This window comes from Lactobacillus xylocopicola (assembly GCF_033096005.1).
GTDB classification, from domain to species: Bacteria; Bacillota; Bacilli; order Lactobacillales; family Lactobacillaceae; genus Lactobacillus; species Lactobacillus xylocopicola.
Genome location: NZ_AP026803.1, coordinates 1,570,432 through 1,628,102 on the forward strand (window position 1 = coordinate 1,570,432; position 57,671 = coordinate 1,628,102).

A 57,671-nucleotide genomic window follows, 5' to 3' on the forward strand; every position below is an offset into this window, starting at 1 on the left:
TGTTCAACTTCATTCTACAATTTACCAAAAAATAAAAATGCAGCTGTTAATGTAGCATAACTAGACATAAAATAATTTGATCTAACCGTTCTTAATTTGGTAATAAATAGTTGCCGGTAATTTTAACTCGTATAGCAAAAGTGCAGACTGTTAACTCAGCCTGCACTTTTTTACTTACTAGTCTTACCACTAGGCTACTATTACTTCTTTTGAGCATTTTTAGAAACAGCAAACATGATTAGCGGTAAAAGCACAAACCCAAAGGCCATCATCATAATTGCGTACCAGTTAACACCTATTACTTGGCCATTTTTGATGATACCAAACTGAGCTTGCCAGTTATAATTGACTAGTAAGAAAATAACTAAAACGATTGACAGAATTGGCACAAAGATATCCGTCAGAATATTCTTGGGTGCGGGCAAAACCGCCTCTTTGTTTTTGCCATAATAAAAGCTAATGACTGCCAGTGGAACAATAATAAAACCCAAGAATCTGACCATTGCGCTCAGCGTAATCAGGTTGACCATGTTGTATTGAAAGGCTAATGGAACCAGGATTGCCAGAGCTTCCGAAATAAAGAAAGTTCTGATTGGAAAATTATTTTCCGTCCTTTTAATCAAGGAATCTGGTAGCTGGTGCTCACGCGCCATTGCCTCTAAAATACGCGGTGCGTTAAAGCTGGAAGCGACATTGATGCCTAGCATTGAAATGAGTGCCCCCACCAGAATCACGTCACGCAGAAGATCGTTTTTAAAAATTGCACTAATAGCTACTACCTGCTTAGTAGTCATCAAGGTCTTGGGATCGAGCACCATGGCCACGGCAACTACGCCAATGTAAATCGCCGCAATGACAAAGATAGCCAGTGGAATGGCCCGCGGCAAGTTCTTCTCCGGCTTCTGCATGTCCTCTGACCCGGAAGCAACGGATTCAAAACCAGTAAAGGCATAAAAGGCGGAAACAACCGCCATAACAAAGCCCGTAGTAGTCAATGTTGGCACAATTTTCTGGCCATTTTGGGTGATCTGGTCAGCTGCCCCCAGACTGTGTGACGCACCAGTCGTAATGAGCAAGACCACACCAGCAACAATAATTAGCAACAGTGCAGCTAATTTGCCCACTGTAGCCATATTCATAACTACTTTGACAAACTTTTGACCAAACAAGTTAATTACGGTAATCAGTAACATTAAGATTAGAAAACCGACCGTTACACTGGTAAAATTATCAGGATTCCCACCAAAAATGGAAATAGCCGACTTAATCACGCCGACAGCCATCACGCCCCACGCCACACTTGCCGAAAAATAGCGTAAAATACCGACGTAAAAGCCCACATTATCACCAAACGCCGCCTTAGAATAGGCGTAAGAGGCACCTGATTTGGTCACATACTTGGCCGCCGCCGAAAAGGAAATAGCTAAGATCGATGCAAAGGCAGCCGCGATTAGATAGACCACCAGTGCCTTACTTCCTGCTTGACTAACAACACTTCCTGGGGTCAAAAAGATGCCGGACCCGATAATTGAATTAATTGCCAAAAAAACAATTGACCAAAATCCCAACTTGTCGTTCGCTCGTTTACTCGTATTCATTACAGGAGCTCCTTTACTTTGCATTTTCAATGACAAATTTAAATAAATTATTCATAAATTTAGTATTTGAATTACGATGTAGCATTTCTGGGTGCCATTGGACAGCCACCACATTACCCGCCTTATTTTCCAGCCCCTCCGTGACACCGTCGCTAGAACATGCAACTGCCTGCAAGTCTGGCGCAACGTCTTTAATTAATTGGTGGTGGAAGGAATTAGTGGCAAAGCGGGTCTTCCCCAATATTTGAGCCAGATGGCTACCTGTTTGGACTTTTACCTCATGAGTTGGCAGATCAGGCGTGTGGCCCTGATCATGCTTGTAAGTCTTTTCCGGGCGATAACCAATATCTTGGTAAAGACTACCGCCGTGGGCTACATTGATAATTTGCGCACCGCGACAGATGCCAAGAATCGGCTTATGCTTTTCTTCAGCCAGCTTTAACAAGAGCATGTCAAAGTGGTCCCGCTCAGGCCACGTCTCACCTATCTGGGGCAATAATTCCTCGCCGTACAAGTGCGGGTCAACATCATGACCGCCAGATAAGATCAGTCCTTGAACTTGATCCAGCTGCGCTTCAATGACCGCTTCATCTGCAGTAAAGGGAATAATAAAGGGTACCCCACCATTTTGAACTACAGAGTCAACATAATCTTCATTGACATAACTACGTCGATAGCCCGGGAACATTCCGCCCGAATCAACTATCACCGATCCCGAAATTCCAATAATTGGTCTTGTCATTTTTACTCACCAGTCTTTTCTTTAAGCTAATTACTATATTATATAGTTGACAACCCAATTTTGTACTATATTTGATTTATCTTCTAAGTTTTTCAAGGCAAAACAGTATTACCTAAGGTAGAGATATAAGCAAATGACACCAGTTCATCACATTACATACTTTTCACATCAAGGAACCGTCATCACATACTCGCTACATTCCTAATGGCTAGTTTCACTACTAACTTTGTCGCCATTTTTTTAGGTGCAAACCTGGTGGCTTAGGAATACCCTTAGCTTCATTCACAAACCTGCTAGCATTAAAGGGCCCATATTCATAATTAACCTGTGGTTACAGGATTTTTAGTCATTAATTGTTAGACTGAATTTTCTCTCATAATTAGACTTACTTACTAGTTTGTAAATTAAATTATTTATCTTGCAATTTGTTTATTTCCCGGGAAATTTTTTGAATTTCACCCATTGATGCGCCTGGCTCAGACAGCAACTGGTCACGCTTAAACCTTAAAAGTTCTATCTGATTAGCAGTTTGCGTATTCTTGTGATTAACAAAAGTAGTAGGTAAAACCAGCTGATGGTCACGGATATGCCAGGTGACCAGATTCAAATTGGCCAAGAATTCCTGATCGTGGGACACAATAATGACCGCAAACGGATAGTTTTTGATAAATTCTTCCAGTGCTGTAATAGCGGGCAAATCCAAAAAATTCGTCGGTTCGTCAAGAATAAGCAAGTTATGCTTTCCCAGCAGTACCTTGGCCAATTTAAAGCAGATCAGCTGTCCGCCACTTAAATGGCAAACCTGTCTAGTCAGGAAAGGGCGCAAATGAAGATCGCCTAGTAGTTGCATAGTTGCTGCATTATCAAATATTGTTACCCGTTGAATTTCATTTTGCACAGTTTTATTATCTGTTATTTCCTGGGTCATATTCTGCTGGAAAAAGCCAATCTTAGCTTGCGGATTAACCCATTGTTTAAGCTGATCTTGCCATAATTTATTAAGAAAAACGGACTTACCGCTACCATTAGGACCAACGAGCGCAACTTTACTGCCGTTTTTAACCTTTAATTGTTCGGCAATAGTGAATAATTTTCGGCTACCAATCGTAACTTCTTGCGGTTGAATACGTACCATTGTGCTGCCAGCTGGCAAGGCCAAATCATTAACTTTAAAGTTGTTCAGTGTTATCGGCTGGTGTGTTACCGGTTTTTGTAGCTTATTCGTTTCCCGTTCAACCCGTTTGTCCAGCACCTTACTGGACCGCAGTATCCGCTTTTGCGTTCCGCCCAAATGTCTTTTCTTATCCTTCCAATCAGACCAGGAAATATTCTTTTTCTTTTTGTTAAATTGCCGCCCCGTAACTTCCCTTTTCTTCTGCGCTTCCTTTAACTTGCATATCTTTTTCTCCTGGCGCAAGTATTCAAATGCTTGGTTTTCTTCCTTTTTCTTTTCTACTGTGACAAACTCGTCATAAGTGCCCTTATATGCACTAACCTTATGGTCCTTAACTTGCCAAATCGTGTTGGACGTTTGCTTCAGAAAATTACGGTCATGACTAACGATGATTACCGGCTGGGACAAACCGTTAAGTAGTTTTATCAGCCAGGCCTGCTGCGAAGTATCAAGGTTGGACGTGGGCTCATCTAAGAGAAGCAGACCCCGGGGATATTGCCGCAAGCGCCGAAGCGCCGTTATAATAGCGGCCTTTTCTCGTTCGCCGCCGCTTTCCTCGTCATAAGTCAAAATTTGTGGCACCCGGACAATCTGGCAGTTGCGTCTAATCTGCCCTGTTATATTGAACACAACCGCCTCTTCATTCAACACCTTAAGCAAAGTGGTTTTACCAACACCATTTGCCCCGATCAAGCCAACGTGCTGACCTTCCTGCACATTTAAACTAGCAACTTTGAAGAGTTCTTCACCCTGATATTCAAGCCTAAGTTCAGTCATTTTAAGATATTCCATACGTAACACCGCCTTTAAACAGTTTTAGCCGTTTAAGTACAAAAAAGCACTGTTAACCCAATTACGCCGAATCAGATTAGCAGTGCACAAAAAGCTAGTGTCACATAAAGACTACTGCAAATAGTTCATTACTAATTTCTGATCATCGGCAAAAGCGCACAAAAAGTGCTTGGGTTATCAACCTTTTTTGCTTACCAATAAAATCAGAAATTAGTTTTTCATTTTATGCAGTTGCCTCGTTTCTTAAAGTCACAATCAATGTATCATCTTTTTTTAATTTATGCAAATAATTTATTCACTTTGCTTTCTAATCAACCTTGGCAAAAACCTCGCACACCATTGGCGCCTGCGGGTAAAACTTTTTACCAACCTTTTCGTATTCTTGCTTAAAAAAGCGGTCGTGGATTTCCCGCCAATTTTTATAAGTACGGTCACCTTCATGATATGCATGTTCTACTGAAATTAAATTATAGGGGACCAGCTCGACCACCCTTTCCTGGACCACACAAACTGGGCTACCAGCATTAGTTAGAATAATACCCCATTCACCCACTTGCGGCAGTTCCTCGTGCTGGTCATACAGTTCATAAGCCGACGTCGTGGCGGTTTTAATTCCGCGGTTTACTAAATCGGCCAGTCCGTCTGGGTCATCGCCAAAGGCCCAGGCGTCAACTGGTGTATCAGCTGCCAGTTGGTGCCTTTGACAAAAGTTCTGCCAAAATTCTTTTACTTCTTCAGTCATTATATTTTCTCCTTGTAATTACCTTTGCATTAATTCTTTTGCCATTAAGATAAATTCATAGCTGCCACCGTTCGATGGCATTTGTTTCCTGCCTGTAACGACAAAGCCCGCTTTTTGATAAACCTTAAATGCGCGTTGATTAAAACTCGCCACCGCTAAAGTGATCTTGCTATATTGGCCCTGTTGCCGCACATAACCGTCAATTACCTGTAGCAGTTGGCTCCCCCGGCCTTGCCCTGTCAACTCTGGTGCCATTCCTAAGCCAAGCTCGATTCGACCAGGTTCAGTAGTTGGCTCTAGGCAAAAAAAGGCCGTTAGCTGCCCCTGGTCATCCAGTACTTGAAAGTATCTATCGCCCCGCAGCTCTGGCGTAACGATTTCGTCGTAATCTTCTAGGTCATTTTCCATGTCATAAAAGTCATACTCCCCATCATAGTGCCAATCTTGGGCAATAACTTCAGCATTGGCTTGAGTTAATTGTTCAATTGTTTGTAAGGTGGTGCTAATCTTTTTTGCTTTTTCCTTACCTGCAAGGATATTTTGTAACCATTCCTGGCGTTCCTCTTGGCAGACATCAAGACTTTGCGAATTAACCGCCTCATCGTAATACGATACTTTACGATCAATTACCTGTAGGGCTTTTTGTAGATCCGCAATTTCACTAATTACCTTTTGTTTCTGCTTTAAGAACATCTCTTTACGCTCTTCAGCAGTCGCTAACCCTCCAGCAATTAACTGCAGATAATTCTTGATATCCTTAAGCGGCATTCCTGTTTGCTTCAGGCAAATGACCGTATTAATAGTAATTAAATCTCGTGATTCAAATTCGCGATCACCATTACTATTGCGCTTAACGAAGTTCAGCAGACCAATTTTTTCATAATACCGCAAAGTATAGGTGCTAATACCCAGCAATTTGCTAACATCTTTTATCTGAAACTTTTTCATGATTTTCTCTCCTGACTAGTCATGGTTTTTATACCACTTCACTATATATTGGTAAAATGTCGTAACACCGTAGAATAGTATTAATTCGTATCTAATTGACCCCCTATAATTGTTTAAAAACTAATTTAAAAGTTATTTGACTTAGAGCGACTCGAACGTTCTATAATTTTTTAAGACGAGGTTAGGAAAGGAATGAATTCTTATAATCTCATTAATCTTGGTAGCACATAGACCTAAAAGCATAATCTTTAACGTCTCTAATTCTAATGACTTAAGCATTTTTTGTCTAATATATTTTAATCACTCAAAGGCCACCTAAGAAAATGCATAACAATAGACCCTTGTAGTATTACGCTTTTTATTTAAGGAAAATTCATGAAAAGGAGGTGATCAAAATAAATATTATTTTTGTTAATGCTAGTCAAAACCGGGCAGGAAATACTAGTCGGTTAGGTACGGACTTTCTGAAAAATCGAGTTTTCCAGCAAATCAACCTAGTAGATTATAAAATTTACCAGATTAACCAAAACTTTTCAGACGATCAATTTGGCGAAATATTTTATAAATTGCAACATGCAGATTGGATTATATTAGGTACACCCGCATACTGGCACGATATGAGTGGCTACCTCAAAGTTTTTATTGAACGAATCGGCCAAAGTTCTGGCCTTGAGACTTTAGCAGGTAAAAGCCTTTCCGTATTTATTCACGGAAGTAACCCCACAGACACTATCGAGCCCGTCACTAGAATCATAAAACGTTTTAGCAGTGTAGCAAACATGAAATACGTAGATATTCAGCAAAACTTTTAGCAATAGCCCCATTTAGCCATAAGTTCTGCTGTTATCATTGAGTTTTATAGTAACAAATTTATTAAAAGGATACATCAGATACATCAGGTGATAATATGAAAAACAAAGGCCATCTTCTAAAAACATTTTCCCTTCTATTAACCATATTTGCTTTAGTTCTTGGCACCGTTGCAGTAACTAACAGCCTTAATTCTAATACTAGCCCCGTTACTGCTAAATCTAAAACTAAAGCAAAGTGCAAAACTAAAGCTAAGGCCGGAATTAAAAAGCAATTTGTTAACCCGCGCCACACTAGTCAAAGTGCCAAAAGAGTTTTCCTCAATGCTAGTGAAAATAAAAATGGTAACACTTCAAATTTAGCCAAAAAGATTTTTGGCAATCGGTCATACCAACAAATTAACTTAACAGACTATAACATTCCTCAAATTGGCCAAGGCGATGGCGATTTCAATAAGGTTTGGAATCAGCTAAAAAATGCTGATGTACTTGTGATAGGTACACCCGTCTATTGGTCAAACATGTCAGGTTATCTAAAAACTTTCATCGATCATCTAAAAATTAACGATGACCTTAAAGGAGATGATCTATACGTAATTGTTCAAGGTTCAGATGCAAACCAAACACTAGCTATTAATTCTACCTATGGTACATTGAAGCGGGTTTCAGTACGATTTGGGTTGAATTTTGTGGGGATAGCACAAACCGACCGGCAAGCTACGCAATTACATAACAAAATGATTGGTCAAAAGTAAATAATACCTTCATATCCGACCAGGTTTAGGTTTAAAATGATACTATTCTTTACTTAAAAAGACCGCTTCTTACTAGTTGTCCAGATATAATCAGCTAACAAATAAAATAGTTCACTTACGCAAACTTGCTAAGTGAACTATTTTTGATATTGCGCTATACCTTCTTGTAGTCGCTGCAGCCCGTCATCAACCATCTTCAACGGACAGGCCAGGTTCATACGGATAAAGTCGTGGCCGTTGCCGCGGTAGATACTGCCGGGGGAGACAAGTAGCCCAGTCTGGGCGCGCAGAAACTCGGCCAACTTTTGTGCATCCCGCTCAATCTGATGTACATCTAGCCACATTAAGTAGGTCGCCGTACCCGCAATCACTTTTACCTCAGGCAGATTTTCATTGATTAAGTTACGGGCAAAAGCAAAATTGGCGTTCAACTGGGCTAGGAGAGCCTGGCGCCAATCGTGTCCCCGTTCATAAGCCGCAATTGTACCTGGGATAGCTAGTAAGTTAGGCTCAGCCAATTCCTCACTGTTAAGTCCGCGATTGACAATATTGCGGATGTTTTCACGTGGAACAATTACCGTTGCTGCATGTAGAGCCGCCACATTAAAGGTTTTACTAGGCGATACAAGTGAAATCACCTTATCTTGCGCTGCACCCGTAACCGTAAAAGCGGGCGTGTAATCTTCGCCAGATCGGACTAAGTCACCATGGATTTCATCAGACACTAGCACTACATGGTATTGCTGACATAAGTCAGCTACCCGCTGGACTTCCTGCCTCGTCCAGACTTTACCAATTGGATTGTGCGGGTTGCAGAAAATCATCAGTGTAGTCAGTGGCTGGGCCAATTTTTGTTCAAGGTCAGCCCAATCAATCGCATAGCTCTCGCCGTCAAAGAGCAGGTCATTAGCTAGCACATGGCGGCCGTTGTTCTCAATTGAATTATAAAAAATATTATAAACTGGCTCTTGTACCAAGACGTTGTCACCAATCTGGGAAACGTGGCGAACAATCGATGAGAGAGCGGGTACCACGCCCGTGGTAAAAATCATCCACTCGCGCTGCGGGCGGTGATTGTGCTCCTGTTCATACCAGTCAGCCACCGCCTTAAAATAGTCATCTCCCGGCCACTCATAGCCAAAGGCACCTAGTTCAACCTTTTCTTGCATTGCCGCAATAATTTCTGGTGCAGTCTTAAAGTCCATGTCGGCCAGCGACATGGGCAACTCACCTGGCTTAACATCCCACTTGACAGAATCAACCCCACGTCGATCTGGTGCATTGATAAAATCATACTTTTCCATTATTAATCCCCTGGTTTCTGGTTTTGATCTGAACGATCCACTTTTGCTCCAATTTTAGCACAAGCGATTTCAGTTTTGCTGGGATCAACCTTGTCCGAATCAACAATTAAGTTACCAATTGCAGGTGCCGAAATCTTACCCGAAATGGGGTTTTTGACGCTGTCAATCTTGCTTGTGATTTCCGCAGTTACACGTGAAACATATTCAAAGGCCAGGTCCGTGTGCATCAGACTCGTATTGACTATTTCCAATTCATCAATATAGTTGAGGCCCTGTTCACTTTCAATCGTGCAGTTAATAAACTTAAGCTTGTGGCCGTTCCAGGCCAGGTATTCACCATCGATGGTTGAATCGTAGACAGTCACATTCTCACAGTTCCAAAAGGCATCCTTAGAAATAAAGGTAGAATTATGGACCTCAATATTCTTAGCACCATCAAAAGAGTAGTTACCAATCACGCTGACGTGATCCAGGTAGATGTTCTCGCTGTCCTTGCCAAAGTAGTCGCCGTTAATCTGGCTGTTGGTAATTCTAATATCCTTGCAGGTCCACATGGTTTCTTCGGCATTAGCAAAGTGAACATGGTCTAGCACAATCCCCTGAGCTCTTCTGAATAGTTTAGGAGCCTGCAGGGCCGAGTTCTTGACTGTGATATTTTTGGTATACCAAATACCACTGCGGGCCATGGTTTCAAAGGTAGTATTTTCAACTTCAACGCCCGTATCATACCAGAGCGGATACTTCCATTTAAAGATCGAATCCTGGAGTTTAATGTTTTTGGCTTCCTTCAGTGGAGATTCCCCGCTACCAAAAGTAATTCCTTTTAGTTCAGTGTTTTCCAAGCCAAAGAGCGCCCGCTCGCCATCATAATAGTGATTTTCAATAATGTTCATTTGTCATTCTTTCCAAGTAAATACAGTTAACTTAATAGACTAAATGCGCGAAAGCAGATTCTTTCCAAGTAAATTCAGTTAACTTAATAGACTAAATGCGCGAAAGCAGATTGCTTCCACGCATTTTTCTTTGTCTATTAATTATCTAACAAACATCGCTTGAGTTGAAATACTTATTAATTAGGTTCTGCGATTACTAAAAGTTATACCACTTCAACCTAACTGAAAGATAACTTTTAGTAATTGAACAAGATTAAAAATTGGTATTTTAATTTTGTTGCTGCTTGGATAATAATGGTTGGATATAGGAGGGTTGAAAAAACAATAAAAATCATTGGTATTATAACCAAATCAGGAGGTTACATAATGACCAATAAGCAAACCGCTGGCCGTGATAATCTAGGTGAATTTGCTGAATTAAATGATGACGTTTTATTCGGCGAAGTTTGGTCACGCGAAAATAAGATGAGTGCACACGATTGGAGCCTAACAACCGTCTCCAGTTTAATCACCTAGGGCGTACCACAGGTAAACGATCATCGCACTATTGCCAAACAGAATGGCGTTACTAAAAATGAAATGGTTGAATTAATCACACACGTTGCCTTTTATGCTGGTTGGCCTAAGACACGGTCAGCATTTGCAATCGCCCAGGAAATTTATTCAGCTAAATAATCGGAGCACATCCTTGGCATAACAGAATAATGTCCAACTGGCCATACTACTTACCCCCATGATCAATTAGACATTATTTTATTTAAAAACCATAATTGTTTTATAGAAAGGAGCGGCATTGTTTTTGGGCGTTAGCATACTTGCAGCACCCGCAGCAACGCTACAACTAAAAATGCTAAATTTAACTATCAATGGGTACCACTTTACCGCAACACTGACTAATAATTCTTCAGCTCAAGCCTTAGTCGATTGGATTGGTCCAGACGGTAAAACCTTAGAGCTCGATGACTATGCAGGAATGGAAAAAGTCGGTGAATTAGGTACAAGTTTGCCCTGCAATGACCAACAAACTACTACCCAGGCCGGTGACTTAATCCTCTACCAGGGAGACAAGTTTGTAATTTATTACGGACCTAATTCATGGAACTTTACCAGACTAGGCCAAATCGACAACCTCAAGGTTACGGACTTTAAACAAATACTGGGAAACGGCGGGATTACCGTCAAATTGACCATTAACTAACTGTTTATTTTCACGAAGCCTGATGATCATTCCGGTCGTTTGGGTTTTTAGCTAATAGAAAAGAGTAATTTAACCATGATTAGACCAAAAACAACGCTTTTCATCTTAACTTCACTGGATGGACGCATTACCGGCAACTTCAGCAAGGCACTTCCGACAAAATATTCTTCTAAAATTTTCCAGCAGATTGGGTTCGAACACGCCCTAACTGAAGACTATAACTTTCAGGGTTGGATCTACGGCAGCAATACTTCCACTTCATATTTTGCCAAGGGAACGCCCGTGATTAACGAAGACGTGCCCCTAGTAACTGCGGGGGACTATATCAGTCCTGTCGCTCACGACGTCCACTACATCGCCCTAGACCGCAAGGGCCAACTCAACTGGAAGTCGAACACAACAAGCTATGAAGGACATCCAGCCGGTGTAATCGAAGTGTTAACAGACCAGGCAAGTAACGGCTACAAGCACTTCTTGCGCGAACGTCATATTTCTTACCTGATGGCTGGCCACCAAAACATTGACCTGCCCCTACTGTTAACCAAGTTAGTCGAAATTTACCACATGTCTAATATTTTATTGGGCGGCGGCGGAATTCTGAACTGGAGCTTCCTTTCCGCAGGTCTATGTGACGAAGTTGCAATGCTGGTTACACCTGCAATCGACGGGCTGGCGGACACTGCACGCTTATTTAACTCACAGTTTGCAGGCGATCCGCATCCGATCGGCTTTACGCTCAAAGAATGCCGTGTATTAAAAGAAAGCAACTTGTGGCTGCGCTACACACCCAACAACGTCAGTGCGCGTGATCAGGCTGCGGGTTAGAAGCGCAAACCCAAAAGCACCGAACTACTATTATGTAATTCGGTGCTTCTTGTCCTTATATTATAATTCTTGCAGCAGTACTTCCGTGGTAATACAACGAATACCCAGCTTTGTTAGTCGCCAGTTATAGTATTGACGAAACGGTTTAATAACTGAATCGTGGGCATCCGAAACCAATACCACTGAATACTTTCTCTGCACAGCGGCTTTACAAGTAGCTTGAACACATGCTTGGCTCATTAGTCCCACTACTACAATATTTTGCGGCTGCTCCTCCTGTATTCTGCGGGCCAATTCGATATTGGTAAACGCGCTGGGATGTTGTTTGGTATATATTGGCGCATCATCTTCAATTATCAGTCCCTTGTATAGATGTCCGCGATGAGCTTGGCAAACATAAATTATTGGTTGATTAGCTTGTCGAAAAGCATTAATAATACGATTAACACGTTTTAAAAAAGCCGCTTTTCCTGCTAAAAGCAACATTGTTTGATCCTGAATATCAATACATAAGAGAAGATTATTTACCATTTTTGTCACCTTTAATTTTATAACTAAATCAAAACTATTTTTATGCTATTCTTAATTTGTTAATAACTATAATAAAGATTTAAATCCTAATATTACTAAAATCATTCCCATAATGGCTTTCATATATTGAGTAATTTTTTTGCCATAAGTTTTGCTGATCTTGACGCAATAGCTGCTCCTATTAGTGCTCCAGGCATCAATGACAAATCCAGCAGCCAGTCAACACGACCATTTGCACGACCATTTGCGATGTGCAATATCACACCAGTCGCGGTCATAAAGATCAGCTTGAAACCCATAATAGTGCAAAGTTTTATTTGCATCTAAGATTAATTATTAATAGCAAAAATATCTCTAATCGCATCCAATGCCTCTACCAGTATTGCTGGATTTACATGATCTGCCACCTCACCTGCGCGGGCTTTATAATCATAGCCCAATAGGTTAGTTAAAATTGCAGTACCATGAATTTTACTACCGTTAATCTGTAATCCGGCTGGGAAGCCATTTGGCACTTTAGAGGTAATTGGGAAGCCCACAATCATCCCGGTACGCTCATTATAAAGATCAGAGCTAATGACCAAAAGTGGCCTCCGAATATTGCCTGTTGTAGAATTATGTCCGCCATATTCATGCCCTGCATGAGGCTCTGCATCTATCCAAACAATATCTCCTTGTTGTGGAGCAGATTCATTACCAAACATTCTCATTGCCCCGTACTTCCCCGTTGTCATTCAAATTCATTTTGCGAATCGCAGTTTTAAAATCATAATCGGGAAATTGCTCAAATAAATTTTTATGTACGGGAACGTAGGAGATGATACCATTGGCATCCATAACAGGGCTATATTCAGCATTCTCCTTAATATTGAAACCGGCAGGAACGGTTACCATTAATGAATTGCCCTGCTTTCTTATTTTCACTGTCATGGCCATCCTCCTTGAACTTAAAAATCATATATATCGCTATACATGTAATTATACAAGTAATTACATGTATTAGCAAATTATCTTTAGCTTGTTTGATAATTGTAACTTTTATGCAGAGTTTATATTTAATTAACTAATATTCTTTCTACTTTTTCATGAAAATAATAAAAGAAAAGCAATAATTATATTATTTTCTCTAAGTGCTACAACAGATTTTTTATTCCAATGTCTGCACCCAGCCTGCTGGACCTGGTTTATTACCGTATTGGATATCGACTAATTCATGGTAGAGCTTGGTTGTGATTGGTCCGGTCTGGTCCTCGCTGTAGATGACATGCTTTACGCCTTGATAGGTAATTGAGCCCACCGGGGAGATTACCGCTGCTGTCCCCATTGCCCCCGCTTCTTTCATGGTAAAGGCTTCTTCCAAAGTAATCTGGCGCTCTACCGGGTTTAAGCCCATCCGCTCCGCCAGTTCCAAAAGTGAGCGCTTGGTAATCGAAACTAAAATTGACTTCGATTGGGGCGTAACGAACTGCCCTTCCTGGGTAATACCGAAGAAGTTGGCTCCGCCAAATTCGTCTACATACTTATGCTCCCGCGGATCCAAGTAGAGGCAATCAGCAAAGCCATGCTGGTGGGCCTCAACTGATGGCAGCAAGCTGCTGGCATAATTTCCTGATGTCTTGGCTTGACCAGTACCATTGTAAGCAGCACGGTCATAGTCACTGACCAGATAAGCGGCCGGATTCAGCCCCTTAATATAGGCACCAACCGGCACAGCAAAGATCCGAAAGAGGTATTCATCAGCGGCCGTCACCCCTAAAACATTAGACGTACCGACCATGAAGGGCCTTAGGTAGAGGGTTGCTCCACTATCATATGGTGGGACAAATTCTTCATTAGCACGAACCACTTCCTTTACAGCTTCAACGAACCGGTCTTCAGGAAATGGTGGCATGGCCAGACGCTCAGCTGACAGGGTGAAGCGGTGCGCATTCTGCTCGGGCCGAAAAAGGTTGATCTTACCGTCTTCGCGGCGGTATGCCTTGAGCCCCTCGAAGATTTCTTGGCCGTAATGCAGAATTTCAGCGGCCTCAGACAGCTTGATAGTGGCATCTTCAACCAAGTTCCCCTGCTGCCACTTACCATCCTTAAATTTTGCTTCGTACCGGTATGGCAGGTCGCGATACTGAAAGCCTAAGTTTTGCCAATCTAGTTCTGCTAATTTTTGTTTCATTGTGCTTTACCCCTTAAATCAAAAATAATCATCTTTTTTTAATTGTTAATTAATGTAATCCATCAATCTTAGCTTGTCAATAGGTTGGGGATTTTTACCTCATTGCCGGATTATTTCACGTGAAACTTTTGACCAATAAAAAAGGAACCATTCTTTTAGGGAATGGTTCCTTAGTCAGTTAAGACCATTATTCTGCTTTTTTGGTTGAAGTAGCTTCAGGCTTGGCCGCAATTTCTAAAATTGCCTTACCATTTAGGTAAACGTGCTGCTGGTCAGCCGTGAACTTGACCTCTTTAGTGTCTGGTTCTTGCATAAGTAGCTTGGCAATTGGCGTCTCCAAGTCTTGTTCAACAACCCGGCGCAGCGGACGAGCGCCAAACTTCTTGTCATAACCCTTGTCTGCTAAATAAGCCTTAGCGGTAGCAGAAACATCGACTTTGACCCCTTTCTTGGTCAGAACATGCGCCATCTTATCTAGATAGAGATCAATAATCTTAGTCATATCACTCCTAGTCAATGAGTTGAATGGCACAATTGCATCTAACCGGTTCAAAAATTCGGGTCTGAAGTATGCCTCAAGCGCGCTAACCAATTTATCATGATCAACCTTGCCATTCTGCAATAAGTTATCAGAATAACCAGCATTAGACGTCATGATGAGAATTGTGTCTTTGAAAGAGACCGTTCTGCCCTGTGCATCAGTCAATCGACCATCATCCATAATTTGCAATAAGGCATTGAAGACTTGCGGGTTAGCCTTTTCAATTTCGTCCAGTAAAATTAAGCTATACGGCTGGTGACGCACCTTCTCAGTTAGTTGGCCGCCTTCACCGTACCCTACATAACCTGGTGCTGAACCAATCAGCTTATTAACCGCCATTTGGTCTTGGTATTCCGACATATCGAGCCGGATTAGGTGATCTTCACCGCCAAACAGTTGAATTGCCAGTTGCTTGGCCAGCTCAGTCTTACCAACCCCAGTTGGCCCAGTCAGCAAGAAGGAGCCAGTTGGCCGGTTGTTATCCTTAAAGACCTGCTTACGGGCAATCGCATCAGTGATTACGTTAATCGCATCAGCCTGATCAATGACAGCACGCTTTAATTTGGCAGCCAAGTCAAGATTCTTTTGGCTTTCACTAGCATGCAGTTCACTCATCGGAATCTTGGTTTTAGCTTCAATTAAGGCATAAATATCTTGATCAGTCACTTGCGGCATTGTAGCATCATCAACATGCTTTAACTGGTCGCGCAGCTGGTCAATTTTCGTCTTTAAGTCGCTGGCTTTAGCATAGTCTTCATTTTTAGCAGCCGTTGCCTTGGCGGCTTCAAGCTGGTCAATTTTCTTTTGCAAGCCAGCTTTATCACTTGGAACAGCACCAAGCCCTTTCTTGGCCCCTGCTTCATCCATCAAATCAATTGCCTTGTCTGGCAAGTAACGGCCCTGAATGTAGCGCTGTGATAATTCCACCGCAAGTTTTAATGCACTTTCAGCGTACTTTACATGGTGGTAGTCCTCATATCTCTGCTTTAAACCTTCAAGGATTTTCACCGTCACCTCAGTAGATGGTTCTGGAACTTGTACCGGTTGGAATCTCCGGGCTAGCGCTGAGTCATTTTCAATCCGGCGATATTCGCTGGTCGTCGTTGCACCAATCAGGTTTAAGTCACCACTAGCCAGGGCTGGTTTCAAGATATTAGCAGCATCTCCACTGTTGTTTTCCGAATCAGTTGATCCAGCACCAACAATGTTATGCAATTCGTCAATGAAGAGAATGATGTTAGGATTCTGCTTGGCCTGGTCAATAACCCCTTTCAACCGTTCTTCAAAACTACCGCGCAGACTGGAACCAGCCACCATGTCATTAATATTAACAGCAATGATGTGCTTGTCCTTCATCTTGTCAGGAACATCACCCTCGGCTATTTTTTGTGCCAGACCCTCAACAATTGCAGTCTTACCAACACCGGCAGGTCCTACCAGAACCGGATTATTCTTTTTGCGCCGGCTTAAAATTTCAATTACTTCCTGAATTTGCTCATCACGACCAATGACTGGATCGTACTTGCTCTGCTTAGCTTGTTCAACTAAGTCAACTCCCAGCGGCTTTTCTGCTTGCGTTTGCTGCTGCGTTTGTCCATTTTGGTTAAATTGCTGCGGCGATGCATGCATGCTGCTGGCGTAATGAATGGGAATCGAACCATTGTTACCACTTGTATTATTAAAAAAAGAATTGTTTAATTCGTTAAATAAATTATCAAACTCATTATCAAAGTATGCCATATATAAACACCCCTTACTATTGGCTTTAAATCAGCAATTAGCACTCAATACATTCGACTGCTAACTGCTTTCATTGAATATTATAGCAGGTTATCCACAGAAGGCAACTATAAGCTTCTAACTTTTCCACATTTTTTCAAATCCGTTTTTTTGTGCCCAGATAACTAAAAAGACCCTAATACCAGGGTCTTTTCTTTTGGTTCTACTAAGCTTTTTGATATAAGTTAAAATGTTCACGTAAATACTTTGCCGTCAAACCACTGCTTTTTTGCGAAATATCCACAGGTGTTCCACTAGCCACAATTTGGCCGCCGTGATTGCCACCTCGAGGTCCCATGTCAATCATATAATCACTGTTAGCCATAACATCAAGATCATGCGTAATGGTGATAATCGTTGCTTCTTGATCGAGCAGTTTTTGCAAAACCTGCAACAAGGTTCTGACATCTTGGGGGTGGAGACCGACCGTTGGCTCGTCAAAGACAAATAGGGTTCCTTTTTGTTGACGATGAATATGACTCGTTAGTTTAAGACGCTGGGCTTCACCCCCAGATAAGGCAGGTGTAGATTCGCCTAAATGTAGATAACCTAAACCCATGTCATGTAAGGTAGTGAGGGTTTTGGTGATTTTGGGTTCATTTTGAAACAGCTCTTGACCAAGTGCATCATCGACTGCATAATCAAGCACGTCAGCGATACTTAGTTCTTTCCACTTAACCTGCAGGACAGCTTGATTGTAGCGGTGGCCGCCACACAACGAACAAGTCTCGACCAGGTCGGGCAGGTATTGAATATCGAGGGCGATCACGCCACTACCACCACAGGCTGGGCAGGCCCCCTCCTTGTTATTATAAGAAAAATGAGCCGCGCGATAGTTTAATTTTTGGGCCTCCGGTTGTCGAGCGTAAAGTTTGCGCAGATTATCCATTATATCAGTATAAGTGGCTACTGTTGAACGCTGGTTTTTCCCGACTGGCGAAGAATCAACACTAATCACATTTTTAATCCCGCCATTGTTTAGTGTTTTCACCCATTTTGGTGGTTGTTCACCTGCTTTTTGCGCTTTAAGAGCTGGTAGTAAGGAATCAAGAATCAGCGTGGTCTTGCCCGCGCCTGAAAAGCCCGTAACAGAAGTAAGACAGCCTAAGGGGATCTGCGCTTGAACTCCTTCAACATTAAAGCGCTGGGAAACTGTGAATTCAACCTTGCCCCGTTTAAAGAGTTGATCTGGCGCAACGCGCGGGCGGGCATGCAAGGGAGCAGTTCCTTGAAGATATGGTCCAATAAGTGATTTTTGGGCATGCTCAATTTGAGTTGGCATTCCCTGGGAAATAATTTGGCCACCGCGGCTACCCGAACCCGGACCAATTTCAATAATCCAATCCGCCGCACTGATAATCGATGTTTCATGGTCGACAACCACCAGTGAATTTCCCTGGTTGACCAATTCATGAAAAACCTCAATCAAGCCAGCCACATTATCCGGGTGAAGACCTACAGACGGCTCATCTAAGACATACAAGACGCCGGTAGTTTCAGTGCGTAAGGTACGACCCAACTGAATTCTCTGTAATTCACCGGTCGACAGGGTACTGGCTTGTCGATCCAAACTGAGATAATCTAAACCCAGTTTTAATAACGGTTTTATCTGATGGCCCAATTCGCTAGTCAAATTTTGAGCTAAAGCTTGCATATCTTTAGGTAACCAGTGCAGAATCTTTTGCAGGTACTCACCCAATTCCCCCAAGGTCAAGGCTTCCGCTTCGACAATATTCTTACCAGCAACTTGCTGCTGCCAGCGGCTAGGATCAATCCGGCGACCTTGACACCGCGGACAAGTAGTAAACTGATAAAAAGTATTAATGCGCGCCAGGCCACGTTCTGACTTAGTAGTCTTACGCGAATTTACTACCGCGTTATAGGCATTTTCATACAAAGCATCTAAGTGATAGACGCGCCCCGTGGAAGTCGGCAAGTCCACTGGGACTTTGCGTTCTTCGCCATGTAAGACAATTTCTTTTTCAGCTGGATTTAACTCTTTATAGGGAACATCCGTCCGCACGCCTAATTCCCGTGCAATCCGCCACATCCAGTTTCTTCCCGGAATTTGCCAGGTTGCAACGGCGCCACCTTCCAGGGTACGGTTTTCATCCGCAATGATTTTTTGGTCATCAAGCTGCTCTACCGTCCCCAAACCCTGACACTTCTGACATGCACCAGCGGAGTTGAAGGCAAAGTCTTCAGCACTAAAGGCATAGAATTGCACCCCGCAGGTCGGGCAAGTAATCCGCCCCATTGCAGCACCTGTCAAGTCCATTGCCTGGGCAATCTTAATCGTTGGCGGGATCCGGTGGCCATTCGGGCAGACCGGTGATCCCAACCGTGAAAAGATTAAACGCAGAATATTAAAGACTTCAGTCACCGTCCCCACAGTTGACCGTACTCCTGGCACGGCCGGTCGCTGCCGCAAGGCAAGGGCAGAAGGAATATGCCTTACCTCATCAACTTGGGCCCGTCCCACTTGACTGATTCGCCGTCTGGTATAGGCCGCGAGTGAGTCAAGATAACGCCTTGCTCCTTCAGCATAAAGAATACCCATGGCCAGACTGGACTTCCCCGAGCCGCTCAATCCTGAAATTGCCACAAACTGGTGCAACGGAACATTAACACTAATATTTTTTAAATTGTTAACTCGGCCGCCAATTACTTCAATTTTACTTGGTTGTTGCTGGTAGTCCATCAGTGACCATCCTTTCCCTTATTAATTGGTTTTGGTGCCTTATCAGTCTTCTTTAACAAGTATTGCCGGATTACCTGAATCACCTGCTTGTTCTGCGGTAAACTCGAATGACCGGCCTCCTTGCCAGTTACAATCATCGAGGTATAGTCCTTGACCTGATTTTGAAAGACAAACTTTCCCGCGGCGACACTTGTTTCGGGGACAATACCATCTGATTCATAGCTTTTACCACCAGAAAGCGAATAAACTTTAAGATTTCGTGGTAAGTGCGACCGGCGTTTGATGAAATCTGCCAGCATCTGAGTATGGTTTTTAAGGTTTTTCTCCGTGAAATTATATGGGGTACCTAGGGTCATTAAAGTAGTCATGCGGGTATCAGCATCATATTGCGCATAATCATGCTCTAGCCAATAGGTCCAGATCAAGCCACCGTTAGAGTGACCAAAAGCTCGGAAGTTATTAAAGCGATAATTTTGCATTAACGAAGCAAAAGCCACGTCAAGCCAACCCGCTTGCTTCTTGATATTAGCATAACCATCTTTATTATTTTCGAAGCCAATAATAATAAAGGGTTCAAGGTCATTCTTACCAATCGAACCACTATAGGTCAATTTTGCTTCACGTGAAACAGTGATTTTTAACACACTGTGACGATTCAGTGACGTCTTATTGAGTTCTGCGATTAGTTGATTAAAGCGCTCGGTGGTAGCACTTGAGCCCGGTACCATGATAACCGGTGAAAGCAGCGACTTACTACGCTCAGCCCGCGCATTGTTATCTTTTTTCATCCAAAAAAAGCTCGGAACCGCCAGTAAAACTAATATCGTAGCCAGCAAAAGTAGCCACTTTAGATTAGGATTTTTGCGCATTATTCGACCTCCTTTAGGTGGACAATTTGCAATTCGACTTTTTCATTGATTTTAATAATGGGCCATAGTAAAAGCAGATCAAGAAAAAAAAGTAGAATTGAAAACACTAATGCTGCCCAGTTACCGTTAGTAGCCAAAAATGGAATCAGCAAACCCGGCGTGCCCTTTAAAATTGGGTACACACAGGCCGGAATGAGGTGCAAGCCAAGGGCACAGGCTGCCAAAATCACGTTAACCAGTGGCAGTAAAACACTGGGTAACAAAAACACCGGATTGAGGATGACGGGCAAGCCAATGGCAAAGCCTGAGCCGCAACTAAAAGTGGCTGGCAATAAATTCAAACGCGCAATAGCCCTAATTTCTCGGCCACTACGCCGCAGAAGTAGCAAGACAATGATAGCTAGAACCACACTTGTCCCACCCATTACACCATAGCTGTTAACTAGGCTACTACCTAAAAATTTGTAGGGGACATGCCAGGAATTGCCATGCTGCAGTGCATAAGTCAGGTTAGCCGCTGTAAAGGAATTATTAACCCGATCGGTAACCGAACTCATGGGAAAGCCAATACCCAGCCAATTAAGAAAAGTAATAATTACTAAAAGTAGCAGCACTTCTACTAAGTTGTTACTTGTTTGAATGCGGCCAACAATTTCCTTAAAACTGGCTGAATTCAACATCTTAAGCTGTAACTCGTAGATTGCAATCCCGAGCACAATTCCAAGCACCAAAGAAACAAGGGAGGGCCACACAGCATCCCAGGCCCGCTGCTGCACCCACTTGACGTTCTCTTCTGCCACAGGCTGGTAATCTTTTCCCAGCCAATGAAAAACTTGCCCAACACAATAACCAACAATTAGCGCCAGAAAAAGTGCCTTTATTTGTAATAAACTGGCCGTAAAGGGGAGACCCGCATTCCTACCGCTACTTGATGCATAAGAACAGAAAAGCAAAATTAGCACTGCCATTAGGCCCGCCAGCGTCGAATCTTTACGGTAGATGCGGGCAGTGTAACGTGCCATAAAGTAACTAGCATAAACGCCAAAAACGCCAAAAGTAATGCCTACCATACCTTTACTGACGAAAGAACCAGCATACCAAATGTGGTCAGACATGACTTTGTCCAAGCCCAAAATATTGTAAATCATTCCGTCTGGCGAAAAAAACAAGTCATTCAGTAATTTAAAATACGCACCAATTACCGCAATCGGCATCAGCATTACCAGCGTGCGCTGCGCAGCCCGAAAAAAGGGCGAGCGTCGTATTTCGAGCACGATTTTAACCGCAAAATCAAACATTTTTTCAACCCTTACTTTAACCATGAATTAACAAATCATAATACTCCAATTATACAACTCAAGCTCCTTTAAAGATGCTAACTAACTGTTACATTTTTCTATCATTTTAGATAAAGGTGTTATAATGAAGGTGATTTTTGAAGGGTGGAAAAATGAGCAAGAAAAAAATCGAATTATCTGAAAAAGTAACTAAGTTAGTCCAAAAGTATTTAGAAATATCTGGCGGCAACCTTGATGAGTTAACTAATGAAGCCTTGCTAACATACTTAACTGACCACCTAAAGTCCAGTCAAATTAAAGACGCCTTGAAAGAAAGAGACGAAGCTGATGCTAATTATGCTGACAAGTTAATCCATAACGAGATTAACAACCTGAACAAGTTTTAAAACTAGACATAAAAAGAGCAGGATTGATCCTGCTCTTTTTTACTAGTTAAAAATCAATTTATTATTTGGTGAATTGATCACCAGCAAGTTTACGGTAAAAGTTGGCCCGCGTAGTTTGAATATATGGTGTTAACCAAATTAGTCCCAAGCCAAACGGAATCAGTGCAATAATGGTCCAGCCAATGAAGCTCAGATCCAGTTTGAATAATTCCCATTTATGGCCGGCCATTAACCGCCGACTGGCAGTAATCCCAGTTGTTGCATGAACTTCTTGACCACTTTCAACCAAGTCATTAACAATGTATGGTGTCAGTGCATAAGAATATGACTTAACTATACCAGGGATAAGTAATAGAAACGTCCACAAGTACTGGAAAAGATAGCTTAACAGATAATTTAAAAATTCCGGGATAAAGCGATTATCAGTAAAAACGGAGAAAGTAGCTTTAAGTACCGGTAATTTCCGCCCCCTACTAAAGTTCAAAAAAGTAACGACCATGCTCAACATAAAGAAGCCGCTAAGCAGGCCTAGTCCCACATTACTCCCCAAGCGGCCGGACCAATAGCCCGGATCTAATATCTGATTTGGTGTAAAATCGTCCAAAAGCTGGCCACTGTTAAAATTCTGCAAATCTTCAATAACAGTTTTAATTTGCGGACTAAAAATAATACCATTAATCACAGTAATCAATACTCCCACAAACGCAGCCCAGCTCCAGTTACCACGCAGGTTTTCCTTGGCTTCTGCCTTTAATTCAGCTCTATTCATAATTACTCTCCTTACTTTTTTAGCTAAATCTATCTTACGCTTACTTATCAGCCAATAGCAAAGAATATACAAAAAAAGCCTAGTTCCACCAACATCGGAACTAAGCTCACACAGTGTTGTGCCGCCATAAACTGACCACATATAGAAAAATCACATTTTCGCTACCGAAGAAAATGATTACTTTCGTTATGACGGCACAACAAAATTTTAGCACTCAATAAGTTAAAAGACAAGGACTTAACCAATCATCATTACTTTATGGCTTTCTAGTTGAGCTAGTTAACCTATTTCACTGACTTTTTTAGCACTACTTTGCTGCCTTGCTTTTTTATGGTTCAAACTGGTTTTAAGCAGCTTTTTTTGCCATTTCTTACTATAAAAGTAATCGTTAATATTGTAGTCAACTGGTAGGTTAGGTTGGGCCATAAACGGCTTAACCGCTTGATCGACTGCCACCCAACCGCGCCAGCCTAAGTGAATGGTATCTTCCATAAAGTGTTTATCGCCGCCCCGCTTAGACAGGTCCAAAACATGGTTGAAACCCTGACTAGCTAACTGTAACTTGATTTTGGCAACCGCTTCTTGGTACATCTTTGAAGACAAGCCCGTATACTTGGCCCATTTATGGTTAACGGGCGGAATAATAAACAAAACATCAGTATGTTGCCGCGCAAACTGATCTAAAACTAGTTCAAAATCACTATATTCAACCGACTTAGTGTAGTTAAAGTGGCGCTGACTGCCCTTTACCTTCGCTAAAATCTTTTTATTCAATTTAGCTTTAAAGAACTTATCGTTAATGCCAAATTCATTAGAACTAGTATGACGGGCAGCTTGTCTGCTGGCTACTCGATTAAGGGCTTTGACCGAGTATTTTGCCGGCAGCCGTTTGGCTTTCTTATCAATCTTTTTAATTCGATCACGCAATTGAAACATGCTGAAAAACTTATCTTCGTTGTTTAACATGCGTCTTTGCCCCTCGATGAAGAAGCGTTGCGTACCAGTCAATTTCTCACCAGCTGCAATTTTAGACATCCCTTGCTTAATGAAGCCTTTAACCTCCGGCATGGTCAAAAAGCGTTTGGCCGCATACCGGTTAGCTAAGTTGTCTTCCTTAATGCCTAACAAAAAGTTGCAAGCTTGTAGCGGCGAGTAGTATTGGGCAAAAGCCGCTGAATTTTGCCCTTGTTTCGTGAACCACTGCGGTGAAACTATCATAACCGCCTTCTTATCCCGTAATTCCTCAGCCGAACCCTGCATCCCCAAAAAGTGGACTAACGACTGACTGCCGGGACCACCCAGCAAAAATGGGCGGTAATTACGGTGATACTTTTGGGCTAGCACACTCGGATGCAGCGGATCCATGCGTGATAACTCACTCGATCCATAAAAAGGCACATATTGCTCTTTGAAGGCATCCTGCTTGACTAGCGAACCCTTAAAAATGGTCGTTGAACGGGCATTAGCCGCCTGATAGATTGCGTCTTTGGAAAAGGTCCGCTCCCACGGTAACATAAAAATGATGACCGTAAGGATAATAGCGCAAAGAACCGGGCCAAAAATCTGCCACAGTTGGCGTTTATTGCTCATTTTCTAAGTTTTCCACCTTTGCCACAATTTTAGCTGGGGTATCCCACTCTTCACGGTCAAATTCTGAAACCGGAACATCAATTGCAAACTTTTCCTGCAAATTAAGCAACATTTGCACGCTGGCCATTGAGTCCATCAATCCAGTAGTGAAAATGTTTTCATCCATCTTGTCCGCCAAGTCTTCACCAGTTAATTCCTGTAAAATTGCTAAAACTTCGTTTTTGATATCCATGATAATAACCTCTTAATAAAAACTGTCGTTTACTTCCAACCAAACCAAAGTTGGCTGAGAAAGCCTGAGAAAAGCAAAAAGCTGAAACAGACCACATTGAATGTCACAAAAATTGCGAGCCCTTTGGTAAAACGATTGGATGGGATTTGGTCCCGGTGTTTCTTTTTAAATCTGATCCAGCTGTCGTTGATAATAATGGCAGAGGCATGAAACAGACCATATACAATATAATACCACGTTAGACCATGCCACAGTCCCATTACTAAGAAGAGTAATAGGTAAGCCACTTGTGACAGATGAACCGTGTTTTTAAACCATTTTTTCTTCATTGCGAAGAAGGTAAAACGCATGTAAATGTAGTCCCGGAACCAAAAGGAAAGGGTCATGTGCCAACGATTCCAGAAGTCCTTGATATTGGGCGCAATAAAGGGCTGATTAAAGTTCATTGGCGTGTGAATGCCCATGAAGTATGAAATGGCTACCGCAAACAAGGAATAGCCTGCAAAGTCAAAGAACAAGTACATACTATAACAGTACATATAGGCAACTACCCACCAGGACAGTTTCAAATTACCATTAGCTGCTCCCGCAATCAGTGCGTACTTGGTGATTTTAGGTAGCCAATAAGTGCCAAAGAACCAACCCAGAATAAACTTATACAGGAAGCCCTGGAACAAGTATCGGGTAGCTTGCGCCAGGTCATCGACATACTGCGCACGGGTGGGCACAGCATCACAATCCTTGGCAAACCTCCGATAGCGGTCAATTGGACCAGAGGACAGGGTCGGGAAAAATAGCAGAAAACGGAGGTAAGTGCCCCAATCAAGCTCCTTAATTGCCCCATCACGCACTTCCATAATTACTTGGACGGTCTTAAAGGTAATATAAGAAATTCCTAAAAAGCCTAAAACTCCTGGAATTTTTGCGGCTGGAAAAGCAGTTTGAAACTTAACTAGGATTAAGGGAACAATCGCCAGAATTACCGCCAGGTAGAAGACCCAGGTCTTATTCTGCCCGCTCTTGCGATAACGGAGGTAGCAATAAGCCAGTAGCAGCTGAAACAATAAATAAAGAATCAGGCTGACGCCTTGTTGCCACTTATCCCCGTCAAAGATCAGAAATAAGAACACCAATGAAAACACCAGCTCATAGATCTTAAAGCGGCGACCATTATAGAGACCCCAAATTAACGGCAGCAGCCCTACCAGCAAGTAGATGAAGTACTGCGGATTACTATAAGGTTGTAAGTTAACGAAATTAAAATTCACTACTCGTTAACCTCCTTAATTACTGCTTTGATATCAACCTTACCGTTTTGCGAAACTGGTAACTTCTCCCGGTAAATAAAGCGCTGGGGAATCATATATGGCATCAAATCTTTGGCTAAATCGGCCCGAATTGCCTTAGTTATTTCGGCTTCTGAATACCGGTCGGCGACACCATCCTTGAGCTCGATTTCAGCCACAATTTGCTTGACCGTATGATCCTTATTGTACTTAGGTGCAGCAACACCATGGTCAACGAACTGGTTCCGACTGATATAATGGTTAATTTCTTCAAGCTCAATTCGATAACCATTAAATTTAATCTGAAAGTCAATCCGTCCCCGGTAAAAGAGCAACCCATCTTTAAAGAAGCCCTCATCACCAGAGCGGTGACTCAAATATTGATCTCCCGGTTTTTTGAAGAAAGCTTGCGCCGTTTTAGTTGGATTATTGATGTAACCCTTGGAAGTTGCCGGGCCTGTAATAATAATTTCGCCCATATCGGGACGATTACCCTTACTTTTATCAATCGTAATACGCATATCTTCTTTGACTTTACCAATTGGCAGGCGATCATATTGCTGCAAAATTTTATCGGTAATTTCAACCTGCGTCACTGCCACCGTTGTTTCAGTAGGCCCATATGTGTTGAAAATTCGAGCATGCGGGAAGCGCTCTTTCAGCATAACTACTTCTGTATGTGGCAGTTCCTCGCCACAGAATAAGAATTGGCTTAAGTTTGGATGGTGGGCCTCGTCAAAAGTCTTATCCAAAAAACACATCCGGGCAAATGAAGGCGTTGATACCCAAATATTGAACTGCAGCTTAGGTAGGGTTTGAAAGAGCTGGGCAAAATTTTGCGTCAACTCATGGGGCAAAACAACTAACTTACCTGCACCTAGCAACACTGGATAGATACTCATCACTGAAACATCAAATGAATATGGCACCTGCACCAGAAAATCGGGATGCTCAGGCAAGCCAAAATCAGTCATTTCCCAGTTAAGGTAGCTGAGTAGGTTGTTATGGCTAATTTGCACGCCCTTAGGTTTGCCACTAGTTCCTGACGTAAAGATAATGTAGAAATTATCATCCCCGGTCACAAAGTTAGCGGGATCAATCGCATAGTTACCAACTTTAACCTCTTCCGGTTTGACAACCTTCAGACCAGATAAGTTAATGTCTGGCAATTCATCAATAGCCAAAATTGCTTCAGCCTCAGCCACTTCCTGGATCATCACTATGCGCTCAGCATTAGAGTAACTGACAATTGGAATATAAGCGTGGCCGGTTTTGACACAACCCAGAAAGCTGGCCAGCATTTCAAAGTCTTGTCCTCCCCAAACCATCACGGGACTTCCTGGCCTTATATCTAGGCTAGCAATTTTATGTGCCCAGGCATCAGATCGCTGCTTCAAATCAGCGTATGTATTGGTTTGACCCAGATAATCGAAGACTACCCGTTCAGGGTCTGCGCTTGCAACCTGATCAATTTCTTTAATTACATCTTTAATCATACCATCCTACCACCTTAAAACTCATTATAAATAAAGTGAACTGAAGTAAGACCACTATACTGATATAGATATATCAATACCATTAAAATCGCACAATAAACGAATGTGGTCAGAATAAACTTTCCGATACGCTTACTAGGCGAATCGCTTTTTTCCTTTTTAGCCATCGTTTCTCATCTCTTTCAGTAATGTACCACTAGATTATAACACTGATATCCTGGCTTGGTCAGAACTTTTAGTTAATTTTTACCAAATTTTGCTTTTTCATTGAAACTATTTTACATCTATCTTGCGACAAATGGTATATGCAAAATAAAGTGGTATGAAAACAATTATAGCAATAAATATAATTGCAGCTACTGCCAAAATAAAAATATTTCTAGTTTTTAGCCAATACGGACTCTTGGCTGTTGTCAAAATAAAACTACCAAACAAAATTGCCAGAACCATGCAGCCTAAAAAAAGACCATCATAGCCATTATTTCCACCTGTCCGCGCCAAATATAGCCAAAAGGCAGCTGGTATCACGCAAAGCCAGCCAGCCCAGCGCAAACAGCGAATAATTTTTTGGTGATATTTTTCCTTATCGATTTTGCTCTCCTCAATCCCAAATAAAAAAGTACTAGAGTTATTAAATCTCTCTAATTGTAACAAAGTGCGCTTTAGCAGACAATTTTTCACTTTTTAGCGGTTCGCACTGCAATTGGCGCTACTGGCTAGTCGCTTACTTATAAGGAGACTAGCCTGCTTGTGGTAGTCTGGTCTTTACTAGTTCTAAAGGAATTCTTTACCTATTCATAAGAGAATATACACCTTTACTTCAGATTTAAGGTTTATTATTTTGGATGTAATGAGCGATCATAAGCTTATTACATACTCCCACTTTTTATTTCATTCATTCTTACTCCTTCAAGTAGAAGAAAATAAATCGGTTCGCATTTCTATGTGGGCCGTTTTTCTTTGTTACAATTAGTTTGCTTTAATGTTGTTTTATCTCATGAAAGGTTCTGTAATAACATGTTTTCATCTGCAATTAGCCGCTTAATTGAAGAAAAGTCCGGTTCTTTTATCATTCCGGCATCACGTATTGCTTTTGTTGAGGACGATAATCCCCTCTACCACGCTTTTTTAATCTTAACTCGGGTTAAATACTCTAAGATTCCCGTTCTCGACCGCGACAATCGGGTGGTGGGCCTGCTCAGTTTAGCCATGATTACGGCTAAAATGCTCGAAACGGATGACATTTCCCTTGATCCGTTGACTGACTTAAAGGTAAAAGACGTGATGCAAACTGAGTTTGATAAAATAAACTTTGTGGAAACAACTTTAGAAACTCAACTGCATTTGCTTGTTGATAACGCCTTTCTGCCTGTTGTTGACGATGTGGGTGTTTTCCAAGGATTATTGACCCGGCGTGAATGGATCAAAGCTTTTAACTTTGTAGCCCATAATTTTGACCAAAAATATAAAATAACAAAAATCTAAAATAATTAAAAAATTCTCGCTCTAACTAAATTTTTGCTGCTCTTTTTTGTGTATTTTTAATCAAGGTGGACTATAATGATCACCAATAAGGTAACTTTATATCAGTTTTTTGTATATAGAAAGTGAATAAACATATGGTTCACCATAATAAATAATATTGAAAAACACACTATTGCTATCACAGCAGAAAAGAAAGACATTAAAAATGACAAGTCCAATAATTTCTGAACAATTCACCACACTAGTTAATACCATTATTAAAAACGGAACATACCCAAGTAATCGCGAATTATCGTTGAAAGAAAAGGCAGAGCTCGTCGCCCAGCTTAAGCAGCTCGACCTGTCTTCTGATGATTTAACCTCAGCCTTACTTATTACCTCAGCCCTTTATCAGGATAAAGCGGCCAAAGAAACAAAAGTTATGAATGCTAATTTTTCCTGGGTATTTGAAATCGTGCAACATGAACTGGTTTCAGCCACCCGGCTGCATACGTTGCTGCTGGACTTAGCCCGCGAAGAGCATTTTTCGCCTCAAGGCATTAACCGCATTAATCGCTACTTTACTGAAACAAGCGATTTTGGCAATAACGACAACTTCGTTACTATGTCAGCTACCGATGTAATCGATTCACTGCGGCGGGCCGGAACCTTCCGCATAAACCCCGTCAACTATGAAGAACACCAGCCTAGCCGAACCCCTTCAGCCAGACGGACAGGAGCAGACCGAAAAAGATACTCCGATAAAGTAATAAAATTAAAAGACTATTGATGAAGAAGGCCTAGCCTTCTTTTATTTTTATAATCATGTTTTTTTGAAGCTAAATTAGACTTATTCTAATTAAAACAAGAAAATTAGTGCTAAAATAAAAATCACGTACATTAATTTTATTCTTAGGAGGCAAACAAACTTATGAAGTTAAGACAGCAATGGAAGTTTATCCTGGTACTCATAGTGGGAGCAATTGGGCTGGTTTGTCAGTTTGGCCTACATGCGCAGAGCATTTTCCAAATTGGTAACTTGCAATTTCCAATTCAGGCAATTTTAATTGATCTAATCGGTATCATGATGGCAATTACATTATTAGGAGAGATCATTGCCGACTTCCAGTCTGGACGCTATGGCGTTGATATTTTAGCCGTGATTGCGGTTGTTTCAACGATTTTAATTGGTGATATTTGGGCTGAGTGGATGATTTTGGTCATGATGACCGGCGGTGAGACCTTGGAAGATTATGCAACTGGCCAGGCAGATAAGGAGTTGCGGTCGCTGCTAAACAATTCACCAACAATTGCTAACAAAATCATGGGCAAAGAGCTCATCTCGGTGGATGTTGATCAGTTGAAAATTAATGACCATGTCTTAATCAAGCCGGGCGAACAAGTTCCAGTAGACGGTCAGGTGGTCAGCGGTGCGTCAAGTTTTGACCAATCGTCATTAACTGGTGAATCTCTACCTGTAAGCAAGCATCCCGGCGATGAACTAATGTCTGGGTCAATCAACGGCAATGTTGCCGTGGAGATGGTGGTAACGAAAAAGGCCAGCGATTCAGAATACCAAACCATTGTTTCCCTGGTACAGTCATCCCAAGCCCAACCAGCCAAGTTTGTTAAGATGGCAGATCGGTATGCCGTGCCCTTTACCGTTATTTCCTTGGTAATCGGACTAGCTGCCTGGATTCACTCCGGTAATCTGGTCAACTTTGCCGAGGTGATGGTTGTCGCTTCCCCATGTCCTTTACTAATTTCGGCCCCAGTTGCCCTCGTTTCAGGCATGAGTTCAATGTCCAAGCACCATATAATCGTCAAATCTGGTCCCACCCTAGAAAAGCTTGCGACGGCCCAAACTTTCGCTTTTGACAAGACTGGTACTTTAACTGAAAATCAACTAGTCATTGATGAAATATTCCCGACTAGCAAGGACTTTAGCAAAGAAACTCTGCAAAGTTACGCAACCAGCATTGAGCAGCAATCAAGCCATATCATTGCCAACTCCCTAGTCAGCGTAACCGCCAAACATCTTCTTAAAGCTGCTACAGATATTAAAGAAACGACTGGTCAAGGCATTAGCGGTAAAGTTGACGGTCATCTAGTTAAGGTTGGCAAACTAAGCTTTGTAGCGCCCAGTCAACCAACTAAAGTAGTCAATTCAACTGCCATCTACATTTCAATCGACCAAACATTCGCTGGGTACATTACCTTTAAAGATCAGGTCCGCCCAGAAAGCGCCCAAACCATCGCCCGACTAAGGCGGCAAACCGGTGCCCACATGATGATGCTAACTGGCGATCACCAAGACGTCGCAAGCCAAATCGGTCAAGACGTCGGTATCAAGGATATCCGTGACAGCTTATTACCAGCTGAAAAAATTGCCGCAATTAAACAGATCCCGCAAGAAAAACGTCCGGTAGTCATGACTGGCGATGGTATCAACGATGCACCAAGCCTGACTGCCGCTGATGTCGGTATCGCAATGGGCGCAAAGGGAGCATCTGCTGCTAGTGAAAGCGCAGATGCAATCATCATGGTTAATGACCTGTCTAAGATTAATGATGCCGTAGCAATTTCCAAGCACACTATGAAGGTAGCTAATGTCGATGTTTTAACCGCTATTACCATCGTTATCATTATTGAACTAATAGCTTTCACTGGTGTGATTCCAGCCTTCTTCGGTGCCATTCTGCAAGAAGTAGTCGACATGATTTCGATTAGTTTAGCGCTCCTAGCCAAAACAACACCTAATAACCCGCAACAAACGGGCATTAGTTCTGAAAGATAAGTTAGTCAAAATAAAACAGACCACTTCATTAGTGAAGTGGTCTGTTTTACTTTATTCTTTCATTGTGTGAGTAAGCTGAATTGCTTTTAATCTTACCAGCCCGCTAGGCAGACGTTTATAGATAATACCGTAGTATTCAGACCCAAGCTTGCCTTGGCAATCAAGTTCGTCCCTGCCGCCTTGATTGTCAGTGGTGATTGTTTACCTTTTCCACCGGTCAGCATTTCTTTTTGTCCTCTAGCGTAACGCCTAATGTTACCAACTCAACATTTTTATAAAAATCCGAGTGAATTGTACAACATGTGGGCAATCATTGAATAGCGTAAATCCTTGGTTGTCGTATAGGTCCAGGCTAATATACAACCCAAAGCCCAATATAAAAAAAGATATTTCGTTAAAGTCGGATCATGAATATACCCAAAAACAAAACCGCTAAATAAAATACCCAGCCACTTACTGCTTGTCGTCTCCTGCGGGAAAAAGGTGTTAAAGAAAAAACCCCGGAAGATAGTCTCTTCAAAGATTGGTGCAATCAAGACAATCATCGGAAAGTAAAAATTACCTGCAGACCGCAGAATTCCATTTAGGATGGTTTGATTGTTTGAGGTGCTATCTCCATTAATGCCCAGCAGCTTCGGAAGTAAGATACTTGTCAGCGTCAGCAGGAGAAAACCTGCAATGGCAACCAAAATCCGTCGAATCCCCCAGTGCGGTTTGCGGTTAAAGTCCCACTTATTTTGCTTTTGTAACTGTTTGCGATAGATAAAAGCAAGCAGCAACAAAACACCAATCGTAACCGCCACGGTCAAGACAACGTAGCTGCTTGAGCTAAGGTGAAATGCTTTTTTAACCCGACTAGGATAAAAGTAAAACTGCTGGGTCAAGCTATATAATATTATTGCCACAATCATGACAACAATATTTCCCAGGAAATAAAAAACCTTGCGCATTATTGATAACTCCCTTTCAGTTCCGATTGAAAATAAAAATATATCATTGATTATGTACGCTGTCATAGTATAATGCAAGTTATCTTAAAAATGATTCGTCTCCTTATTAGGCTAAGCCCTGTGTAGTTTGCCGTCATGCTAAGCCAGGGTCACGATTGCCTAGCTAGATTAACGAATCAGTTATATTTACTAATTACAACGATCCTTATTGAATGCCACACGTAGAAATCATGATGCACTTGCTTGAGCTCCTTAATCAAAACCAATCATTTATTGAACTTTCACTTGTTTTGTTTGCTTTTGTTATTATTTTTTTAATTTCTTGGTTGATTGAACCTCGTAGGTTGCTTAATGGTATTCTTTTTACTGCTTTCCTAATAATGTTAGGTTTTTGGCTAACCGTTATTGTCATGGCGACCAAGATTCATGCTTTAAGAATGATTTATGTTGTCTTCCTAATGACTTTTATTGTAACCGTCACTTTGGTTGCGGCTTTTTCTTGGCTATTTTTCTTATGGAACGCATATTTTGTCTGGAAACATGAAGGTCATACCCTAACCAACTCCCTCACCTTTTTTACCGGTCTGGTGCTTTTGCTGTTTTGGGTAATTGCCTTACTCAGTCCACTTAGCAGTTTGCCGAATTGGACCAAAACACTATTATATTGTCCAATTGCCATCATCCTCTACCTGCTCTTAGTTGCGTATAACTTTTTAGTCAACCTGGCTCTTTACCAACTTGTTCCACGCCACTATCACCAAGATTATTTGATTGTGCTTGGAGCTGGGCTGAGCAATGGAGATACTGTAACGCCCCTATTAGCAGGACGGATCAACCGTGCAATCGAATTTGCCCAAAAACAAGTTGCCAAGGGCCAATCAATGCCCAAACTGATTATGTCTGGCGGTCAAGGAAATGATGAAAAAATTGCCGAAGCGCAAGCGATGGCTGAGTATGCACTGGCGCATGGTATTGACCCAGATGACCTTCTGCTTGAAACGGAATCGAAAAACACCAGCCAAAATATGCAGTTCTCTGCTCAAGTAGCCGCCAAGGACTTCGGCAACAATAGCTACCGCGCAAAATTCTTCAGCAACAACTATCACATTTTGCGTGCAGCGCTAGTTGCCAAGAGTATAGGCCTCAAGGCTAATGGGGTTGGCTGCTATACCAGATTCTACTATCTGCCTAACGCAATTGTTCGCGAATTCGCTGGTGTTTTATTATTTCAGAAGAAACGGCACCTTGTTGTTATTTTAGGAATTACGGTTTTATTTATGATTTATGCTCTTTTGCAATTATCTAGTGTTTATACTTTTATAAATAAATTAGTCTATTTTATATGTTTGTTTTTTAAAAAATGGTAGAATATCTATCGGTAATTACTTATATTAAGGAAAAGGGATAAGATATGTTGCAATTAAAGCATTTACGTAAGTCGTACCATGTGGGGGATACCGTAACACATGCGCTCGACGACGTAACCATTTCATTTCGCAATCAGGAGTTCGTTGCAATTTTAGGACCTAGTGGTTCTGGAAAAACCACACTGTTAAACGTCATTGGTGGTCTTGACCGTTATGATACTGAAGACTTTAATTATTATTATAATGGCGATCTAATTATTAACGGCCAGTCCACCGAAGACTTTAAAGAGACAGACTGGGACGCATACCGCAACAATTCGATTGGCTTTGTATTTCAAAACTATAATTTAATCTCGCACTTGACTATCATTGCTAACGTTGAACTCGGAATGAATCTATCTGGTTTACCCGCAAGTGAACGACGCGAACGTGCAATTGCTGCCCTTACCCAAGTTGGCTTAAAAGACCAGATTACTAAGCGCCCCAATCAACTTTCTGGTGGACAAATGCAACGAGTGGCTATTGCCCGCGCTTTAGCTAATGATCCCGACATTTTACTGTGCGATGAGCCCACCGGGGCACTTGATACTGAAACTTCAGAACAAATCATGAAATTGATTAAAAAGCTTTCAAATGATCGCTTAGTTATTATGGTTACACACAACCCGGAGTTGGCCGAAGAATATGCCACCCGCATCGTTAACTTCCAAGATGGTAAAATTCTTAGTGACTCAAATCCATTTACTCCTGTAGACGAACCGAGTACCTTTGAATTAAAGCGGACCAAGATGTCATATTGGAACGCAATTAAATTGAGCTTTACCAATATTATGACTAAAAAAGGGCGAACGGCCCTAACCGCTTTTGCATCAAGCATTGGGATTATTTCGATTGCCATTGTCTTGGCCTTATCCAACGGTTTTCAAAAGCAGATTGACACAACGATGAGTAAGGCTTTGGCTAAGTATCCGGTCACTATCACCCAAACTACCACTGATACCAGTAATGATGCGGATGAAGAAAAATATGTCAAAAGCCGGGGCTATGTCACGGCAGCTCCAAATTACTTACAACAAACGACACACAAAAACAAAATTTCCCAAAACTACCTTGATTATGTAAAAAAAATCGACCCCAATTATGCCAACAACATTTCTTATCAGTTAGGGGTAAATCTCAATCTCTTAGGAAATGTCAACGGTAAAATCAAACGCATCCAGTTCTCTTCGATTTTACCTGGTGAAACCGAATCACAATCATCTTCTTCAGTTGAAATGCCTAATATTTCTTTCGCAGGTTCGACCATTTTTCCAACTTCACTAAATAAGAACAAGAGCAATTTTCTGCAAGAAAACTACCGACTCTTATCGGGTTCTTGGCCGAGCAAGCCAACTGACCTGGTATTAGTAGTCAATAATCAGAATTCAGTTGATGTTAATGTACTTAAAAACCTGGGCATCAAGATTAACCCCGGTGAAAAGCTCAAATTCAAACAGATGGTTGGCACTAAGTACAAAGTAATTGCTAACGATAACTACTATCAAAAATTACCCAGAAATATGTTTGTCCCTAAAAAAGTCAGCAAGGCCATGTATGATAGCAGCAAGGTTGAACTGAAAATTTCTGGTATCATCAGATTGAAAAACACAGACTCCATGGCCCTATTATCAGAAGGAATTGTTTACAACGATCAATTGGCTCAAGAAATTGTCAAGCAGAATAAAAATTCTGTTATTGTCAAAACTCAAAAGAAGACAAAACAGAATGTTATGACTGGACAGAACATGAATGCAACTGCCAAGAAACAAATGATGCAATCGATTGGTAGTTCCAATCTTCCCACCGGCATTATGATTTATCCCAATAATTTCGAATCTAAGGACAAGGTTTTGGCCTACTTAAGAAAGTGGAACAAAGGCAAAAATAAAAGTGATCGCATTCTTTATACAGATATGTCTGATTCACTTACATCCTTAATCGGTAAGCTACTAGGTGGAGTTACCGCAGTGTTAATTGCTTTTGCTGCCGTCTCGTTAATCACTTCCATGATTATGATTGGTATTTTAACTTATACTTCTGTTATCGAACGAACAAAAGAAATTGGCATCCTAAAGGCGATGGGTGCACGTAAAAAGGATATTATCCGGGTCTTTGATGCTGAAACCTTTATCATAGGTATATTCTCAGGTGTTTTGGGTGTGACCTTAGCTTGTTTGCTGATTTTCCCAATTAATAGTCTATTATATTCCATTACTGATCTATCTAACATTGGTCAGTTAAACCCAATTCACGCACTAATCCTAATCTTGATTTCCACTATTCTAACCATGGTTGGTGGTCACATTCCTGCAAGAATGGCCGCTAAAAAAGATGCCGCGACCGCTCTACGAAGTGAATAAAATATTATCATTAATTAAAACTCCTAATAATGTTACATGTGAAACAATGTTAGGAGTTTTTGCTTGCCCAAGCTTTACGCTATTTACCCGCAAATCTTTCTAATTCAACTTATTGACAAATTGGCATATACCAATTTATAATGAGCTTAATTAAATATGGAGGCAAAACTATGAAAATTATTATCAAAGACACCAAAGCTAACGCTAGTACAGCAGCTTTTAAGCTTTTTAGTAAAGGTATCAAGCAGGGCGCTAAGGTCCTCGGCCTAGCTACCGGTTCTACTCCAGTAGATCTATATCGCGAATGGGTAGCAAGTGATTTAGATACTAGTGAGTTAACTAGTATTAATCTAGACGAATATGTCGGCCTAAGTCCAGACAACGATCAAAGTTACCATTATTTTATGCAGAAGCACCTATTTGAACAGAAGCCATTTAAGCAGTCATACGTTCCTGATGGTCTGAAGGCAGCGGCTGACCCGGAAGGTGTATCTGCTGAATACAACCAGATTATCAAAGATCACCCAATTGATATTCAGCTCCTAGGTCTTGGTCAAAACGGACACATCGCTTTTAACGAACCAGGAACTTCCTTTGATTCAATTACCCACGAAGTTAAGTTGACCGAAAACACCATTAAGGCCAACTCACGCTTCTTCAGCACTATTGACGAAGTACCAAAAACGGCTATTTGTATGGGTATTGCCAATATTATGGCAGCAAAAGAAGTTATTATTATGGCCTTTGGTGAGAGCAAGGCTGATGCAGTTAAAAAGATGATTGAGGGTCCGGTAACCGAAGCTGTGCCAGCCTCAATTCTGCAAAAACATGCAAATGTAACGGTAATAATCGATGAAGCAGCCGCAAGTAAACTGACTAACCGGTAAAACACTAGTACCGGCTAACTTAAAAACAACCATTCATTATTATTGGATGGTTTTTGTTTGCCTTCAATATATTAAGCAAATAATGTATATATAACGGTACCTTTAGTTAGCTTAATCACAAAATCAGTATTAGTATTAGTCTTAAGAAAGGGATGTGATCAGTTGAAGAAAATTAAAAAATGGTTGCTGGTTATGAGTATACTTTTATTGTTGCCTCTACCAGTATATCTTCTGTGGGAAACTAAAGGTTTTTGGCAAATGTATCTAAAAATTCACTTACTCCCGCTAGGCAAAATCGATCCGCTGTTTTCTTGGTATCTAATCGCGCTCAGCGCTATTGTGTTAGTTATCCTAGTGATTAGTCTACTTGTTATCTTAGCTTGGCCAGTTCAAAGGTATTTTAACCTAATTCATAAACGGACTGGACACGTCACAATTACTAGTAAAGCGATTAATGGCTATATCAGCAATTCTTTGGCTGATTTACCCTATCTAAGTAAGGTTAAAGTTGATTCACGCCTTACCAAGCGGCGAATTAAAATTAAGATCAGCGGTTCACTGGGTGCGGGGGAAAATGTTGCAGAGCTGTTAGATAGCTACTTTGATGAACTAGCAAAAAATCTCAAGCTCCTACTTGGAATTGACCAGAAACCCAAGATTATTATTAAGTTTGTAAACTATCGTATTCCAGAAAGACCTCACAAGCGGGTTCAATAAAGGAGGTAGACCATGAAAGCGAAAATAAATCAATACCTCCCAGAAATATGCGGTGCAGCAACTGGTTTGTTAGTGGCGTGGTGTTTTTTGGAAGTGGGCTTTTTCAAAACAATTTTTGTAATTGCCATGGGCGTGCTGGGTGTTTTAGGCGGACACTACCTGCCCTTACTCAAAAATTTAAGAAAATAAACTACGAAAGGAATTTTTAAAATGTTACAAAATAAATCGAATCAAGAAATTAAAGGGAATCTAGCATATGATTCAAAAGTGATTCAAAAAATCATTGGAATTGCTTTATCAAATATCAAAGGGCTTTTGACTATTAACGGCGGTTTCTTTTCCAATCTGGCGGACAAGATTGTCAACAATGATGATATTACATCTGGTATCAACGTTGAAGTTGGCAAACAACAAGTGGCCGTAGATATTGAGATTGTCGCTGAATACGGTGTAGAAATTACCAAATTATATGATCAAATCAAGCAGCAAATCTATGACAAAGTTAAGGAAATGACTGGTTTGGACACGGTTGAAGTCAACGTTACGGTTGTCGATATCAAGAGCAAAGAACAACACGAAAAGGATTCAGTTAGTCTGCAAGACCGGATCTCTGATGTGACTGAGGATGCTAAAGAAAAAATCACTGATCAAAAAGAACAGATTGACAACAAAAAAGATTCCCCAGCAAAGACAGAAAAAAGAGTTAAGTAACCCGCTTCCCCATTTTTGAAGCCAAGAGAGCAATACCATTGCATGTGTTGCTCTCTTTGGTTTCACGTGTAACAAAACTACATCCGGTAAATAATCTGAACCACATTTTGTGAATTTTTCGCCCTGCAATATACAAAATCGCTTGACATTTGACTCACTATTTTAATTAAATTTTTGCTTGTTTACCACAATATCTCGTATTAAACTAAATAAAGATCTATATATTGTATTTAAGAAAGAGCGTGATGACAGTTATTGTTTTAAGTGGGCCAATTGGAGCCGGTAAATCCAGTTTAACCAGTATTCTAGCTGAACACTTGGGGAGTCAAGCCTTTTACGAGGGAGTTGATAATAATCCTGTACTGCCTTTGTATTATCAAGACATGAAACGCTATACGTTTTTGCTTAACATCTACCTTCTTAACCACCGCTTAGCGCAGATTAATCAGGCAATCAAAGAAAAAAATAGTGTTTCCGACCGTTCTATTTATGAAGACGCACTCTTTTTTCAAATGAACGCTGAAAATGGCGTCGCCGACCCAACGGAATTTCAAATTTACGACAGCTTGCTAAAGAACATGATGGAAGATACACCGGGTAACCCAAGCAAAAAGCCTGACTTGTTGATTTATATCCATGTATCACTTGATACCATGTTAGAGCGCATAGAACGACGGGGCCGCTCCTTTGAACAGCTCAGTACCGATCCGAGTTTAAAAGACTACTACGCCCGCTTACTTCGTTACTATGAACCGTGGTACCAAAACTATGATGCATCACCAAAGCTGGAGATCGACGGTGATAAGTTCGACTTTATTGTCGATGAAGCTGCTAAAAGAGAAGTAATCAGACAAATTGATCATAAATTACGCGTAAGTGATAATTTAGAATAAAGAAGGATCGTGATGACAGTTATTGTTTTAAGCGGGCCAATTGGAGCCGGTAAATCTAGTTTAACCAAAATTTTAGCTAAGTATTTAGGAACTAAGCCTTTTTATGAAAGTGTTGATAATAATCCCGTATTGCCACTTTTTTATGCGGATCCCCAAAAATATGCATTTTTACTTCAGGTGTTCTTTTTAAATACACGTTTTCGTAGCATTAAGGATGCTTTGACAGACGACAACAACGTCCTTGACCGTTCAATCTACGAGGACGCCCTCTTCTTCCAAATGAATGCCGATATCGGTCGAGCAACTACGGAAGAAGTAGACACGTATTATGAGCTTTTAAACAATATGATGGGACAGCTTGAGCACATGCCTAAGAAAAACCCCGACCTCTTAGTTCATATTAATGTTTCTTACGACACCATGATCAAACGCATTCAAAAGCGCGGGCGACCATATGAACAATTAAGTTATGACGCTACCCTGGAAGATTACTACAAACGTCTGCTGCGTTATTACGAACCTTGGTATGAAAAGTATGACTATTCACCTAAAATGGAAATCAATGGTGATGAACTCGACTTTGTGTCCAATGATCACGACTTGCAGCTTGTTTTAGACCAAATAGTTGCCAAATTAAAAGACCTGGGTAAGCTCCCTACTTCTTGGGACAAACCAACGAATATCAAAATTTCACAATAACAAGTTTCACTTGCTTGGTTAACCTAAAACCGCTGTGGCAGTATTAACTGCCACAGCGGTTTTTTCTGTTCAACTATTCTAGTCCACAGCATCCAAAACAGCTGCAATCCCGTCATGATTATTATCCAATGTGATATTGGCAAACTCTCGCTTCAACTCAGCAGGTGCATTACCCATCAAGTACGGATGACCTACAGCCTTGAGCATGGCCGCGTCATTATAGTTATCACCAAAGGCCCAACAATCGTCCATCCTGACTTTTAACTCTTCTGCTAGTATCCTAACCCCTGCACCCTTATTTACTTTCTTAACCATTATTTCTAGCAAAGTAGGCGCTGATTTAACCAAGAACAAATCCGGATGCAACTTTGCTAAATTCTGCTTTGCTACATCTAACGCGGCAGCTTGACCCATCAGCAAGATTTTGTGCACGCCCGGCAATTGCTCTACTTCAGCTACCGAACTAGGACTTGCCTTAAGTTGAACAATTTCTTCTTTTAATACCCGGTCAATATTATTTCCTGGGTAATAGAACCAGTTAGCACCGCTATATACATTCCAGACAATTTCCTTTTCTTCTTGTTCAAGATACGCACAAATTGATGCTGCCTGGCTTGAAGCAATAGACTTCGAATAAAGCGGCTGACCTAGCTCGTCTAAAACCAACGCACCATTATATGCAACCATGGGGCATGACTGCATGATTTGACCAACAACGGTCATGATTGCTTGGGGCATGCGCGCAGATACTGGGACAAAGATATTTCCAGTAACAACCTGTTTACGAATAGCATCACGCGTCCTTGGCGTTACTGTTAATGCTGAATTAATTAACGTACCATCAATGTCTGAAAAAAGCAGTTTAACCATTTAAACTTCTATTAAGCTGAAAGCGATTAAAAATTTACTTTATTCTACGGGTTACTTGACTATTTAGTCAACGACTATTCTTCGTACCAATGCCCATAAGGCGCATTTATTTTTTATTATTCCACTATATAATTCGTGTTTACAATTATTATGTCACGTGATAAACTTTAATAGTTGTTATATATATAAAAAACACGAACATTTAGATTGTGGGAGAAGTTAAATGAATTTTCTTAAGAGTTACTTTCAACTCGATAAGTACAATACTAGTATCAAAGTAGAATTTCTTGCAGGGCTAACCACCTTCATCAGTATGTCATACATCCTCTTTGTCAATCCTAGCGTCTTAAGCGCTAGTGGTATGAATAAGGGGGCAGTTTTTACCGCAACCGCATTAGCCAGTGCTTTGGGCACAGTCTTAATGGGAATTGTGGCTAATTATCCAATTGGTGAGGCACCGGCCTTAGGTATTAATGCCTTTTTTGCCTATACGGTTTGCGTGGGTATGAAAGTTTCATGGGAAACAGCACTGGCTGCAGTCTTTGTTGCTTCCATCATCTTTATCCTGATTACCATGTTCAAGCTGCGGGAAAAAATTATTAACGCCATTCCAGCTGATCTAAAGTTTGCCATTTCTTCTGGGATTGGATTATTCATTGCCTTTCTCGGCCTGCAAAATGGCGGTCTCATTGTTGGTAACAAGTCAACTTTAGTTGGCTTGGGTTCTTTGCACGACCCTGCCGTTTGGATTACCATTTTCGGTTTACTGGCTACCGTCATCTTAATGATTATGAAGGTCCCTGGAGCGATTTTTATCGGCATGGTCTTAGCTGCCATCTTTGGTATTGTAACTGGTCAGATTGAGCTACCAAGTAAAATAGTGGCCTTTGCACCAAGTATTGCACCCACTTTTGGCCAAGCCATTTTTCACGTTAAGGACATCAACTCTTTGCAAATGTGGGTAGTTGTGCTTACCTTCTTGCTCGTTACTTTCTTTGATACCGCCGGTACTTTAATCGGGTTAGCACAACAGGCTGGTTTTATGAAGGACAACAAGATGCCTCGCGTTGGCAAGGCTCTGGCCTCTGATTCCACTGCAATGATGGTCGGATCTGTCCTTGGCACTTCACCGGTTGGTGCGTTTGTTGAATCCAGTGCTGGCATCGCAGTCGGCGGACGCACTGGCTTAACTGCTGTCTTCGTTGCTATCTTCTTCTTGATTTCTATGATTTTCAGTCCTCTTTTGGGTTTATTTACGACCCACGTTACAGCACCAGCTTTGATTATCGTTGGTGTTTTGATGGCGCAGAACACTGCCCATATTCACTGGGATAAAATGGAAATTGCTGTACCGGCTTTTCTGATTTTGATTGGCATGCCATTAACCTATTCCATTTCAGATGGCCTTGCCCTTGGATTGATTACCTACCCAATTTGTATGGTGGCGGCTAAACGCAGCAAAGAAATCACGCCAATGATGTGGATCTTATTCTTCGTTTTCATTATTTTCTTATGGGTACTGAATTTTTAACTATTCTCTATAAAAAGAAGATACCGTTATGATAAAATAAATAATATAGCACGATAAAAAATATCTTGTTATATTATTTTTTATTTTTAAAAAGAGGATTGGCATGAAAACACTTGAGAAAATAAACTACCAAAAGTTTATCCTACCACTGGTATTTGGATTACTTTTTTGGTTTACAACACCCATTCGACCGGCTGGGGTCACGGTTCAAGCCTGGCAAATGCTAGCAATTTTTATTGCAACTATTGTCGGCTGTATCACCCTGCCGATTCCAATTAGTGGCGTCACTCTTATCGGATTTACATTAACAATCTGCCTGGGGTTAGCGCCGCTTGCGGATAAAGTTGTTAACGGCCAACTAGTAGCCAAAGGAGCCATTAATGCCTTTGCTAATTCATCTGCCTGGCTGATTGTAATGGCCTTTATGATTTCACGAGGAATCGTTAAAACCGGCTTGGGACAAAGAATTGCGCTTTTCTTTGTTAAATGGTTTGGGCACAAATCTTTGGGACTGGGTTATGCAATTGGTGCAATCGACCTACTAGTCTCACCAGCAACACCATCGAATGCCGCTCGAGCCGGTGGGGTGGTTTATCCACTTATCAAATCGTTGGCTGAAACATTCGGCTCTAAACCAAATGACCCTTCACGAAAAAAAATGGGCGCCTATTTGATTTTTACTGAATTTCAGATAAATATTATTACGTCTTCGCTCTTTATGACAGCTTGTGCACCAAATTTAATTGCCGTAGCACTAGCATCCAAAGCTGGCGTTACCCTTTCTTGGATGCCCTGGCTAATGGCAAGTATTGTTCCAGCAGCCATTTGCTTGCTTACCGTACCTTACTTCGTTTATAAGTTGTACCCACCTGAAATAAAAGAAACTCCTAATGCAAAAGAATGGGCTACCGGTCAACTTAAGGAAATGGGCAAGCTGACTATGCCAGAAAAAATGATGGCGGTGATTTTTGTCATTACCTTAATCCTCTGGATGCTTTCAAGCACCCTGGGAATTGATGCAACTCTGATTGCTTTCATTTCCGTGTCGCTATTGCTTTTTACCGGTGTTTTAACGCCCAAGGATCTATTAAGTGAGACTGGTGCATGGAACATTCTAATTTGGTTGTCAATTTTAGTCTTCATGGCTGAAAAGTTAACACAATTTGGCTTCATCGGTTGGATTTCAACTAGTATCTCAGCAGGTATGAAAAACATTAGCTGGCTGGCTGCATTAGTCATCCTTGCGCTAGTGCTCTTCTACACCCACTACTTATTTGCTAGTGCTACTGCCCATAACTCAGCCATGTACTTGCCCCTGCTAACGGTTGCGATTGCTGCCGGAGCGCCAAAAGTACTAGCTGCACAATTCCTAGCACTCTTTTCTGCAATTATGGGTTCAACCACACATTACTCCAGTCCCGCAGCATCAGTTTTAGCTTCATCTGGTTATGTCAAACAGGGTGAATGGTGGCGGCTCAGCTTCATTTTTGGTATTTTTTACATCTTAGTCTACGGCGTTATCGGCCTAGCCTGGATGAAGCTGATCGGAATGTGGTAACAGCCTAAAAGCTGTCGCTTGTGCGACAGTTTTTTTATTTCCCGGGAAATATTTACCATAGGATCTAGCTCTTACTTAGTTATATACTAGGTACATTAGTTTTATTTAGTTATTATTGGAGGGGAAAATGACGACCTTAAATAAAGTCTTTCATTTAAATGATGTTCATACCACCGTCAAACGTGAGCTTCTTGCGGCACTAACCACTTTTGTTAGTCTCTCTTACATCCTCTTTGTCAATCCCAGCATCTTACACGCTGCTGGAATTGATCAAGGGGCAGCCTTTACGGTAACGGCTCTTTCAATCGCAATCGGTTGCTTCATTATGGGACTAGTGGCCAACTACCCCATTGCATTAGCACCAACGCTGGGTAGTGCAGCCTTTTTTTCTTATAATGTTTGTGTAGGTATGCAGATCAACTGGGCAACTGCCCTGGCTGCGGTTTTAGTGGCCTCTGTTTTATTCATCTTGATTACCCTGTTGAAACTCCGAGAAAAAGTCGTTGAAGCAATTCCGCCAGACCTGAAATATGCCATCTCTGCTGGAATTGGCTTGTTTATTGCCTTCATTGGCTTACAAAACGGCAAATTGATTGTGGGCAATTCCGCCAATCTAGTGATGCTGGGCAAATTTAATTCACCAGCTGTTGGGCTTACCCTGTTTGGTTTAACTTTGACGGTCATTTTAATGGCAATGAATGTTCCTGGTTCAATTTTTATCGGGATGGTAGTCACTGCTCTTTTGGGAATACTTATCGGCCAAATTCCTCTGCCTAAGAGTCTAGTTGCTTATCCGCCCAGTATTGCACCAACCTTTGGCCAGGCTATCTTTCACATCAAAGATATCAATACGCCACAACTATTTATGGTGGTGCTGACTTTCTTATTAGTTACCTTCTTTGACACTGCTGGTACCCTAATTGGCATGACAGAACAAGCTGGGCTAGTTGATAGCAATGGCAAGATTCCAAGAATTGGCAAGGCCTTTCTTTCCGATTCCCTTGCTATGGTCGAGGGCGCGGTAATTGGAACCGCACCGCTTGGCACTTCTGTTGAATCCAGTGCCGGCATTGCCATGGGCGGGCGAACTGGCTTGACCGCAATCTTCGTCGGGATCTTTTTCTTGATTAGCATGATTTTTAGTCCGCTCCTTGCCGTTATCCCAACTACGGTTACAGCACCTGCCCTAATTATCGTTGGTGTCTTGCTGGCTGGTAACCTTAAAAAGATCAATTGGGCTAAATTTGAAATTGCCTTTCCAGCCTTTTTGACTGTCGTCGGCATGCCATTAACATATTCAATTTCCAATGGTCTGGCTTTAGGGATGATCGCCTATCCAATCACGATGATTGCTTCAGGTCATGCTAAGCGGGTCTCGCCCATGATGTATGCTTTATTTTTTATCTTTATCATTTTCTTCTTGATTACCAACATATAGCCGGAATTAATAGTTAATGGTGGGATAATAGGCATTGCTTAATTGTTTTAGTTTAAGTATCTGTTCATAACCAATCAAAGTATACCTTTACTTTTTATTGGTATCGCCTTATCATATACTAATAAACTCAACAGATAGTAACTCAAGCTACTTAAATTTCAGAAATAGGCGGGTCAGTGATGGAAAAGCAAGCTCAAAGATGGTATAACCGCTATAGCGGAACTTTAGTGTTCTTCAGCTTAGCAGTCTTCATCAGTTTTAATTCTAATTTCTTTCCTTATACTATTGCAGGTCGGCTATGCGCCCTAGTCTGGCTCCTGGCCTTTACTTTTGCAATGTTTACAGGCGAATACCTAGTTAGCCATGTTGAAGTAACAGGCGAAGTGCGCTACTTGCAAGCCACCTTGATGACTAGTAATTGGCTGCTTGCAGCTGTAGCGCTAGTGCTTTTTACCCTGTTCTTCAGTAAATAGCCCCTTTATGCGCCCTCTTGCTGGCTAAGCTCGTAACTTATCAGTTTCAATTGATGCACAAAAAAAGCGTTAGTTCTTACCACTAACGCTTTTTTTAATTTAGCAATTATTTAATAACTGCTAAATTAGATTATAAAACACCCAAAAGGTATTGCATAACCAACTTAAGAATATCTGTAAAAATTTTCATTATTCACTACACCCCTTACTATTAAGATAGGCTATTGCCTCCTGTTATATTATAGCTTTATAAGAAATAAAAAACCAGCCTTTATTTGCTTTTATTTTTTTATTTAGCTTTAAAAATTTAAAAATTAGCAATTTTCACCACCATAATCTGGGTAGAATACCATGATTACTGGGTTATTTCTCACCCAGTTGTTGACCCGAAATTAAGCGAATCAAAAATTTATTGCTAAAAAATTGTTGTTGTCGAGATGAGTGCCCAGGCACATCTTCTGCTTATTAGGAAAATGAGAGTATAGCTAAAATGAGTACTGACGCTGCATAAAATAACCCTAGTTAGTGTTATCGCCTTCCACCGACTGGAACATAAATGAATATAAACTCTCTGTTTCCCAAAACTTACAGTAGAAACTCAAGCAACTGCCGTAAGTGGCTGTACGGCAGCTTCGCCTTAGATCTAGTCTCCTTTACTAGAAGGAATTGGCATGATTGATTTTGCTGAATTAAAGCTACTATTGTTATAATCAGATTCGAATAGTAAAATAAAGACTGGTTTTTTAATTTTTCTAAAGTTATAATACCAAAGGAGACAATAGTCTATCTAATTATGGGAGGTGTGTTATATATGAAAATCTTTAAAGAAATCTTTAAGATGATTATGGAATTCCTTGGTTACATTGCTATCTAATTCATTAATTATTTCAGCTAGTTGCTGAAATTCAAAAAAGCGTTAGTTTTTTATGTGAACCCCGAAGTTAAGACAACTTCGGGGTTTTTATGATGACTAAATTATCTAAACAAGACAAAATTGATATCTTTAATCTTTGGCAAAACTATCAGGTTGGGTCTAAGGAATTGAGTCACCGTTACCGGGTTAATCCATCGACTATTAATTATCTCTTGGCCCTCATTAAGCGTCATGGCTTAGTTATTTTGGATCAGCCATATACAAGCTATTCAATTGCGTTTAAAGAGCAGGCGATTAGGCGGGTGCTAGTCAAACACGAGTCCACGTATCAAGTATCACTTGATCTGGAACTAAAAAGTTCCGGCATGTTGGCCAATTGGCTGCGCCAATACCGTGAAAATGGGTATAATGGCGTTAACCACCAGAAAGGACGACGACGCCATGACCACCAAAAAAGAGCAACTGATCAAGCAGGAGAACCACCGCTTAAAGCAAGAGAACGAGCGCTTACGCCAGCAGAACTTGCAGCTGACCATCGAGAACGAATTCGTAAAAAAATTGCAAGCTTTAGTCGACCAGCGGGCCAAGAACCGCAAGCCGCGGAAATAGCCCAGGCAGTTACCGAACTAAAACACGAACTCAAAGTTAGTGTGACCTTTATTCTTGATACCATTAATGCCAATCCTGACCTACCACACTTGTCGCGCAGTAATTACTACTACACGCTTAAGAAGAGCCATCAGGATCAAGACAACGAAGCCGTAATGGTAGAAATCAAGGGCATCTATGAAGAACATAAACATCGTTTGGTTACCGCCGCATTACCCTGGAACTCAGGCGGCGTGGCCTAATAATCAATCACAAGAAAGTGCAACGCCTGATGAGCAAGCTAAAACTCTTTGGCTTAGTCAGTAAACGCTGGCACAAGTATTCGAGCTACCGCGGTATCCAAGGACCAATCAAGCCCAACTTGGTTAAACGCAATTTGGGGGCGATTTACCCTGAGCACAAGTGGTATTCAGACGTGACTGAATTTAAATTAAAGGGTCAGAAGACTTACCTGTCACCCATCATTGACGGCTGCACGCAGGAGATTATTGCTTACACCATTTCACGTAGCCCTAACCTCAAACAGACCATGGACATGTTAAGGCAGGCCTGGCTCAAGCACCCAGGTTTGAACGGTCTGGTCTTTCACACGGACCGGGGTTGGCAATACCAGCACCCGCAATGCCAAGCCTGGCTTAAAGACCACGGCATCGACCAGTCCATGTCACGCAAGGGCAATTCCTTAGATGACGGACTGATGGAAGGCTTCTTTGGCATCTTAAAAAGGGAAATGTTCTACGGCTTTGAACAAAGTTTCAAGAATATAACTGTACTAGAAGAAGCAATCAGAAGGTATATTACATACTACAATACCAAAAGAATCAAGACCAAACTAAAAGGACTAACCCCGCTTGAATATCGGGAGCTAGTCCTCAGCCAAAATTTATTAAACTGTCCTAATTTTGGGGTTCACATCAATGTTACTCGGTTTTTTTAGGGGTTTTTAATTTTTAAGCGCTTAAGCCGGCGCCTGTTCTTGACCAGTAACTTTTTAATTTCGACTATTTTAATGCTGATTTTAGCCTTAAACCCTCACTCTTCACCAACATTCAAGCTAGTACTTTTTGCGATTTTTGCGATCATCTTGTCTTCCGGTCTCGTTTTAGATTATCCTTACCCAACCGAATTATTCGACGGCAAGGTGCAAGCTAGCGGGGGCGGCGTCTGCATTACCATTAGTCGCTTTGGTGCAGCTGCCGGAACCTTTCTTTTACCAGTTCTAACCAGAGTCGGTGGCACCAGTTTGGCAATCCTGGTTTGTGCGGCAGTTTTGTTTAGCGGTTATCTTGTTTGCTTATTCTGGGCCCCTGAAACTTCACCTAAGTATTTAAAGCGAAGCCATCAAAAAGGCCGCTAAATATAATTTTTTGAAGCACCACCCCAGTTTCACGTGAAACAGCAGTTAAATCTTGAAAAACACCCCCAAAAAATATAGATAAGTTAAACTCATCTATATTTTTTGTTACACGTGAAACTAAGTTATTTTTCTTCATACCATTCAGTGTGGAAGACGCCGGCGCGATCATTTCTTAAATAAGTATGCGCTCCAAAGTAATCGCGTTGACCCTGAATTAAGTTGGCTGGCAGACTTGGATTGAAAATCGATTCTAAGTAATTAAGTGCTGCACTTAAAGTCGGCGTCGGAATACCAGCCTTAGTTGCTAATTCTACCACTTGGCGCAAGGCAGGCAGGTTCTTTTCCATTAAGTCTTTAAAGTACGGATCCTGGAACATATTAACCAATACTTTGCCATCAGCGTATGCCCGCTCAATATCTTTTAACATGGCAGAGCGGATGATGCATCCCGCTTCCCAAGTTTGGGCAATTGCTGGGTAACGCAAAGCCCAACCATAAGCATCAGCGGAGAGTTTCAATTGCTGAAATCCTTGAGCATAAGCCACTGCTTGACTCAATTGCAGAGCTTGCTCCAAATTATCAATCAAGTCAGCAGGCACTTCACCTTGCCAAGTGATTTCCTTGCCTTCACGCGTCGACGCCTTAGACATGAAGCGGCTAAGCACGGCTTCAGCAATTACGCTAATCGGCGCACCTAAACTGACACCATCTTCTAGCATCCAGTTGCCCGTTCCCTTGTAGGAAGCTACGTTCAAGATGTGATCAATGATATGATCCGCAGTCAAGTCATCTTTTTGCTTCAAGACCTCGGCTGTAATCTCACTAAGGTAGGCTTGAACCAAGCCCTGGTTCCACTTAGCAAAAATTTCAGACATTTCATCATTACTTTTACCAGCAATTTTGCGAAGAATATCATAAACTTCTGAGAATTCCTGCATAATCCCATATTCAATTCCATTGTGAACCATCTTTACATAGTGGCCACTGCCCTCAGGACCAATAAAACTAACGCAAGGCTGTCCTTCAGCGTTTTTAGCGGCTACTGCCTTCAGAATGGGTGCTACCGCCTGGTAGGACTGTTCATCGCCTCCTGGCATCATTGCTGGGCCATTTAGGGCACCTTCTTCTCCACCTGATACGCCCATACCGATAAAATGGATCCCCTGATCTTCCATTTCATGAAAACGGCGATTGGTATCGTGAAAGTTCGAATTACCACCATCAATTAGAATATCACCTTGATCAAGAAGCGGTAACAACGTGTGCAAGGTTTCATCGACTGGTTTTCCAGCTGCGATTTGAATTAAAATTTTGCGTGGTCGCTCAAGAGAATTAACAAATTCTGTCCAAGAATAAGTTGGTTTCAACTTGTCATCTTCATACTGGGCAAAAGAATCAACTTCCTCTTTAGTAATGCTAAAGCCAGAAACAGAAAAACCACTGTTTCTGACGTTTAAAGCAAGGTTCTTACCCATAACGGATAAGCCAATAATCCCGAATTGTTGCATATTTAATCCTCCATCATTAAAATTTATACCTTTTCATTATACTTGTAAGACAGCAAAAAAGCGAAACTTTGAAAAAGTTTCGCTTCTTGCTATTTCTAATATTAAGTATTAGTGTGCTGAAGCACCTGAAGTTGTATCAGTTTCTGCATCTGCTCCTGAAGTAGCAGTTGAAGCTGAGGCAATCTCTTGGTCAACACCATACTTTTCAGCAAAGTAGCTGAATGGCTTCAAATCTTCTGCTTGATACTTCTTAACGAATTCAGCATCGCCAAGCATGTTCAATTCAGTTGAGTAAGGCATGTCATGAGTGAACTTAATGTCAACTAACATTGGTCCATCCATTTGCTTGAATTCTTTGACTGCATCTTCGAATTCTTGCTTGGTGCGAACAGTTACACCCTTAACGTTCATACCTTCGGCAACCTTAGCCCAGTCATTATCTGGCATAATAACACCAGATAATGGTTGGTTAGATTCATCTACTTGTTCAGCTTCGATGAAACCTAAAGTTTCGTTAGTGAAGACAACGTTCATAATGTGCATGTTGTAACGAGCTTCAGTTAATAACTCCTGGCTCATCATTGCAAAACCACCGTCACCACTCAAGTTCCAAACTTCACGGTCTGGGTGAACAGTTGCAGCAGCAAGTGCAGCAGGTGAACCAAAGCCCATAGTTGCATATAGGCCAGAAGTTGCCCAAGTTTGCTCATCATGCAGGTTAACTAAGCGTTGGAAGTCAATGTTAATGTTACCAACATCAATAGCAAATTGTGCATTGTCGTCAGCATATCTATTAATAACTTCAAAGATTGGTTCACGGCGTACAGGCATTTCATCTGAGTTTTCAAAGCTGTGTACCCATTCATCCCAGTTTTCACGGTCAGCAAGGCCGGCCTTGTAAATTGGGGATTCTTCACGAGCCGGAGCAGCGTCAATAATTGCCTGCAAAGTCTTGGCACCATCAGCTAAGATTGGTACATCAACAGCATGGCGTTTGCCCAATTTTTCTGAGTCAACGTCGATTTGAACAATCTTAGCCTTAGGAGCAAAGAAGAATGATGAGAATGGTGAGTCGTTACCAACCCAGATAACAGCATCTGCATGCATTTGAATGTCGTCACTGGCTTTTGGAGCCACACGACCAATTGAACCTAAGTAAGCTGGGAACTTATCTTCCACAACACCCTTAGCCATAACTGATGACATTAGCGGTGTCTTGAACTTGTCAGCAAAAGCCTTTAAGACGTCGCCGTGACCCTTCATACCTAAACCAAAGTAGACAACTGGATTCTTAGCTTCTGAAAGAATCTTAACAGCTGCATCAACTTCGTCCTTCTTAGGTGCAGCATAGTTAGGGATAGCTGTCATTGAGTTGTAAGTTACACGGAAATTATCATTAATCTGTGCCCAACCGAAGTCCTTAGGCAGAATCAGCACTGCAGGACCTTTCTTAGCATATGCTTGACGGATAGCTTCATCCATCATGCGTGGAAGTTGGTCGGCTGCTTTAACTTGGTGATTCCAAACCGCAACTGCATCAAACCAAGGCTTTTCATCAAAAGCTTGGAAAGCATCCATGTCTTGACGACCAGTCGGAACGTTAGCAACAATTGCTACCATTGGAGTCTTGTCGTACTTAGCATCGTACAAACCGTTCATCAAGTGAACGGCACCAGGTCCAGCAGAACCAAAACATACACCAAGTTTACCGGTGAGCTTGTATTCAGCTCCAGCTGCCAAGGCTCCGGCCTCTTCGTGCCGAACCTCAATAAACTTCATCTTGTTTTTAAAATCGTGGATCGCGTTCATTGTTGAATCGAATGAACCACCCGGGAAACCATAAATATGATCTATGTGCCAGTCCAAGAGAACTTGAAGCATAGCATTTGAGCCATTAATTTTTGTCATTTGAAGTGCATCTCCTTAAAATACATTTACTTACACACTACATTAAAACATATAATTTCACAATTTCAAGGGTAGAAAATTCATGATGCGCTAAAGATGTAAGCGCTTATTAAAGATATTAATTTCACAATATTACGGTAAACGTTTACGGGGTTTCAATATTACCAGTAAAAATATTTGTGATTATTCGAACATTGACCCAATTATTGCGCTTTTTTTGCTGTCTATTGTTTCAAGAAAAAAATTTTAAATTTTACTAAATTTATTTTTGAATTTTTACATATCGGCCATTTTGAACATAAACACTCAGTATGGCTATATCGGCTGGATTAACTCCCGAAATTCTTTCCGCCTGGGCAATTGTTTCCGGCCTGATCTTAGCAAACTTCTCGCGTGCTTCGGTTGCCAGGCCTTCAATTGCTGCATAATCAATATCATTAGGAATCTGCTTAGCTTCCTGGCGGTGCAGACGGTCAATCTGCTGTTCTTCTTTCTTAATATAGCCAGCATACTTGACGTTGATCTCAACTTGTTCCTTAATATAGCGCTCAAGCGAAATACGCTTCCCCGTTAAGCGCTCAATGTCATCAACCGTTACACGGGGGCGGCGCAAGAAGGCATCAGCCTTGACCGCCGTCTTGAGTTCATCTTCACCAATCTGTTTAAGAAACTCCTGCACCTGGTCATCCGGATGAACCGTAATCGTCTTGACCGCCTGGTGGGCTTGGATAAGTTGCTGCTTTTTGGCCAAAAACTTAGAATACCGCTCCTCAGAAATCAGTCCCAGCCTAAAACCAGCATCGGTCAAGCGCAAATCAGCATTATCATTGCGCAAAATTAGCCGATACTCCGCCCGCGAAGTCAGCAAGCGATACGGCTCTTCGGTCCCCTTAGTAACTAAATCATCAATTAGGACACCAATATAGGCTTGGTCACGACCCAAGGTGAATCCCGGTTGCTTGGCAGCCCTAAGGGCAGCGTTGATGCCTGCAATCAGTCCTTGACCCGCAGCCTCTTCATAGCCTGAAGTACCATTCATTTGACCAGCCGTGAACAGGTTCTTGATGTTCTTTGTTTCCAGCGTATGCTTGAGCTGCCATGGATCAACCACATCATATTCAATCGCATAACCCGGTCGCATCATTTCAGCGTCTTTTAGTCCTGCTACCGTATGCAGCATTTGTAACTGAACTTCTTCCGGCATGGACGTAGAAAAGTCACCAACATAAACTTCGTTAGTGTTCCGCCCCTCCGGTTCCAAAAAAATCTGATGACGTGGTTTATCGGCAAAGCGGACTACCTTAGTTTCGATTGATGGACAATAGCGGGGTCCAACCCCGGTAATCTCCCCAGTGAACATTGGCGAGCGCTCTAAGTTAGCATTAATAATCTTGTGCGTATCCTGATTAGTGTAAGTCATCCAACAAGAAACCTGGTTTGTGCGATAGTCTTCGTCCTTGCTTTCATAAGAAAAGTGGCGCGGAGTTGCATCACCTGGCTCCTCTTCAGTTTTGGTATAGTCAATCGTGCTGCTATTGACCCGCGGCGGTGTTCCAGTCTTGAACCGCCGCAACTTAAAGCCTAGCTTTTCCAGGTTTTCCGATAGCTTGATGGCTGGTATGGTGTTATTAGGACCGGAAGAATAGTTTAATTCACCAATAAAAATACGGCCGCGCGCCGACGTACCGGTAGTTAATACGACACTTTTAGCATAGTAGCGGGCACCAGTATTCGTGATTAAGCCCTGGCAGACCCCATCTTCAACAATCAGTTCATCGACTGTTGCTTGGCGCAGGGTTAAGTGCGGCGTCTGTTCAATCACATTCTTCAGATACTCATGGTACTGCCACTTGTCAGCCTGGGCCCGCAGCGCTTGGACCGCTGGTCCCTTACCCGTATTTAACATTCGCATCTGAATGTAAGTGGCATCAATCGCCTTGCCCATTTCACCGCCAAGTGCATCAACTTCACGCACTACCGTCCCCTTGGCTGGCCCGCCAACGGATGGGTTACATGGCATGAAGGCAACCATATCAAGGCTAATTGTTAACAGCAGCGTCTTTTGGCCCATTCTGGCACTCGCTAGCGCCGCTTCCGTACCAGCATGACCCGCACCAACAACAATTACGTCATAATCATTCGAGTCGTAACTCTTAATCATCGTTTCACCTATTTTCCTAAACAAAATTGACTAAACAGTTTGTTAACCAGTTCATCCGGACTACTTTCTCCGGTGATCTCACCCAGCGTCTCCCAAGCACCGTTGAAGTCAATCTGGGCAATGTCCACCGGAACATCACCGGTTAGGGCCTGAACGACGTCTTGCAGCTGTTGTTTGGCCTGCTCCAGCAGTCCCACCTGCCGCTGATTAGTGACCATTACTTGGTCATTAGAATTCTCTATCCCGCTGAAGAATAGGTCCTTGATTGCTTCTTCCAATTGATCAAGGTTTTTTTCGTGCAGAATCGAGGTAGCGATCACTTGGCTTGCAGTCAACTGCTTAAGCTGATCGACGGTTATCTGCTGGCCGAGATCAATCTTGTTCAAAATCGCAATCCGCTTCTTTCCGGCAGTTGCAGCAATAAGTGCCCGATCTTCGGCAGTTAGTGCCCGGCTGGCATCAAAGAGAAGCAAAACCAAGTCTGCTTTAGCCAGAGCCTTTTTTGAGCGTTCGACTCCAATCTTTTCTACCTTATTGTCAGTTTCACGAATACCGGCCGTGTCAATTAACTGAAGCGGCACCCCCTTAACTGCAACATATTCTTCCAGTGTATCGCGGGTGGTACCAGCAACGTCGGTAACAATCGCCGTATCGCTCTTAGTCAAGTAATTAAGTAGTGACGACTTACCAACATTGGGCCGGCCGATGATGGCCGTTGCCAGACCATTGCGCAAAGCTGTCCCTTCCGCAGCTGTCTCTAGCAGTCTAGCAATCTTACCCAGCACCGACTTGGACACAATTATCATCTGATCGGCTGTAATAGTATCAGCATCATATTCAGGATAATCAATGTTGACTTCAACATTGGCTAACGTGTCCAAAAGCTCTTGCCGCATGGCCTGAATTTTACTTAAGAGGCCACCTTCAAGTTGGCTTTCAGCAACTTGCCGGGCGCGGTCAGTCTTAGCCCGCACAATATCCATCACACTCTCGGCCTGCGTCAGGTCAATTCGGCCGTTAACAAAGGCCCGCTTGGTAAACTCTCCAGCCTCGGCCATTCGTGCACCACGCTTTAACAGCAGCTGGAGAATGCGGTTGGTCACAACAATTCCGCCGTGACAGTTGATTTCCACGATATCTTCACGGGTAAAGGTTTTTGGGGCCCGCATTACCGACACCATCACCTCATCGATTACCTGCTGATCCGCCGGATCAATTAAGTGTCCGTAATGAATAGTGTGGCTTGGCACCACCGTTAAGTCGCCGCCCTTGAATACACCATTGGCAATCTTGACTGCAGCTTCACCAGACATCCGCACAATTGAAATACCACCCTCGCCAATGGGTGTTGAAATGGCAGCAATTGTATCGAATTCGGTTAAGGTTTTGACCATGATTCTACTCCTTTTTCCAAACAAAAAAGCGCCATATAGCACCATGAATAGCCATGATGTATAAAGCACTTTGACTGCTTTAACTAAAATCACTTTAGATTATTCTTATTTTTTACGTTTTAAGCGTTTGTAAGTCTTCCGTAACTGGCGTTGGCGTTGGCGTTCTTGTTCAGCCTTGGCCTTTTGCTCGCGCCGGTACTTAACTGGGTTCTGCAAGATAAAAGTCTGAACCACCTGGAAGAGGTTGGAAATTACCCAGTACAGGACAATTGCTGACTGGAAGTACAAGCCCATCGCACCAACCATCACTGACATACCATAGGTCATTATCTTAGTTGAAATGTTTTGGCCGCTCTTTGGCGTTGACAACTGACTAATATAAGTTGAAACAAAAGTCAAAGCCATCGATAGAAGTGGCATGATAAAGTAGGGATCCGACTTACCCAAATCCATCCAAAGGAAGTGCCCCGTCTGCAATTGCGGCGTCTGCCAAATCGATCCGTACAAGGCATACATGACCGGCAGTTGAATAATCAGTGGCAGAAAGCCAGCGTATGGATTAATCCCAGCTTCTTTATAGAGCTTGTTAGTTTCTTGTGAAAGCAAGGTCCGGGTTCCCGTATCATTACCCACATACTTCTTGCGCAATGCTTCTATCTCGGGCTGGATACTCTGCATTTTAGTGGTACTCTTAATCGAAATCGCACTTAATGGATACAGAATTACCCGTACAATAACTGTAAAGACAATGATTGCCCAACCATAGCTGTTATTCATCAACTTGGCTAGCCACAGCAGAAACGTTGACATGTAATAAATGACCCAACGATTCCACCAGTTACCACTAGTATGGGACACTGGCGCTGGCTTACCACTGGATGCAGCACAACCCGTTAGGACAAGGGCCAATGCGACAAGCGTTAGCAGCACCAGTACCCGCTTGACATTCTTTTTGCTTAAAATGTCTCTCACTCTAATCTTCCTCAACTTTATCAGGTATTTCTTCTATCATATTGGCCAAAAAAAGTGCATGGAGCAAGTTCTTCCTTACTTCTGCCATTCTAAAGTCGCGCGCATAAGGCCGCGCTATCACCAAAAAATCGGTATGTGGCGCTAGGCGCTGCTTGTTATCAGTTAACACAGCTCGAATATAACGTTTGAGACGGTTGCGGACTACCGCAGTATGGCCGACCTTTTTACCGACCGAGATACCCACGCGAAAGTGGGTATTTTCTGGTCGAGTAATCCGATAGACGACAAAGGCCCGGTTTGCTACTGAATTACCGGCTTTAAAAACTCGCTGAAAATCCATTTCAGACTTAACTCGATAAGACTTCCTCACAACGTTTCATTCCACTCTTTGATATTAAAAAAACCACTGGGATTTCAGTGGTTTAAGCAGATAAGACTTTTCTACCCTTTGCACGACGTCTAGCCAAAACCTTGCGGCCATTAGATGTACTCATCCGTTTCATAAAGCCATGAACCCGTGAACGATGACGCTTTTTAGGTTGGTAAGTTCTTTTAGTTGTCATTAAACTACACCTCCAATAATGTGCCAGCTGCACAATTTAGTAACTAGAATACCATGGATACAGTAAAAAACCAAGCAAAAACGAAAAAAAGATGGTCTTCTTTACAATTTTGTCAATTTAGTTTTACTGTAAATCTGCCTTCG

Annotated in this window: 51 protein-coding genes and 3 pseudogenes; 23 read left to right on the forward strand and 31 right to left on the reverse strand. The window is 41.8% G+C overall.

All coding sequences use genetic code 11. From position 1 onward, the window contains the following. Positions 1-200: 200 nt before the first annotated feature. From R8389_RS07565 to R8389_RS07585, 5 genes are all read right to left on the reverse strand, one after another. A complete protein-coding gene (locus tag R8389_RS07565) occupies positions 201-1,598 on the reverse strand; it encodes an APC family permease (protein WP_317637417.1) in 1,398 nt (465 codons plus the stop codon). 13 nt (positions 1,599-1,611) lie between these two features. After that, positions 1,612-2,340: a gamma-glutamyl-gamma-aminobutyrate hydrolase family protein gene (locus R8389_RS07570; RefSeq protein WP_317637418.1), complete on the reverse strand. Its 729-nt coding sequence runs from the start codon at positions 2,338-2,340 to the stop codon at positions 1,612-1,614. Positions 2,341-2,749: 409 nt separating this feature from the next. Continuing rightward, positions 2,750-4,306 (reverse strand): ATP-binding cassette domain-containing protein, encoded by a 1,557-nt coding sequence (locus R8389_RS07575; RefSeq protein WP_317637419.1) that lies wholly within the window; start codon positions 4,304-4,306, stop codon positions 2,750-2,752. A 307-nt stretch (positions 4,307-4,613) separates the two neighbouring features. Beyond that, positions 4,614-5,048: an ASCH domain-containing protein gene (locus R8389_RS07580; RefSeq protein WP_317637420.1), complete on the reverse strand. Its 435-nt coding sequence runs from the start codon at positions 5,046-5,048 to the stop codon at positions 4,614-4,616. Between the two features lie 18 nt (positions 5,049-5,066). After that, positions 5,067-5,996, reverse strand: a complete 930-nt coding sequence (locus tag R8389_RS07585; protein ID WP_317637421.1) for a GNAT family N-acetyltransferase — start codon at positions 5,994-5,996, stop codon at positions 5,067-5,069. Between the two features lie 386 nt (positions 5,997-6,382). On the opposite strand from R8389_RS07585, the gene R8389_RS07590 reads away from it, so the two are divergent. Both R8389_RS07590 and R8389_RS07595 read left to right on the forward strand, forming a co-directional pair. Beyond that, positions 6,383-6,808, forward strand: coding sequence for a flavodoxin family protein (locus R8389_RS07590; RefSeq protein WP_317637422.1), 426 nt, complete (start codon positions 6,383-6,385; stop codon positions 6,806-6,808). Between the two features lie 95 nt (positions 6,809-6,903). Beyond that, a complete protein-coding gene (locus R8389_RS07595; protein ID WP_317637423.1) occupies positions 6,904-7,560 on the forward strand; it encodes a flavodoxin family protein in 657 nt (218 codons plus the stop codon). A 137-nt stretch (positions 7,561-7,697) separates the two neighbouring features. On the opposite strand, the gene R8389_RS07600 is transcribed toward R8389_RS07595, so the two are convergent. Together R8389_RS07600 and R8389_RS07605 are read right to left on the reverse strand one after the other, a co-directional pair. Continuing rightward, a complete protein-coding gene (locus R8389_RS07600; RefSeq protein WP_317637424.1) occupies positions 7,698-8,864 on the reverse strand; it encodes a MalY/PatB family protein in 1,167 nt (388 codons plus the stop codon). A gap of 2 nt (positions 8,865-8,866) precedes the next feature. Then, on the reverse strand, positions 8,867-9,757 hold the full coding sequence (locus tag R8389_RS07605) for a DUF3737 family protein (RefSeq protein WP_317637425.1): 891 nt from the start codon (positions 9,755-9,757) through the stop codon (positions 8,867-8,869). A 366-nt stretch (positions 9,758-10,123) separates the two neighbouring features. Here R8389_RS07605 and R8389_RS07610 point away from each other — a divergent pair. From R8389_RS07610 to R8389_RS07620, 3 genes and pseudogenes are all read left to right on the forward strand, one after another. Next, positions 10,124-10,432 (forward strand): annotated as a pseudogene (locus tag R8389_RS07610) (carboxymuconolactone decarboxylase family protein). A gap of 124 nt (positions 10,433-10,556) precedes the next feature. Beyond that, a complete protein-coding gene (locus tag R8389_RS07615; RefSeq protein ID WP_317637426.1) occupies positions 10,557-10,955 on the forward strand; it encodes a cyclophilin-like fold protein in 399 nt (132 codons plus the stop codon). Positions 10,956-11,030: 75 nt separating this feature from the next. Beyond that, positions 11,031-11,780 (forward strand): dihydrofolate reductase family protein, encoded by a 750-nt coding sequence (locus R8389_RS07620; RefSeq protein ID WP_317637427.1) that lies wholly within the window; start codon positions 11,031-11,033, stop codon positions 11,778-11,780. A gap of 60 nt (positions 11,781-11,840) precedes the next feature. Here R8389_RS07620 and R8389_RS07625 read toward each other — a convergent pair whose 3' ends face one another. The 8 genes from R8389_RS07625 to R8389_RS07660 all read right to left on the reverse strand — a co-directional run bounded on the left by R8389_RS07625 (position 11,841) and on the right by R8389_RS07660 (position 21,669). Beyond that, entirely contained in the window at positions 11,841-12,311 is a 471-nt protein-coding gene (locus tag R8389_RS07625; RefSeq protein ID WP_317637428.1) for a cysteine hydrolase family protein, read from the reverse strand. A gap of 329 nt (positions 12,312-12,640) precedes the next feature. Next, positions 12,641-13,015, reverse strand: coding sequence for a type II toxin-antitoxin system PemK/MazF family toxin (locus R8389_RS07630; RefSeq protein ID WP_317637429.1), 375 nt, complete (start codon positions 13,013-13,015; stop codon positions 12,641-12,643). Next, entirely contained in the window at positions 13,005-13,241 is a 237-nt protein-coding gene (mazE, locus tag R8389_RS07635; protein ID WP_317637430.1) for a type II toxin-antitoxin system PemI/MazE family antitoxin, read from the reverse strand. The genes R8389_RS07630 and mazE overlap by 11 nt, the downstream gene beginning before the upstream one ends. Positions 13,242-13,458: 217 nt before the next feature. Further along, a complete protein-coding gene (locus tag R8389_RS07640) occupies positions 13,459-14,481 on the reverse strand; it encodes a branched-chain amino acid aminotransferase (protein WP_317637431.1) in 1,023 nt (340 codons plus the stop codon). 187 nt (positions 14,482-14,668) lie between these two features. Continuing rightward, positions 14,669-16,762 (reverse strand): ATP-dependent Clp protease ATP-binding subunit, encoded by a 2,094-nt coding sequence (locus tag R8389_RS07645; RefSeq protein ID WP_317637432.1) that lies wholly within the window; start codon positions 16,760-16,762, stop codon positions 14,669-14,671. 205 nt (positions 16,763-16,967) lie between these two features. Beyond that, on the reverse strand, positions 16,968-19,502 hold the full coding sequence (locus R8389_RS07650) for an AAA family ATPase (RefSeq protein ID WP_317637433.1): 2,535 nt from the start codon (positions 19,500-19,502) through the stop codon (positions 16,968-16,970). Continuing rightward, a complete protein-coding gene (locus R8389_RS07655) occupies positions 19,502-20,371 on the reverse strand; it encodes an alpha/beta hydrolase (RefSeq protein ID WP_317637434.1) in 870 nt (289 codons plus the stop codon). The genes R8389_RS07650 and R8389_RS07655 overlap by 1 nt, the downstream gene beginning before the upstream one ends. Then, positions 20,371-21,669, reverse strand: coding sequence for a PTS sugar transporter subunit IIC (locus R8389_RS07660; RefSeq protein ID WP_317637435.1), 1,299 nt, complete (start codon positions 21,667-21,669; stop codon positions 20,371-20,373). The genes R8389_RS07655 and R8389_RS07660 overlap by 1 nt, the downstream gene beginning before the upstream one ends. A gap of 152 nt (positions 21,670-21,821) precedes the next feature. On the opposite strand from R8389_RS07660, the gene R8389_RS07665 reads away from it, so the two are divergent. Then, positions 21,822-22,055 (forward strand): hypothetical protein, encoded by a 234-nt coding sequence (locus tag R8389_RS07665; RefSeq protein ID WP_317637436.1) that lies wholly within the window; start codon positions 21,822-21,824, stop codon positions 22,053-22,055. Positions 22,056-22,116: 61 nt separating this feature from the next. Here R8389_RS07665 and R8389_RS07670 read toward each other — a convergent pair whose 3' ends face one another. From R8389_RS07670 to R8389_RS07700, 7 genes are all read right to left on the reverse strand, one after another. After that, the gene (locus tag R8389_RS07670; protein ID WP_317637437.1) at positions 22,117-22,824 is read right to left on the reverse strand and encodes a DUF975 family protein; all 708 of its coding nucleotides are present in this window, start codon (positions 22,822-22,824) and stop codon (positions 22,117-22,119) included. A gap of 279 nt (positions 22,825-23,103) precedes the next feature. Further along, positions 23,104-24,414 carry a D-alanyl-lipoteichoic acid biosynthesis protein DltD gene (dltD, locus tag R8389_RS07675; protein WP_317637438.1) on the reverse strand — a complete coding sequence of 437 codons (1,311 nt, stop codon included), beginning with the start codon at positions 24,412-24,414 and terminating at the stop codon, positions 23,104-23,106. Beyond that, the gene (gene dltC, locus R8389_RS07680; RefSeq protein WP_317637439.1) at positions 24,404-24,646 is read right to left on the reverse strand and encodes a D-alanine--poly(phosphoribitol) ligase subunit DltC; all 243 of its coding nucleotides are present in this window, start codon (positions 24,644-24,646) and stop codon (positions 24,404-24,406) included. The genes dltD and dltC overlap by 11 nt, the downstream gene beginning before the upstream one ends. A 29-nt stretch (positions 24,647-24,675) precedes the next feature. Beyond that, the gene (gene dltB / locus R8389_RS07685) at positions 24,676-25,914 is read right to left on the reverse strand and encodes a D-alanyl-lipoteichoic acid biosynthesis protein DltB (protein WP_317637440.1); all 1,239 of its coding nucleotides are present in this window, start codon (positions 25,912-25,914) and stop codon (positions 24,676-24,678) included. Beyond that, positions 25,914-27,428, reverse strand: a complete 1,515-nt coding sequence (gene dltA, locus R8389_RS07690) for a D-alanine--poly(phosphoribitol) ligase subunit DltA (RefSeq protein WP_317637441.1) — start codon at positions 27,426-27,428, stop codon at positions 25,914-25,916. The genes dltB and dltA overlap by 1 nt, the downstream gene beginning before the upstream one ends. A 14-nt stretch (positions 27,429-27,442) precedes the next feature. Beyond that, entirely contained in the window at positions 27,443-27,595 is a 153-nt protein-coding gene (locus R8389_RS07695) for a teichoic acid D-Ala incorporation-associated protein DltX (protein WP_317637442.1), read from the reverse strand. Positions 27,596-27,701: 106 nt separating this feature from the next. Continuing rightward, entirely contained in the window at positions 27,702-28,082 is a 381-nt protein-coding gene (locus tag R8389_RS07700) for a hypothetical protein (protein ID WP_317637443.1), read from the reverse strand. A 363-nt stretch (positions 28,083-28,445) separates the two neighbouring features. On the opposite strand from R8389_RS07700, the gene cbpB reads away from it, so the two are divergent. The 3 genes from cbpB (at position 28,446) to R8389_RS07715 (ending at position 31,689) form a co-directional block, all read left to right on the forward strand. After that, on the forward strand, positions 28,446-28,913 hold the full coding sequence (gene cbpB / locus R8389_RS07705; protein WP_317637444.1) for a cyclic-di-AMP-binding protein CbpB: 468 nt from the start codon (positions 28,446-28,448) through the stop codon (positions 28,911-28,913). A 205-nt stretch (positions 28,914-29,118) separates the two neighbouring features. Beyond that, the gene (locus R8389_RS07710; RefSeq protein WP_317637445.1) at positions 29,119-29,682 is read left to right on the forward strand and encodes a hypothetical protein; all 564 of its coding nucleotides are present in this window, start codon (positions 29,119-29,121) and stop codon (positions 29,680-29,682) included. A gap of 141 nt (positions 29,683-29,823) precedes the next feature. Beyond that, entirely contained in the window at positions 29,824-31,689 is a 1,866-nt protein-coding gene (locus R8389_RS07715) for a heavy metal translocating P-type ATPase (RefSeq protein WP_317637446.1), read from the forward strand. A gap of 272 nt (positions 31,690-31,961) precedes the next feature. On the opposite strand, the gene R8389_RS07720 is transcribed toward R8389_RS07715, so the two are convergent. Then, entirely contained in the window at positions 31,962-32,639 is a 678-nt protein-coding gene (locus R8389_RS07720) for a CPBP family intramembrane glutamic endopeptidase (protein ID WP_317637447.1), read from the reverse strand. A gap of 227 nt (positions 32,640-32,866) precedes the next feature. On the opposite strand from R8389_RS07720, the gene R8389_RS07725 reads away from it, so the two are divergent. The 8 genes from R8389_RS07725 to R8389_RS07760 all read left to right on the forward strand — a co-directional run bounded on the left by R8389_RS07725 (position 32,867) and on the right by R8389_RS07760 (position 40,312). Then, positions 32,867-34,006 carry a YdcF family protein gene (locus R8389_RS07725; RefSeq protein WP_425604675.1) on the forward strand — a complete coding sequence of 380 codons (1,140 nt, stop codon included), beginning with the start codon at positions 32,867-32,869 and terminating at the stop codon, positions 34,004-34,006. 44 nt (positions 34,007-34,050) lie between these two features. After that, a complete protein-coding gene (locus R8389_RS07730) occupies positions 34,051-36,405 on the forward strand; it encodes an ABC transporter ATP-binding protein/permease (RefSeq protein WP_317637449.1) in 2,355 nt (784 codons plus the stop codon). Positions 36,406-36,575: 170 nt separating this feature from the next. Beyond that, a complete protein-coding gene (locus R8389_RS07735; protein ID WP_317637450.1) occupies positions 36,576-37,292 on the forward strand; it encodes a glucosamine-6-phosphate deaminase in 717 nt (238 codons plus the stop codon). 192 nt (positions 37,293-37,484) lie between these two features. Further along, positions 37,485-38,009, forward strand: coding sequence for an alkaline shock response membrane anchor protein AmaP (gene amaP / locus R8389_RS07740; RefSeq protein WP_317638273.1), 525 nt, complete (start codon positions 37,485-37,487; stop codon positions 38,007-38,009). Between the two features lie 12 nt (positions 38,010-38,021). Beyond that, on the forward strand, positions 38,022-38,198 hold the full coding sequence (locus tag R8389_RS07745; protein ID WP_317637451.1) for a DUF2273 domain-containing protein: 177 nt from the start codon (positions 38,022-38,024) through the stop codon (positions 38,196-38,198). A gap of 21 nt (positions 38,199-38,219) precedes the next feature. Further along, positions 38,220-38,720 (forward strand): Asp23/Gls24 family envelope stress response protein, encoded by a 501-nt coding sequence (locus R8389_RS07750; RefSeq protein ID WP_317637452.1) that lies wholly within the window; start codon positions 38,220-38,222, stop codon positions 38,718-38,720. Between the two features lie 242 nt (positions 38,721-38,962). Further along, a complete protein-coding gene (locus tag R8389_RS07755; RefSeq protein WP_317637453.1) occupies positions 38,963-39,613 on the forward strand; it encodes a deoxynucleoside kinase in 651 nt (216 codons plus the stop codon). Positions 39,614-39,625: 12 nt separating this feature from the next. Beyond that, the gene (locus R8389_RS07760) at positions 39,626-40,312 is read left to right on the forward strand and encodes a deoxynucleoside kinase (protein ID WP_317637454.1); all 687 of its coding nucleotides are present in this window, start codon (positions 39,626-39,628) and stop codon (positions 40,310-40,312) included. Positions 40,313-40,390: 78 nt separating this feature from the next. Here the strand turns inward: R8389_RS07760 and R8389_RS07765 are convergent, their stop codons facing one another. After that, a complete protein-coding gene (locus tag R8389_RS07765) occupies positions 40,391-41,182 on the reverse strand; it encodes a Cof-type HAD-IIB family hydrolase (protein ID WP_317637455.1) in 792 nt (263 codons plus the stop codon). A gap of 223 nt (positions 41,183-41,405) precedes the next feature. On the opposite strand from R8389_RS07765, the gene R8389_RS07770 reads away from it, so the two are divergent. From R8389_RS07770 to R8389_RS07795, 6 genes and pseudogenes are all read left to right on the forward strand, one after another. Continuing rightward, on the forward strand, positions 41,406-42,713 hold the full coding sequence (locus tag R8389_RS07770) for an NCS2 family permease (protein ID WP_317637456.1): 1,308 nt from the start codon (positions 41,406-41,408) through the stop codon (positions 42,711-42,713). A gap of 103 nt (positions 42,714-42,816) precedes the next feature. Then, complete coding sequence (locus R8389_RS07775; RefSeq protein ID WP_317637457.1) at positions 42,817-44,271, forward strand: DASS family sodium-coupled anion symporter; 1,455 nt, start codon at positions 42,817-42,819, stop codon at positions 44,269-44,271. A 127-nt stretch (positions 44,272-44,398) separates the two neighbouring features. Then, positions 44,399-45,709 (forward strand): NCS2 family permease, encoded by a 1,311-nt coding sequence (locus R8389_RS07780; protein ID WP_317637458.1) that lies wholly within the window; start codon positions 44,399-44,401, stop codon positions 45,707-45,709. 179 nt (positions 45,710-45,888) lie between these two features. Beyond that, positions 45,889-46,182: a hypothetical protein gene (locus R8389_RS07785; protein ID WP_317637459.1), complete on the forward strand. Its 294-nt coding sequence runs from the start codon at positions 45,889-45,891 to the stop codon at positions 46,180-46,182. Between the two features lie 966 nt (positions 46,183-47,148). Then, positions 47,149-48,602, forward strand: a pseudogene (locus tag R8389_RS07790) (IS3 family transposase). A gap of 120 nt (positions 48,603-48,722) precedes the next feature. Further along, positions 48,723-49,022 (forward strand): annotated as a pseudogene (locus tag R8389_RS07795) (MFS transporter); the annotation flags it as partial. Between the two features lie 122 nt (positions 49,023-49,144). Here the strand turns inward: R8389_RS07795 and gndA are convergent. From gndA to rpmH, 7 genes are all read right to left on the reverse strand, one after another. Then, positions 49,145-50,530, reverse strand: a complete 1,386-nt coding sequence (gene gndA / locus R8389_RS07800; RefSeq protein ID WP_317637460.1) for an NADP-dependent phosphogluconate dehydrogenase — start codon at positions 50,528-50,530, stop codon at positions 49,145-49,147. Positions 50,531-50,638: 108 nt separating this feature from the next. Next, entirely contained in the window at positions 50,639-52,438 is a 1,800-nt protein-coding gene (gene spxB / locus R8389_RS07805; protein ID WP_317637461.1) for a pyruvate oxidase, read from the reverse strand. 262 nt (positions 52,439-52,700) lie between these two features. Beyond that, the gene (gene mnmG, locus R8389_RS07810; RefSeq protein ID WP_317637462.1) at positions 52,701-54,599 is read right to left on the reverse strand and encodes a tRNA uridine-5-carboxymethylaminomethyl(34) synthesis enzyme MnmG; all 1,899 of its coding nucleotides are present in this window, start codon (positions 54,597-54,599) and stop codon (positions 52,701-52,703) included. A gap of 8 nt (positions 54,600-54,607) precedes the next feature. Continuing rightward, positions 54,608-55,993, reverse strand: a complete 1,386-nt coding sequence (gene mnmE, locus R8389_RS07815; protein ID WP_317637464.1) for a tRNA uridine-5-carboxymethylaminomethyl(34) synthesis GTPase MnmE — start codon at positions 55,991-55,993, stop codon at positions 54,608-54,610. Between the two features lie 105 nt (positions 55,994-56,098). Continuing rightward, entirely contained in the window at positions 56,099-56,965 is an 867-nt protein-coding gene (locus R8389_RS07820; protein WP_317637465.1) for a membrane protein insertase YidC, read from the reverse strand. 1 nt (position 56,966) lies between these two features. After that, positions 56,967-57,335, reverse strand: a complete 369-nt coding sequence (gene rnpA / locus R8389_RS07825) for a ribonuclease P protein component (protein ID WP_317637466.1) — start codon at positions 57,333-57,335, stop codon at positions 56,967-56,969. A gap of 52 nt (positions 57,336-57,387) precedes the next feature. Then, positions 57,388-57,528, reverse strand: coding sequence for a 50S ribosomal protein L34 (gene rpmH, locus R8389_RS07830; protein WP_003549412.1), 141 nt, complete (start codon positions 57,526-57,528; stop codon positions 57,388-57,390). Between the last annotated feature and the right edge of the window lie 143 nt (positions 57,529-57,671).

Bases quoted from the DNA above. Each gene is read 5' to 3' on its own strand.
- R8389_RS07670 (WP_317637437.1), bottom strand. From the start codon at position 22,824: ATGAATAGAGCTGAATTAAAGGCAGAAGCCAAGGAAAACCTGCGTGGT.
- R8389_RS07750 (WP_317637452.1), top strand. From the start codon at position 38,220: ATGTTACAAAATAAATCGAATCAAGAAATTAAAGGGAATCTAGCATAT.
- R8389_RS07585 (WP_317637421.1), bottom strand. From the start codon at position 5,996: ATGAAAAAGTTTCAGATAAAAGATGTTAGCAAATTGCTGGGTATTAGC.
- mazE (WP_317637430.1), bottom strand. From the start codon at position 13,241: ATGACAGTGAAAATAAGAAAGCAGGGCAATTCATTAATGGTAACCGTT.
- R8389_RS07655 (WP_317637434.1), bottom strand. From the start codon at position 20,371: ATGCGCAAAAATCCTAATCTAAAGTGGCTACTTTTGCTGGCTACGATA.
- R8389_RS07785 (WP_317637459.1), top strand. From the start codon at position 45,889: ATGGAAAAGCAAGCTCAAAGATGGTATAACCGCTATAGCGGAACTTTA.
- R8389_RS07605 (WP_317637425.1), bottom strand. From the start codon at position 9,757: ATGAACATTATTGAAAATCACTATTATGATGGCGAGCGGGCGCTCTTT.
- R8389_RS07565 (WP_317637417.1), bottom strand. From the start codon at position 1,598: ATGAATACGAGTAAACGAGCGAACGACAAGTTGGGATTTTGGTCAATT.
- R8389_RS07760 (WP_317637454.1), top strand. From the start codon at position 39,626: ATGACAGTTATTGTTTTAAGCGGGCCAATTGGAGCCGGTAAATCTAGT.
- R8389_RS07640 (WP_317637431.1), bottom strand. From the start codon at position 14,481: ATGAAACAAAAATTAGCAGAACTAGATTGGCAAAACTTAGGCTTTCAG.
- dltA (WP_317637441.1), bottom strand. From the start codon at position 27,428: ATGATTAAAGATGTAATTAAAGAAATTGATCAGGTTGCAAGCGCAGAC.
- cbpB (WP_317637444.1), top strand. From the start codon at position 28,446: ATGTTTTCATCTGCAATTAGCCGCTTAATTGAAGAAAAGTCCGGTTCT.
- R8389_RS07570 (WP_317637418.1), bottom strand. From the start codon at position 2,340: ATGACAAGACCAATTATTGGAATTTCGGGATCGGTGATAGTTGATTCG.
- R8389_RS07770 (WP_317637456.1), top strand. From the start codon at position 41,406: ATGAATTTTCTTAAGAGTTACTTTCAACTCGATAAGTACAATACTAGT.
- R8389_RS07660 (WP_317637435.1), bottom strand. From the start codon at position 21,669: ATGTTTGATTTTGCGGTTAAAATCGTGCTCGAAATACGACGCTCGCCC.
- R8389_RS07765 (WP_317637455.1), bottom strand. From the start codon at position 41,182: ATGGTTAAACTGCTTTTTTCAGACATTGATGGTACGTTAATTAATTCA.
- dltD (WP_317637438.1), bottom strand. From the start codon at position 24,414: ATGAGCAATAAACGCCAACTGTGGCAGATTTTTGGCCCGGTTCTTTGC.
- spxB (WP_317637461.1), bottom strand. From the start codon at position 52,438: ATGACAAAAATTAATGGCTCAAATGCTATGCTTCAAGTTCTCTTGGAC.
- R8389_RS07580 (WP_317637420.1), bottom strand. From the start codon at position 5,048: ATGACTGAAGAAGTAAAAGAATTTTGGCAGAACTTTTGTCAAAGGCAC.
- R8389_RS07650 (WP_317637433.1), bottom strand. From the start codon at position 19,502: ATGGACTACCAGCAACAACCAAGTAAAATTGAAGTAATTGGCGGCCGA.
- R8389_RS07715 (WP_317637446.1), top strand. From the start codon at position 29,824: ATGAAGTTAAGACAGCAATGGAAGTTTATCCTGGTACTCATAGTGGGA.
- R8389_RS07620 (WP_317637427.1), top strand. From the start codon at position 11,031: ATGATTAGACCAAAAACAACGCTTTTCATCTTAACTTCACTGGATGGA.
- R8389_RS07630 (WP_317637429.1), bottom strand. From the start codon at position 13,015: ATGTTTGGTAATGAATCTGCTCCACAACAAGGAGATATTGTTTGGATA.
- R8389_RS07720 (WP_317637447.1), bottom strand. From the start codon at position 32,639: ATGCGCAAGGTTTTTTATTTCCTGGGAAATATTGTTGTCATGATTGTG.
- R8389_RS07745 (WP_317637451.1), top strand. From the start codon at position 38,022: ATGAAAGCGAAAATAAATCAATACCTCCCAGAAATATGCGGTGCAGCA.
- R8389_RS07710 (WP_317637445.1), top strand. From the start codon at position 29,119: ATGACAAGTCCAATAATTTCTGAACAATTCACCACACTAGTTAATACC.
- R8389_RS07665 (WP_317637436.1), top strand. From the start codon at position 21,822: ATGAGCAAGAAAAAAATCGAATTATCTGAAAAAGTAACTAAGTTAGTC.
- R8389_RS07595 (WP_317637423.1), top strand. From the start codon at position 6,904: ATGAAAAACAAAGGCCATCTTCTAAAAACATTTTCCCTTCTATTAACC.
- R8389_RS07695 (WP_317637442.1), bottom strand. From the start codon at position 27,595: ATGGCTAAAAAGGAAAAAAGCGATTCGCCTAGTAAGCGTATCGGAAAG.
- rpmH (WP_003549412.1), bottom strand. From the start codon at position 57,528: ATGACAACTAAAAGAACTTACCAACCTAAAAAGCGTCATCGTTCACGG.
- R8389_RS07645 (WP_317637432.1), bottom strand. From the start codon at position 16,762: ATGGCATACTTTGATAATGAGTTTGATAATTTATTTAACGAATTAAAC.
- dltC (WP_317637439.1), bottom strand. From the start codon at position 24,646: ATGGATATCAAAAACGAAGTTTTAGCAATTTTACAGGAATTAACTGGT.
- R8389_RS07730 (WP_317637449.1), top strand. From the start codon at position 34,051: ATGTTGCAATTAAAGCATTTACGTAAGTCGTACCATGTGGGGGATACC.
- mnmG (WP_317637462.1), bottom strand. From the start codon at position 54,599: ATGATTAAGAGTTACGACTCGAATGATTATGACGTAATTGTTGTTGGT.
- R8389_RS07625 (WP_317637428.1), bottom strand. From the start codon at position 12,311: ATGGTAAATAATCTTCTCTTATGTATTGATATTCAGGATCAAACAATG.
- R8389_RS07780 (WP_317637458.1), top strand. From the start codon at position 44,399: ATGACGACCTTAAATAAAGTCTTTCATTTAAATGATGTTCATACCACC.
- amaP (WP_317638273.1), top strand. From the start codon at position 37,485: ATGAGTATACTTTTATTGTTGCCTCTACCAGTATATCTTCTGTGGGAA.
- R8389_RS07600 (WP_317637424.1), bottom strand. From the start codon at position 8,864: ATGGAAAAGTATGATTTTATCAATGCACCAGATCGACGTGGGGTTGAT.
- R8389_RS07575 (WP_317637419.1), bottom strand. From the start codon at position 4,306: ATGGAATATCTTAAAATGACTGAACTTAGGCTTGAATATCAGGGTGAA.
- R8389_RS07775 (WP_317637457.1), top strand. From the start codon at position 42,817: ATGAAAACACTTGAGAAAATAAACTACCAAAAGTTTATCCTACCACTG.
- mnmE (WP_317637464.1), bottom strand. From the start codon at position 55,993: ATGGTCAAAACCTTAACCGAATTCGATACAATTGCTGCCATTTCAACA.
- R8389_RS07735 (WP_317637450.1), top strand. From the start codon at position 36,576: ATGAAAATTATTATCAAAGACACCAAAGCTAACGCTAGTACAGCAGCT.
- gndA (WP_317637460.1), bottom strand. From the start codon at position 50,530: ATGCAACAATTCGGGATTATTGGCTTATCCGTTATGGGTAAGAACCTT.